We start from the raw sequence: 56988 nt of genomic DNA, 5'->3' as shown, positions 1-56988 counted from the left end.
AGTAGAAGAGTACCGTTGACTGCTCGCAAACCCATTGCAACACGATAATCATGAGAATAATGTCGGAAATACACAGGCTGCCTGAATACATTATGCGTCAGCCAAAGGCAATATGCGTGTCCCTCTTCCTTCTCCCAGCGAAAACGCATATATGGGCAGCAAATGCCCGATATATTAGAAAACTTGGCTCCGCCAAGCTTTGCGGTGGAGCCTTTGTTGCACTGATACTGGCTAAGAATCTTATAAATTCTTACTGTACAAAAAAGAGTCACAACCACCGTGGGCTGTGACTCTTCCTAGATATTAGCGTACTTTCTCCAAAAACTGCTGGGCGCGCTCGCTCTTCGGACGCGCAAAAAACTCTGTAGGCGCCGTTTCTTCGATCAATTGTCCATGGTCGATGAACAGGATCCGATCCGACACCTCTTCAGCAAACCTCATCTCGTGTGTCACGATGGCCATCGTCATGCCGGTATGGGCCAGGCCCTTCATAACCTCCAGCACTTCTTTGACCATCTCGGGGTCCAAGGCAGAGGTCGGCTCGTCGAAAAGCATAATCTCCGGCTCCATCACGAGAGAACGCGCGATCGCGACACGTTGTTTTTGACCGCCAGACAGACGGGACGGATACACGTCCGCCTTGTCCGACAGACCAACGCGCTTCAAGAGCTCTCTGGCCTTTCCTTCTGCTTCTGCTTTGGACATGCCTTTGACCTTGAGGGGAGCGTAAGTGAGATTGCCTAGCACGGTCATGTGAGGGAACAGGTGAAAGTGCTGAAAAACCATTCCGATCTTTTGACGGACCTTCAGAACGTCTGCCTTTGGCGCTGTAATGTCCTGTCCATCAATGACGATCTTTCCTGTCGTCGGAACCTCGAGCAAATTCATGCAGCGCAAAAGAGTCGATTTCCCAGACCCCGAAGGCCCGATGATCGCCACGACCTCTCCCTTTTTGATCTCCGTCGAAATCCCCTTCAAGACTTCAAGCTGCCCAAATGACTTGGTGATGTTGTCAATTTTAATCACTGCGTCTCATCCTCCTCTCCAGCACGCGCGCAAACCAGGTCAAGATCATGACCATGACATAGTAGAGGACCCCGGCGATGATGTACGGCTCAAAGTACCGGAAGATGGTTCCCTTCACGACGTTTGCGTTTTGCAGGATGTCTGCGAGTCCGATCGTGGAGACGAGTGCCGATTCTTTCAAAAGGGCGATTGTTTCATTCACCAGCGCTGGCAGGATGTTTTTAATCCCCTGCGGCAAAATGATGTCCATCATCATGCGGCGATACGGAACGCCGAGCGACTTGGCCGCTTCCCACTGACCTTTATCCACCGCGAGAATCCCACCGCGGATCGTCTCGGATATGTAGGCACCCGAATTCAGCGTAAACGTCAAGACAGCCGCTTCCAGCTGAGAGATGTTATATCCCGTCAGCTGAGGCGTAGCAAAGTAGACAAACGTCAGTTGCAGGATCAGAGGTGTTCCCCGAAAGATGGACGTATAGGCAACTGCCAGCCAATTCAGCGGACCGAATTTGGAAATTTTGATAAGTGCCAGGATCGAGCCCCAGATGAAGCCGAGGACGACTGAAATGAGTGTGACGAGTAATGTGACCTTTATCCCTTGTAAAATAAAAGGGATATAGGGCACAATCTGTGGAAAATCCAAATTCATGCCCTTTCCCACTCCTTGCTATCTTCATGATGTGAATCGAAGGGGGCAGCCGCCCCGCTTTGCATTATTGACCGAACCACTTTTTGATCAGCTTGTCCATCTCGCCGTTTTCCTGCATTTTTTTGATGACCTGGTTAAATTCATCCACATGCTTGGAGCCTTTCGGGAAAGCAATCGCTGAACCATTTACCTCTTCTGTCTCAATCGTGGTGTACTGCAGGCCTGGGTTACTTTCCACAAAGCCCTTGGCTACGGTATCTTCCAGGATCGCTGCATCTACACGGCCCGTTTTTACTTCCTCGATGATTTCACCCGTTTTGTTCAAGGAAGTGATTTGCAGTCCCGTTGCCGTTTTCGCCAGCTCTTTTGCTGCAGATTCTTGAATGGAGCCCAGCTGTACCGCTACCTTTTTCCCTGCCAGCTGGTCAGGCTTGGTCACATTGCTCTCTTTCTTCGAGACAATCGTGTTTTTCGCGTCATAGTAAATTTCCGAGAAGTCGACGTTCTTCTGACGCTCAGGGGTCGGTGTCATCCCTGCCATGACGAAATCGGCACGGTTGGTTTGCAGCGCAGGAACCAATCCGTCGAAGTTCATGTCATTTACTTGCACTTCGTAGCCCAGCTGTTCCCCAATGTATTTGGCGATATCCACATCGAAGCCGACGATCTCGTCTTTGCCGCTGGTCAAATCGTGGAATTCATAGGGCTTGTAGTCTGCAGATGTAGCCATCGTCAGAGTCTTTTTCTCTCCGCTTGGCTGTCCAGCTTGCTCTTGTCCACTCTGCGGCTGTGCCGGTGGCTGGCTTGTGCCTGTCCCGCAGCCTGCCATAACAGTCGCTGCCAAGAGTGATGTAAGAGCGATTGAAAACATCTGTTTTTTCATGATGGTATACCCCCATTAGGATTGTGTTTGAAATCAAGTTGAAAATATAGCTGTCAAGTTCAAGGGAACGCTATGAATTGACAGCTTATATTTATACAGGATAATGACTATTTTAATCATTAGATGAACAAATTCAATGTTTTTTTAGCCATAATTTAAATAGCCAATTTACAGAATACTATCCACAATTAAGCTAAAGGCTTCAGGGCAGGTGCGTTTGTAGTATGTCCCTTTTTTCTGCGACCAAGCCCCGTTTGTACTTTTGACTGGCGAAAATGCGGCCAAAGACTTATAGTGCTAATGAAATCACCTGCAAGGAGGATAACGAATGACCAGCAAATGGACAGACCATTTTCAGCAGCAGCTCCCCGAAATTCTCGAGGAATTGCGTACGTACGTAGAAATAGAAACACCCACTCACAATAAACAAGCTGTGGATCAATTAGGGCGTTTGATCGCAGAACGCTTCCGTGCGCTCGGCTGCAAAGTTGACACGATCTCCCAGCCTACATACGGGGATCAGCTCCGCATCGAATACGGAGACGGCCCCGAGCAGATCATGGTTCTCGGTCATTTTGACACGGTGAAAGAGTTGGGGACGCTTGCGCAGGAGCCCTGGAAAATCGAGGATGGACGGGTATATGGTCCTGGAACCTACGATATGAAAGCAGGGATCATCTTCAGCTATTTTGCCCTGAAAACAATCATCGAGCAGCAGATTCCCCTTCAAAGCAAGCTCGTCTTCTTCTGGAATACAGATGAGGAAATCGGCAGCGTCTCTTCTGAAAAATGGATGCGCGAGGAAGCGAAACGAAGCAAATGCGCTCTCGTTATTGAGCCGGCGGCAGGAGATGGCTCTCTGAAAACCAGCCGAAAGGGCGGCGGAGATTTCATCCTCAAGGTCAAGGGCCGTGCCGCACACGCAGGCAATGATCACGCTCTTGGCGTAAATGCCATCGAGGAGCTCGCCCACCATGTCATCGCCATTCAAGGCTTCACCGACTACAACGCGGGTACTACCCTGTCCGTGGGAACAATCCGCGGCGGTACCGTCTCCAACGTCGTTCCCGATTACGCTGAGGCCGATATTGACGTGCGTATCAGCGCCAGCAATGAGGCTGACCGCATTACCACTCTCATGCATCAGCTAAGGCCCGTTCTGCCGGGTGCGCAGCTTGTTGTGGAGGGCGGCATAACCAAACCTCCTATGGAAAGAACCGCAGCCACTGAGCAGCTGTTTTTGCATGCACAGGAGCAAGCCCTCCTGGAAGGCTTCACACTGACAGAGCGCGGGGTAGGCGGTACGAGCGATGGCAACTTTGCTGCTGATGAAGGCACGCCTACGCTCGACGGCCTGGGACCAGTAGGCGATGGTGCACATGCCTCCCATGAGCACGTAGTTATCGAGGCTATTCCGGGGAGGATCGCTGTCCTGCTTCGTCTGTTTACCAGTCTGTAAAGCATGCCAGCTGTCACTTTGCCTCATTCAGTGGCGGCGTATTTCTTTCGCTCTACTTTCGGCTGCCAGCTCATATACATTCCTATTGAAAGGAAAGGAGCTGGGATCATCGTGGAAAACGAAAAGTCTTTGCAGAGCCACGCGGTTGGATTTTGGCGGCGGTTTGGAGCAAGCTTGCTCGATGGCCTGATCATCGGGGTACCACTGGCACTTCTCTCTTATTTGATCACGGGTGAGACAAAAGGCAATCTGTTCACGAATCTGGTGTCCATTCTCTACAGTCTCTTGCTGCCGGTTTTCTGGTACGGCTATACGGTCGGAAAAAGAATCGTGGGCATTCGCATCGTAAAAATGGATGGGAGTCCTGTTGGCATAGGAACGATGCTCCTGCGCATCGTGGTAGGCTGCTGGCTGATCTATACCGTAACGCTTGGCATAGGTGCGATCATCAGCGCGATCATGGTCGGTGTCCGTGAAGACAAACGTGCCATTCACGATTTGATTGCAGGAACGTATGTGACTTCCGATCGCCCTGATTAAAAACGAAAAAAGCCATCTCTTCTATGCGAAAGAGATGGCTTTTTTGCATTTTGTACGGTCGCTTTTATCCGCGAATCGCTGCGATAGCTTGCGCACGGTCTTTTTGATTGAATACGGCGCTTCCGGCAACGAGCACGGTCGCCCCTGCCGCTTCGCACAACCGGGCTGTCTCGGTATTCACGCCACCGTCGATCTCGATCTCAACGTGACCAAGGCCGCGCTCATCCAGCATTTGACGCAGCTGTTTGATCTTCGGAACCACATTGTGAATGAATTTTTGCCCGCCAAAGCCTGGATTGACGGTCATGAGAAGCACCATGTCCAGATCCGTAAGCACGTGCTCGATCGTAGACACTGGTGTTGCGGGATTCAGTACGACGCCTGCTTTCGCCCCTTGCTCTTTGATTAGTGCGAGCGTACGGTGCAAATGGCGGCAAGCTTCCTGATGAACGGTAATCCAGTCTGCACCGCTCTTGGCGAACTGAGGAATGTAGCGATCCGGTTCCTCGATCATGAGATGCACATCGAGCGGAAGCTTTGTCACTGGGCGGATGGCATCCACGATCAAAGGTCCAATCGTGATATTCGGAACAAAATGTCCATCCATGACATCTACGTGAATCCAGTCTGCGCCTCCCCGTTCGACGTCCTGAATTTCCTCACCCAATCTGGCGAAGTCCGCCGACAGGATAGAAGGTGCTATTTTTACCATGGTTTATTCCTCCGTTGATATTCTTTCAGCTCTTCGCGGAATTGCAGGTAATTCTCGTAGCGCTCTTTGCTCAGCTCCCCTGAGGCCACGCCTTCCTGGACGGCGCAGGAGGGCTCTGTCACGTGCAGACAGCCCCGAAACTTGCAATCGGGTGAACGCTCTGCAAAATCCCGGAATGCCTCTGCCAAGTCGAGCTCGTCCAAATCCATGAATTCCAAGGAACTGAAGCCTGGCGTATCTGCGACATAGCCGCCACCCTCGAGAGGAATCAGCTCGACATGACGGGTCGTGTGCTTCCCGCGCCCCAGCTTTTCACTCACATCTCCCGTTTGCAGGCTTACTCCTGGGAACAACGCGTTGATCAGAGACGATTTTCCTACGCCCGACTGACCAGCAAAAACGGAAATCCGATCATGCAGGACTTCTCGCACTTCCTGCAATCCACGTGTCTCCTGTTTGGTCGAGGTTGGAATGACCGTATAGCCGATCGCCTCGTATTTCTCGGTGATGGCTCTTACCTCTTCTTCCGGCACTTGATCTGCCTTTGACAGGATAATGACGGAATCAATGCCAGCATGCTCGGTATGGACCAGAAACTTGTCCAGTAATAACGCGCTGAAGGCAGGTTTGAACATGGAAAAGACCAGCACGGCCTGATCCACATTGGAAATGGGCGGTCGAACCAGTTCACTGGTCCGCTCACCCACCTCCATCACATACCCTTCTTCTTCATTGATTGCATCGTAGACTACCCAGTCGCCCACGAGCGGATTTACCTTGGCACCCTTTTTCTTGAATAGACCACGTGCTCGACAACTAAAAATTCGGTCCCCATCGGCAACGTAGTAAAATCCGCTCAAAGCTTTTACAATGCGTCCTTCTGGCATTCATGTCCCTCCACATGCTTATGGCAAGCTGCTGTACGAAATGGGTATGGTCTGGTATTCCACATACTCATTTTTCGTCGGATCTTTTTTGAACACTTTAATCACGGCATCTTTTTGTGGAGACAGAACGACTGGAACATCGTACTCCCTGCTCTCCGTGATCGTCTCCTTGTACACTTGCTGCCCATCACCGCGGGAGTCACTCACTTCGATCTTGATCTCCGCAGTTTCGCCCGGTACGACTTCCACATACACAGGTGCGTTTGCCAGTTTGGCGTCCGCCGGGTACTGACCGTTGCTTACCGTGAGCGGTACCTTCACTCCTTTTTGCACCTGCATCCCTGCATCATACGGGTGAGTCGAGAGGACGACGCCTGCCTTGTCTGTCGCAAACGACGGCTCTTCCTTCGTTTCACCGACTTCGAGTCCGAGCTTGAACAGCTCTACCTGAGCCTGCTCCACCGATTTTCCGACGACATTTGGCATTTTCACAAACGATTTGCCCTTGCTGACAGTGACGCGGACCGTGTCCTTCGTCGGGTAAACCGACGCGTTTGCATCCGGCGACTGACCGATCACAATGCCTGCTTCTGCGTTGTCATCCTCGACTTCCTCAAACGTGATGGCATCTGTCTTGAAGCCCAGCTGCTTTAGCATATCCTCAGCAACCGATCGGGATAAGGAGACGAGATTTGGCATAGGAACAGCCTGCTGTCCTTTGCTCACATAGAGCGTGACGATTGCTTTTTCTTTTAACCGCATGGGCGGAGCCGGGTCCTGTCTGATGACCAAGCCCTTCTCTATCGTATCGTTTGCTTCCTCCACGACTTTCGCCACGAGATTGGCTTCCTCAATCTTCTTCTGCGCCAAAGATACCTCGATCCCTTCTACATAAGGAACCGGTGCCTCAGGTACGGAAGGGAACACATTGAGCAGGAAGTTGAATCCGAAGAAGCCTAGCACGAGAAACAAACCGATTCCCGCTACCCATAGCAAGGTTTTGACCCACCATTTTTTCTGCGGCTTCTGTTCCTCGTCGTCCTCGAGCTGCTGCTCGTACCGACCGCTTCTTTGGCCAACACCTGTCCGTCCGTTTGCGTGCTGATCGAGCATATCCTGTGTAATGATCGGAACCACCCGTGTCATTTCCTCGTCAATCGGGAACGTCAGCTTTTCCTCGTTTAAGCGCTCGGGAAACAGGCAGGTCTCCAAATCTTCTAGCATTTCACGCGCAGACGAATAGCGCAGAAACGGATCCTTCACCAAAGCCTTGAGAATGACGTTCTCGACGCTTTGCGGAATCGCCGGGTTTACTTGCCGCGGCTCTGGCAACGGCTCCTGCAAATGCTTCAGCGCCACAGAAATCGGCGAGTCTCCGGAAAACGGCAGTTCTCCTGTCACCATTTCGTAGAGCACAATCCCCAATGAGTAAATATCCGATTTTTCCCCAGTGATACCGCCTCTCGCTTGTTCAGGCGAGAAATAGTGGACGGAGCCCAGCATCGCATTCGTATGGGTAATGGTTGTTGAGGTAACTGCACGGGCAATCCCGAAGTCCGTCACCTTTACTCGCCCATTTTTGCCGATCATGATGTTGTGTGGCTTAATATCTCTGTGAATGATCTGATTTTGATGGGCATGATCGAGTGCGTCACAAATTTGTTCCGCGATTCTCACAGCTTCTTCCACAGGAAGAGCTCCTCGCTGAATGATAACTTCCTTCAGCGTATAGCCTTCTATGTATTCCATCACCATGTAATGGGTGTCGCCGTCCTGCCCAACATCGTAAACCCCGACCACATTGGGGTGAGACAGGCTTGCAACTGCCTGCGCTTCCCGTCTGAACCGGTTCACGAAGTCTTCGTCTCCCCCGAACTGTGAACGCAATACCTTCACCGCAACGGGACGATTTAAAATCAAATCCTTGGCCTTGTAAACGATCGCCATTCCGCCCCCGCCTACGCGGGCTTCTAGCTGGTACCGCCCTCCAAGCCGTTGACCATCCATCTCTCTCACCCCTCTTTCTCACTGGCTACGGGCATGTTGCGCACGGCAACGAGCGTTATATTGTCCTGCCCACCAGCGGCCAGTGCTTCCTGCACCAGGCCGTCTACCTTCTCCTGCAGAGAAGTCTCTTTCTGTAGCCATTCTTCCATCCTAGAAGCTGGCACTTTATCGCTTAATCCGTCCGAGCAAATCAAGACGACATCCCCAGGTGCCCATTCAAACTCGTCCAAATCGATCAGGACATCCGGCTCCGTCCCCAACGATCGCATGATGACATTCCGATGCGGATGAACAGCTGCTTCTTCGGCGGTAATCTGCCCATTTTTCACCAGCTCATTGACCAGCGAATGATCTTCTGTCTTCATCACCAAACCGTCGGACCCGTATTTGTAAAGGCGGCTGTCTCCGATATGCGCCGTCATGACCGTGCTTGACCCAAACAAGGCCGCGATTGTCGTCGTCCCCATCCCATTACACTCCGGGTGTTCCTGCGCGTATTCGTACACTTCCTTGTTCGCGAGCAGCACAGCGTTCATCAGATGCTCACGTGCATCCTCTCCTACTACATCAGCAGCAAGGTGACGCAGTTCTTTTACTATTCGCTCAACAGCAAGGCGGCTGGCAATCTCGCCCGCCTCATGTCCGCCCATACCATCGGCCAGAACAGCGAGGGCGCGTCCGTTCACATCTGCCTCCGTGGCAAAGTAGTCCTCATTCACGGAACGGACGTGGCCCACATGGGATTTCATTGCAATTTCCATGGTATCACCCCACGGTTTCTTTAGCGTGTTGTGCCCTCAGCTGACCGCATGCAGCAGCGATGTCACTGCCGTGCTCCCGTCTGATGGTCACATTGATTCCTTTGTCCTCTAAAATGCGTTTGAATTGGAAAATCTCGTTGCGCGGTGTACGTACATAATCCCGCTCCGGTACGTAGTTAACCGGAATCAGGTTGACGTGGCACAGCATATCGCCAATCAGCTCAGCGAGTTCCTCTGCGTGCTGCGGCTGATCGTTTTTCCCGCCGAACAAACCGTATTCAAAGCTGATGCGGCGGCCTGTCTTGTTGATATAGTGACGGCAAGCTTCCATCAGCTGTGCAAGAGGGAAGCCGCGGTTAATCGGCATCAGCTGGCTTCTCAGCTCGGTATTCGGAGCATGCAGGGAAATGGCCAGGTTGACTTGTCCGCCTCTTTCCGCAAACTCGTAAATCTTCGGCACGATCCCACTGGTGGAGACTGTGATGTGACGAGCGCCGATGTTCAGTCCGCGGTTATCGTTTATCACGGTCAAAAAGCCCATCAGGCTCTCGAAGTTCTCAAACGGTTCCCCGATTCCCATCACGACGACATGGCTGACACGTTCGCCATCCGCATCGAGCTTGCGCTGGGCCATCAATACTTGAGATACGATTTCGCCCGCATCGAGGTTACGCTTCAGCCCGCCGAGCGTAGAGGCACAAAATGTACATCCGATTCGGCAGCCTACCTGTGTCGTTACACAAATGCTGTTTCCGTAGTTATGACGCATGATAACGGTCTCGATCGCGTGTCCATCCACTAACTGGAACAAAAACTTGATAGTTCCGTCCTGCGATTCCTGATGCGTAATTTCTTTTAGAGGATCCATCCGAAACGTATCGGCCAGCTTTTGGCGCAAGTCCTTGGACAGATTGCTCATCTCTTCAAAAGAGGTCACGCGCTTCACGTACAGCCAGTCAAAAATTTGCTGTGCACGAAACGCTTTATCTCCAGCGTCTACCAGCCACTGCTTCATCTCGTCTTGAGTCAGGCTGTAAATAAGCGGCTTGGCGCTAGTAAATGTAGTAATCGGCATTGCTGTTTTCACATCCTCAAATTCATTGCTAAGCAATTTCAGTCATTCTATCATTGTACCTCGCATTGGTCTGCGCTTCAAACGGTTTTGGCATCCAGTTTAGAAATGCGTCACTTTTCCTAGTGTAAACCAATCCGCACCGCCGCAAACAAAGGGAAAGGAGTGGCACCATCGAAAGGCGCGCCACTCCTCTTTTTTCTAAGCTTTTCGTCGCAAACGGGCGATAAAGAACCCATCACTATCAAAATGATGCGGCAAAAGTTGTACGAAAGCACCGGATTCGTCCATCTTGTCGCGGACCACGGCAGGTAAATCGTCCCGCAAAGTCTCGTCCAAAACAAACTCCGGATGCTTGTCTACAAAACGGCGGACAATATCCTGATTTTCCATCGGCTCCATCGTACACGTGCTGTACACCAACGTACCTCCGGGAGCTACCATCGTGGACAGACCCGCGAGCAGCTGATACTGCAATTGAGCGATCGAGCGCACATCTTCCTTCGACTTGTTCCATTTCAGATCAGGTTTGCGTCGAATTACCCCAAAGCCAGTGCACGGGGCATCGAGCAGAACTCTGTCGAACAAGCCCAGACCTTTTTCCGGAAGATCGAGTGCATCGCTGACCATCGTCTCCATGATGGAAATGCCCAGACGCTTCGCGGTCCCCGCGATCAGCTCGCGCTTGTGCGGATGCACGTCGTTGGCGATAATCTCACCGCGATTGTCCATTTTTTCCGCCAGATGAGAGGTCTTGCCGCCAGGAGCTGCGCAGGCATCGAGCACACGCATGCCCGGCTGCGGCGCCACTGCGGATGCTACCAGCATGGAGCTTTCGTCCTGCAGCGTGTAGTAGCCTTCTTTAAACCAGCGAGTACCTGCAGCGTGCCCGCCGTCCAGGATGATCCCCTGATCGCTCAAGACCGAAGCCACTGCCTCACTGCCATCTTCTCTCAGCTTGGCCAGCAGCTCGTCTCGAGATATTTTCAACGGATTCACTCGGATGGACGTTTGGGGAGCCCGATTGTTTGCGTCACAGATCGCCTTTGTATCTTCCTCTCCGTAGAGCTTGATCCACTCGCGAATCAACCATTCCGGGTGAGAATGCGTAACCGCAATTTGCTTTACGGCATCGCCTTTTGGCAGTCGGTCCCATACGTCCGGCTGACGCAAAACGTTTCGCAGCACGCCGTTGACCATCGAGGAAATCCCCTGATGTCCGCGACGTTTCGCAATCTCTACGGCTTCATGCACGGCAGCACGGTCGGGAATCCGGTCCAGAAAGCGAATCTGATACAGGCTGAGCAGCAACAGATTGCGCACCCAGGTCTGTACCTTTTTCCCCCCTACAAAATGGGACAGTACAAATTCCAGCGTAAGCTTGCGCTGAATGGTTCCATATACAAGCTCCGTCACCAGCCCCGCATCTACCGAGCTGATTTCCGAGCGATCCAGGACATTGCGAAGCTCCAGATTGCTGTAAGACTTGTGTTCGTCGACCCGATTCAATACATCGAGGGCGATGTCACGAGCACCTTTTTTTGCCACGGGCTATTCTCCTACCTTTGTGCCGATTTCAATGCTGTTGCCCGCTCCACGCAAAAAGTCGAGAGCGCTCATGCGTTTTTTCCCCTCTGGCTGCAGCTCGGTGATTTTTACAGTGCCGCTTCCGCAAGCGACGACCAGGCCATCCTCTTCGCGGGCGATGATCGTGCCCGCTTCCTGACCCTTGTTGTCCGCGGAATGCTTTTCTACCCACCAGATTTTCCACACCTTGCCTCCATGTGTCGTGAAAGCGACAGGCCACGGATTCAGACCGCGCACCTGGTTGTAGATCTGTTCGGAGGTGCGGGACCAGTCAATCCGTTCATCGGTGCGTTTTATATTCGGAGCGAACGTAGCGGCCTCGTGATCCTGAGCCTCTGCTTGCAGCTCCCCTGCCAACAGACGAGGCACGGTTTCGATCAACAGCGAGGAGCCTCCTGCCGCCAGCTTGTCGTGCAAGGTTCCGACCGTATCACGCTCTTCGATGGGAACCACCACTTTAGAAAGCATGTCCCCTGCATCGAGGGCCTCCACCATATACATAATAGTGACCCCAGACTCTTTTTCCCCTTCTACGATGCATTTATGAATAGGAGCACCGCCGCGGTATTTGGGAAGTAAGGAAGCATGGACATTGATACACCCAAAGCGTGGTACGTCGAGCAGGCGCTTCGGCAAGATTTGCCCATAGGCCGCCGTTACAATCAGATCCGGGGCAAGGGCAATCACTTCATCAAGCGCTGCTTCCGCTTTGATCTTTTCCGGCTGCAGGACCAAAAGACCATGACGTAAAGCCGCCTCCTTTACGGGCGGCGGCGTCATGACCTGCTTGCGTCCTACCGGGCGATCGGGCTGGGTAACCACACCGACCACGTTGTACCCTTCCGTGAGCAGCGCCTCCAAGCTTGCGACTGCAAAGTCAGGCGTACCCATGAATAATACGCGAGCCTCTTTCAAAATGAATTATTCCCCTTCCTCATCCGGGCTGATCTGATACACCTTGTCTGCCACGTCGATGAACAGAACGCCGTTCAAGTGATCGATCTCATGCTGGGAGCAGCGGGACAAAAGGTCGTCCGCTTCCAGCTCGATTGGATTCCCGTTGCGGTCTTGCCCGCGCAGCTTGATCCACATGTGGCGGCGCACATCCCCGCGCAGTCCCGGGATGCTCAGGCAGCCTTCCGGATAGTCGAATTGCTCTCCTTTGAAATCCACGATTTCTGGATTGACGATCTCGATCAGCCCTTCACCGCAATCCATGACAATGACGCGTTTGGAAATACCTACTTGCGGAGCTGCCAGTCCTACCCCGTCAGCGTCGTACATCGTATCAGCCATATCATCCAGCAGCTTGTGCAGGTTGGAATTGAATTTTGTGACCACCATCGCTTTTTCACGAAGGATCGGATCTGGGTGTTTTACAATTGTGCGAATAGCCATTTGGTTGATATCCTCCCTAAAGCAGTACGTACGGATCAACATCGATTGTCATAAGTACCTTCTGCTGTTTGTTCCACTCATCAAACGCAGCTGTCGCCTGTGCGAGCAAGGCAGACAATTGCGGTTCATCACGATATTTTAGCATGATCTGAAAACGAAATCTATCCTTCACTCTCGCAATAGGCGAAGCGACCGGGCCTAATAATATCGTCGTCTCCGCCAGTCGCTGCCGCAAATAATCCGCCATCGTGTGGGCGCTGCGGATCACCACGGGGACATCCTCGTGGCTGAACGTCAGCAGCACCAGTCGAAAATAGGGCGGATAGCCTGTTCGTCTGCGCTGGAGCATCTCATCCTCATAAAAGGACCGGTAATCATGCCGGGTCGCATGCTGAATGCTGTAATGCTCAGGCGTGTAGGTCTGAATGACAACGTCGCCGTCCAGCTCATGCCTGCCAGCACGTCCCCCTACTTGCGTCAGCAGCTGGAAGGTCTTCTCGGCAGCGCGGAAATCCGGTATATGCAGCGAGGTGTCTGCGGCGATGATTCCGGCGAGCGTTACCCGAGGAAAATCCAGCCCTTTTGCGATCATTTGCGTCCCGAGGAGAACATCCCCTTGGCCCTTCCGGAACTTGCTCAGCAATTCCTCATGTGCGCCTTTTCGGGAGGTCGTATCCACGTCCATACGAATCACGCGAATGCCTGGGAACAGCTTGGCCAGCTCTGCCTCCACTTTTTGCGTACCGGTCCCGAAGAAGCGAATATGCTCACTCTGGCATTCCGGACAATGCGCAGGCTGAGCAATCGTATAACCACAGTAGTGGCAGCGTGCCGTATGATTCGTTTTATGATAGGTCAATGAAATATCGCAATGAATGCAGCGCATCGTATAGCCACAGGAGCGGCACATGACAAACGTGGAAAATCCCCTGCGGTTCAGGAAGATCACCATCTGCTCCTGCTTTTCCAAACGATCCGCAATCATTTCATGCAGCTTGCGGCTAAACATGGAACGGTTCTCTGCCTGCAGCTCTTCACGCATGTCGACTACATGAACAGCCGGCATCGGACGATTCCCTACCCGCTCTGGCATTTCCAGCAGCGTATACCGCCCACGTGTCGCCAGTGCATACGTCTCCAAGGCAGGAGTCGCACTTCCCATCATCAGCACGGCATGGTTGCGCTTCGCTCTCCACAAAGCTACCTCACGCGCGTGATAGCGTGGCGTTTCTTCCTGCTTGTACGAGCTCTCGTGCTCTTCGTCGATGACGATCAGCCCGACATTTTCAAAAGGAGCAAAAATGGCAGATCGCGCTCCGACTACTACCTTTACCTGCTTGCGGATAATTTTTCGCCATTCATCAAACTTCTCGCCCTGCGACAAGCCGCTGTGCAAAACGGCGACATCGGCTCCAAAACGCGCTTTGAACCGCTCTACCATCTGCGGCGTCAACGAGATTTCAGGCACGAGGAAGATCGCTTCCTGCCCTTTTTCCAGCGTCTTTTCGATCGCTTCCAGATAGACCTCGGTCTTTCCGCTTCCCGTCACCCCATGGAGCAAATAGGCCGCGTACTGCTGACTTTGGATGGACGACAGGACCGGAGCCAGCACTTGCTTTTGCAGAGGCGTAAATTCCGGCTTCGCTTTATCCGAAAACTTCCGATTGGCGTAGGGATCGCGATAGACCTCGACCTGTTCCATCACTAACCAGCCCTTCGCCTCCAGGCTTTTAAGCGGAGAGCGTGTGATCCCCCACTCGTCTCGCAGCATTTGCATGGAAAACGACTGGTCAGCATGCTGGGAGAACAGCGTAAGTACGCGACGCATCTGTTCAGCCCTTGCCGGCAGCGAAGCTATCGCTTCTGCCAGCTGCTCTGGACTTAGCAAGCATCGAACAAAGGACTGGTGCTTGCGCGTGATGCGATCCTTCACCTGATATTCCGTCGCTAAAAGCCCGCTGTGAATCCATCCTGGCACGAGCAAATACTCTTCGGGAAACTGCTTTTCCACCTCTGCCAAAGGAAGCTGCCGCTTGCGAGAAAGCTCCCAAAGCAGTCCTGAGTTTCCGCAAGTATCTTCATCGAGATCGTCTGTAGCCGTCAGCCATTTTTCCGATTTGCCTTTCAGAACGGCTGGCAGCATCGCCTGAACAGCCGTAACCCAAGGACACAAATATTGCTTCGACATCCACTCGCTCATATCGAGCAGTTCTTTGGTGAGAGGGGGCGTATCGTCCAGGACTTGCTCCACCTCTTTTAACCGGGCGTGATCCGTAAAGTCAGTACCTTCATCTGTGATGCCGGTCACATATCCTTGCAATTTACGTGGACCAAAAGGAACAACAACGCGGCTGCCTACCCGAATGAGAGGAGTTAGCCACGCAGGAACCCGGTAATCGAATGGCCGGTTTGTCCGATTGACCGGCACGTCCACGATGATTTGGGCAATCATGACAGCTCAGACAGCGGACGTTTTGCGAGCTTCAGCACTACGGCATCGAGCAGCTTGTCCGCCACATCGCGCTTGCTCAATTTGTCCAGCTCCACAATCTCTCCGGCCCGTGTGAGCAAAGTGACGATATTCGTGTCACTTCCCATGCCCGCTCCTTCAGCCAGCACGTTGTTTGCAACGATCATGTCGAGGTTCTTTTTCTCCAGCTTGTCCTGTGCGTACTTGATCACGTCCTGTGTCTCCGCAGCAAATCCAACGACAAACTGCTTCGTCTTTCTCTCCCCGACCGTCCGTAAAATATCAGGCGCCTTGTCCAGCGCAAGCACCAGCGGACCGTCCCCTTTTTTCATCTTGTGCTCTTGAACCGTTTTAGGCCGGTAGTCAGAAACGGCAGCCGATTTGATCACGATGTCGCTCTCAGGCAAATACTCCATAACTGCATCGAACATTTCCTGTACGGATTCGACCGCGACAAACTGGACGCCTGTCGGTTTTGGCAAAGCGGTAGGTCCACTGACGAGTACGACCCGCGCTCCGCGATCCCGCGCCGCCTCTGCAATGGCATAGCCCATCTTTCCTGAGGCATGGTTGGTAATATAGCGAACGGGGTCAATCTTTTCGCGCGTAGGTCCGGCTGTAACCAGCACGAGCTTGTCCTGCAAATCCTGCGGCCGCGGCTGATTCTGCTCCGCAAAAAAAGCGGCGACTGCCTCCACGATTTCTTCCGGCTCAGCCAAGCGGCCTTTGCCAATCCAGCCACATGCCAGAAGCCCTACCCCCGGCTCCACAAAGCGATAGCCGTACTGCACCAGCTTCTCCATATTGGCTTGCACGGCAGGATGACCGTACATGTTCACGTTCATCGCAGGCGCTACCATGACAGGCGCTTTTGTCGCAAGCAGTGTGGTCGTGAGCATATCATCCGCAATTCCATTCGCTATTTTCCCGATGATATTTGCCGTCGCAGGTGCCACCAGCACCAAGTCTGCCTTGTCCGCCAAATCGATATGACTAATCACATGAGGATCCGGCTCGTTAAATGTATCCGTATGAACAGGCTGATGAGATAAAGCTTGAAATGTCACCGGCTGCACGAACTTCTGCGCATTCTCGGTCAAAATGACATGAACAATCGCGCCAGCCTGTGTCAGCTTGCTCGTAAGCGCCGCTGCCTTGTACGCAGCAATGCCGCCTGATACGCCTAATACAATTCGTTTTCCTGCAAGCGTGGGCATCCGTCTCTCTCCTCTCGTCCCTATCCGAAAAAAACAACCTGCATGAGGTTGTTTTTAGTGGGGTCACCTTATTTGCGTCCGTCCAAAAATTCGTGAACCAGCTCGTCGGAAATAAATTCTTCCAAAGCTTGCCCGACAAACTTTTTGGATTTTGGTCTTACAACTTGCAGCTCGCTGTTTTCTCTCAGCTGACGTGCGCGTTTGGACGCTACCGTTACGAGGATGTATTTGCTTTCTGCCTTTGCGGTCAATTCATCAATAGATGGGTACAACATGGATTATTCGACCTCCTTTAACCATTTACGATACTTGTGAACCTGACGCTCTTTTTTCAGATGCTCAGCGGTAATGATCGCTTGGATCCGATCACATGCCGACTCGATCACATCATTGACCACCACATAATCGTAGTGATCCATCAGCTCGATCTCCGCGCGGGCGACTTCCATCCGTTTGCGAATGACATCTTCCGTCTCGGTGCCTCGTCCCACAATGCGGTTCTCCAGTTCATTCAGATCAGGAGGAGCCAGGAACAAAAACGTTCCTTGTGGAAAACGGTCTTTTACCTGCAGAGCGCCCTGCACTTCAATCTCCAGAATAACATCTTTTCCAAGAGAAAGCATTTCATCCACGAACTGACGTGGAGTTCCGTAGAAATTCCCTACGTATTCAGCCCACTCCAGCAGTTCATCCTGTTCAATCATGCGCTGAAACTCTTCCTTGGACTTAAAAAAGTAATTGACTCCATCCACTTCTCCTGGACGCGGAGAACGAGTGGTAGCAGAAACGGAATACACAAGCTCAGGCATACGCTCGCGCAAAGCTTTGCAGACCGTTCCTTTTCCCACTCCCGCAGGTCCAGAAAGAATCAGAAGGAGACCGCGATCAACCATGGTCATGATTTACAACTCCTACTTATTCATCCGATTCGTCATCTTTCGTCGTCAGCCGTTGTGCTACTGTCTCAGGCTGAACGGCCGACAAAATCACGTGATCGCTGTCCGTAATAATCACCGCACGTGTCCGTCTGCCATACGTCGCGTCTACCAGCATATTGCGGTCACGCGCTTCCTGAATGATCCGTTTGATTGGAGCCGACTCAGGACTTACGATCGAAATAATGCGATTCGCGTTTACAATATTACCAAATCCAATATTGATTAGCTTGATTGCCATGACGGCCCAGCCCATCCTTTCATCCTACTCAACATTCTGAACTTGCTCTCTCATCTTCTCCAGCTCGGTCTTGATCTCGACCGCCAGATGCTGGATTTGCAAATGATTGGCTTTGGAGGCAATCGTATTTGCCTCTCGGTTCATCTCCTGCAGCAGAAAATCCAGCTTGCGCCCAACCGCTTCTTCCTTTTCCAGCTGTTGCTTGAACTGGTGGCAATGACTCTTGAGGCGAGTAATTTCTTCACTGATATCACTTTTCTCCGTGAAGAAAACGACTTCCTGTGCCAAGCGTTGCTGATCCAATTCGAATGGCGCTTGCTCTGCCCACTCGCTCAGGCGCTGGTGCAGGCGATTGTGGTATTCCTGCGTACTGGAAGGAACCAACAGAATGATGTCTTCTAACCACTTGTTTACTGAAAGCAGCCGTTGGGTCAGATCGGCATGGAGCCGTTCCCCCTCGACCATTTTCATGGAAAGCAGATCCCTTGCCGCAGTGTCGACCTCGGAAAGCAGCCAGCTCGTCAATTCGTCGCGCTCTGCTTCCTCAGTTTCTTTGGTATGTATCACGCCGGGAAAAAGCAATAAATCCTTGGCGGTGAGTGGCGTCTCCAGTGAAAAGCGCTGGTCCATCTCGCGCGACAGCTTCAGGAATTGTTCGGCAATGCTCCAATCAATGGCAACCGTAGGCGAGATCGTCACGCTTCCTTCCAAGGAAATCGTCACGTCCACACGCCCTCGTCGTACATACTGTGCAACGAGCTTGCGGACTTGATCCTCCAGCATGCTCATGTTTTTGGGCAACCGCACCAGTATCTCTTGGAACCGGTGATTGACGGCACGAAGCTCCACCGTCAACCGCAAAGAGCCCTTCATGTCGTCTTTTCGTCCATACCCTGTCATACTTCGAACCATTGTTTTCACTTCCACAGACGTAAAATCAATTAATTAATTATAGGAGACAACTCTTGGCAGTGTCAACTTTGTTGGCAGCAAAGACCCGAATACGGGCCGACAACAAAGTTCCTCCCCACGTGCCTTTGTGCTACACTGTGACTGGCAGCTCTTCACCATGCCTGATTTTATCATGTACTTTCTTTGATTGAGGTGAGCCATAGTGGCATTTGACGGCGTTGTAACCCGTGCTGTCGTACGGGAGCTACATAAACTCGTGGGCGGACGCATTTCCAAGGTGCACCAGCCCCATCATACGGATATTGTTATGCAGATTCGCTGCCAAGGAGAAAACGTGAAGCTTCTCCTTTCCGCAAACCCGACTTATCCGCGCATTCATTTGACGACGGAGGAGTTTATCAACCCCTTGGAGGCTCCGATGTTTTGCATGCTTTTGCGCAAGCATTGCGAAGGCGGCGTGATCGAGTCTGTCCAGCAGGTAGGAATGGAGCGCATCATCCACATCGACGTTCGAACACGGGATGAGCTCGGCGATACTGTCTCACGGCGTATTATCATGGAGATCATGGGGAAACACAGCAATATCATCCTCATGGACCCACAGTCCGGCATGATCCTCGACAGTGCTCTGCATGTCACGATGGCGATCAGCCAATACCGCCAAGTCGTACCCGGTAAAAACTACGTCTCCCCACCGAGCCAGGACAAAGAGGACCCCCTGACAGCAACGGAGCAGTCGTTTCTGTCCTCGATCGATTGGAACAGCGGCAGACTGGACAAGCAAATCGTTGAGGCCTATACGGGCATCAGCCCCCTTTTGGCAAAAGAGATCGTTTACCGCGCTGGCCTAGCCAATCGTGACTCTCTCTGGAAAGCGTATTCCGAGATCATGCAGGATATTTTGCAGGACAAGTACGCTCCAGAAATAGTGGAAACGGCAGACAAAGCGAACTTTCATGTCGTAGCTCTCACACATCTCACAGATCGTGCGTCCACTACGAGCTTTACCTCTGTTCAAGCCTGCCTGCAAGCCTTTTATGAAGGAAAAGCTCTGCGTGATACCGTCAAGCAGCGTGCGCATGACCTGATCCGCTTTGTGACAGGGGAGAAAAACAAGAACGAGAAAAAAATCGAGAAGCTTGAAAATACGCTGCAGGAAGCAAAAGACGCTGATCTGTTCCGCTTGTACGGTGAGCTGATCACGGCCAGCATGCATCAAATGAAGCGAGGAGATACTGAGCTTGTCACGGTCAATTGGTACGACGAAGCAGGTACCATGATCACCATTCCACTCGATCCGCTCAAGACCCCTTCGGAAAATTTGCAGTCGTATTACAAGCGTTACAACAAGGCGAAAAACAGCATGCAAGTTGTCGGGGAGCAAATCGAGCAAGCCCAAACGGAGATCGCCTATTTGGATGGACTGCTCGTACAGCTGGCTCATGCTACCCTAAAGGATGCCGAGGAAATTCGGGAGGAGCTGGTCGAGCAAGGCTACATGCGTGATCGTAAAAAGCGTGGCCCACGCAAAAAGAAAGACGTTCGCCCTGAACTGGAGGCCTATCAATCAACGGATGGCACGGATATCCTCGTTGGAAAAAATAACAAGCAGAACGAGTATTTAACCAACAAGCTGGCTGCTCCTTATGAAACGTGGCTGCATACCAAAGATATCCCTGGCTCTCACGTCGTCATCCGCGCCCGAGAGTTTTCCGATCAGACTTTGCTGGAAGCCGCCAATCTGGCAGCCTACTTCAGCCGCGCCCAACAGGGAAGTCAAGTACCGGTGGATTACACCCTGATCAGACATGTAAAAAAACCAAGCGGTTCCAAACCTGGCTACGTGATCTACGAACAGCAGCGCACCTTGTACGTAACGCCAGACAGCGGACTGATTCGGCAGCTAAAAACGAACGCCTCCCGCAACGCATAGCGAAGGGAGGACCGTTCATACTAAGAGCATGAAAGGAGGTGTTCGTTCTTGAACATCTTAATCAAGCTCTTGGTAAACGGCATCATTGCAGTTCCAGGGCTTTGGTGGTCGGGAACATCACTGACATTCGCGGTCTTGACCAGCATTGTCGTCAGTTTGATTGCGTACGCTTTGGGGGATGCCCTCATCCTGCCCAAGACCAATATTACCTTTGCAACCACAGCTGATTTTATCATGGTTTTTGCTTTGTTTTGGATAAGCAGTTACGTATTTGCCCAACCCTATCATCTACCGGGGATCTTGCTCACAGCCTTCGTGATTACCGTAGCTGAATACTTTTTCCATAGTTACCTGCAGCATCATGGCGTGCATCACTCCAAACATCCGGGCTGAGGCATACTACAATCATTGGAAGGGGGATCGGGATGAACGTCATTGGCATCATCCAAACCGACTTAAATGAATTCAGCGTCTTGTTCGACCAACCACAGGGAGGCGGGCAAGGTGGACAAGGACAGGATCAAGGGCAGCAATCAAAAGGCGGCGGGCAGGGAAAACAAAATCAGCAGGACAGCAACTCTGATGATTCCATGTTCCTGAGCTTCTTGGACGAGCAGCCGAGCAGTCAGGAAGGAAACGGTAACGGAGGCGACGGTGGTGGTGGCGGCGGTGGCGGCGGGCAGCAACAGCAGCAACAAAACGGCCCGCAGGAGATGACCGTTCGCATCAAGGGCATCCCCGAAGGACAGAAAGCAAACTTCCTGCAAATGTACCAAATCCTGCAAGATGCTCAGGACACACAATCCTTGCAGCAAACGTTAACCATCGTGAATCAAGGAGATCAGCAGGACGGCCAGGGCCAAGGACAAGGACAGCAGCGCCACAGCGGAGGCGGACAGGACAAGGGTCAAGGGGCTGGCAAGCAAAACAAAACCACCCATTGATGCATCCCTCAGCGCTCCTTACAACTGACTTCCTTCACGACAAAAAACCACCTAGAACATCATGTTCCAAGTGGTTTTTTGTTTCGCACTCTATCATTTGCCCGAGAGCTTGTTTATAAACAGGCCAAGTCCCCGCTCTGCCGTTGACCTCATGTTTCTATAACCTGCGCTCACACAGGTGGGTGACCCCTTCGAACTTCTGCCTTCCCATGCATCCAAAAAGGAGGTGGGCCTGACTTCCATTACGAAATTCCGTCTCCCGAAAAACACGTATAAGGTTAGAAACATTTACGGCCTTACGTACATCGCAGGATCTTGATACGTTTACTTTACCACAGATTCCTTTAACGCTCAACGGATATTCTTTCCTCAGTCGGGCAAATCAGCGCCCAAACCTCTTTATTTCTTGCGCTTTGCTGCGATCAGCGAAAGGAAATCTGGATGAGCGATCAAACGAGGCTGCTGCTCCTTTTCCCATTCCAGAGTCTGCTCCAGCTCCATCCCCTGCGACCGCCCCAATCCTTCCTTGGTGACGGCATACGCTTGTTTCGGAACTCGCCGTACAGTCATGATCAGCTTCTCGACTTCTTCAGCCAGCCTCTCTGCGTCCACCGCTTTATAAATGAATCCAATCCGCTCTGCCTCTTGCCCTGATAGCCGCTCTCCCAGCAATGCCAATCGTTTGGCCTGCGCGAGTCCTACGAGTCTGGGCAGCAAGTACGTTCCACCGAAGTCGGTTGTCAAACCGAGATGGACAAACGGCTCCTGTAAAAGAGCGTTGTTCGTTGCGATGACAAAGTCCGCATGCAAAGCCAAGTTCAGGCCTGCGCCTACCGCAGCACCTTCGATGACGGAAATCACTGGCTTTGGCATTCGGTGCAGCCTGGTCAAAAACTCGTTGATCACGCTGAGGGCTTCGTCTGCTTGCGTATCTTCCCGTAAAACGGCAAGGACACTCAAGTCAGCCCCCGAGCAAAAGTTTCCCCCTGCCCCCCTCAGCACGACTACCTCTGCATTTTCAGCTCTTTCCGCTTGCTCGATCTCTTCGCGAAGCTGGTAAAACATCTCGATGGTCAAAGCGTTCAGTACCTGTGGACGGTTGAGCGTGATCGTCCACACGCCATTTTCGCATGCTGACCAAACATCCGGCTTTTGTCCTTGTTCCATGGTAGAGTGATTCTCCTCTCTTAGGTGGGGATAGCGGGGATGACTCCAAGCTTTTGCAGCCGGCCAAGTTCGCTTTCAGCTAAGCGCAGCTTTTTTCTCAGCAGCTCGTGTGTATGATCGGTGTACCAGGCAGCCCACTTGCCACCGGCGGATGATGTTCTCTTTTCTAGATAAGGCAGCGTGTACGCGATCTCCCTGCTCGTAACATACAAGCTGTTTGCCCAGTTTTCCATATCTTCGACAGCGGTCAGGCAGCAGTCCACTTCCATACCGAGCTCGCTCCATTCCGCCTGTGTTCGGGAAGAGAAGAGCGCTTTCAAGTCCTCGTAAACCTCGGGCTGTTCTGAAGCAGTAGCCTGGTATGCGTTCTCCCAATCGGCGCGGCCAACAGCGCGGCAAAAATTCAGCCAGAACTTCTCCTCTACTGCGGCAAGAGCAACATACTGACCATCGGAAGTCTCATACACCTGATAGGCGAGGCGCTCATGGCGCGCTGAGCTGTACTCCTGCGACGATCGGCATCTCCCGAGGATCGCATGCAGCCCCATCCAGGAGGAAAGAATATCTCCGGACGCCACGTCCAAATAGGCTCCTCGTCCCGTACGCGCACGCTGGACAAGCGCTGCGCAGATCTGTTCGCTCGCATACAAGCCCACCGCATAGTCAGCGATGGGTATATCCGCAATGACCGGCTTTCCTTCTCCATCGCGCAGCGCCGATAAAAACCCGCTAACCGCCTGAATATTCAGGTCATTCCCGCCGAGCTGATACATCTCCCCGCTCTGGCCGTAGCCTGTGACCGAGCAGTAGATGAGGGAGGGATGAACTGCCCACAGACTGTCGTAATCAAGCCCCAGATGCCGGAGCACCCCAGCGCGGTAGCTCTCCACTACGACGTCTGCTTGACTCGCCAGAGCAAACGCGAGCGCCTTCCCGTCTTCCGTACGCAGATTCAGTGAAATACTTTTGTGATTGCGATGGGAACGCAGGTAAAATGCTCCCGTCTCCCTGGCTTCCCAGTTGACAGCAGGCGTCGAGGGTCCGGGATCATGGGCAGGAAACGAATTGATCTCGATAACCTCAGCACCCAGATCAGCCAGCCGCATCGTGCAGACCGGTCCGGGAAGATGGCGTGAAAAATCGATAACCGTAACCCCTGTCAGCATACCTGGACACCCCTTTCCGCGATATACACTCCTTAATTTTTCGCGAAAGGTTATATCCCCTCCTTCTTTATTCGAAAAATTCAAAATCATCCCAACAAAAAGGACTGCTCCTTCTCGGAACAGCCCCACGCCGTGCCACCCTATTTGACAAAACGAAAGGTAAGCGGGTAACGGAAATCGTTGCCCTCGTTTGCTTTGACTGCAGCCATGATCAGGAATATAGCCCAGAACAAAAACAGTGCGATTAAGAGCAGTGCACCAATAAAGACAATGAGCAATAAATAAGAAATGGCCGCGTAGATCGTAACGGTGATGCTGAAATTAAGTGCTTCCTTTCCATGCGTGTTAATGAACGGACTGGTGTCTTTTTTGATTAACCAGATAATCAGCGGCCCTAGAACGTTTCCGAGCGGAATGATAAACCCGACCAGTGCGGATAGATGGACAATCATGGCCCACATCCGTTCCTCCTTGCCATACTGCTGATTCATCATGACTCCTCCTATTTTCGGATAGTTTAGTCTACGATGGAATCCGCCCAAACTTGCGAAAAAACGAAAAAGCGCCCAAAAGGCGCTTTTCGTTATTGATTAATATTTGCCGCCGTGGCCATAACCCGAAGAGGAACCATAACCGTCGTGCCCGCAGCTGCCACCATGGTGGCCACAGCTACCATAGCTACTTCTGCACTCCGTTTTGTAAACAGGCTTATAGTAGCAGTGTTTCTTGTAGTATTTCTTCTTGCAGCATTTCCGAACGTGACATTTGCAATGAGAAGACCTTCTGCATCCGCAACCCATTACCTTCACCCCCTCTTGATCGGTACATCTACAAGGTATGTAGGTGATGAGGCATTGGCATGGACACCTGTCTAGTGCGTTTAGAAAATCAGCTTTTGTCCCGTCTTGGCAGCAGCAGGCGAACTACCCATCCAGCTTAGCCCTCACTAAGCCGCGGGCATGTTTACGCCTTTCCGCCCACGCCACTCCCACGAGTACCAGGAGCCCTCCCACGATGGTTCTCCAGCTCATTTGCTCGCTTAAGAGCAGGATGGATGTCAGCACATTCAGTAGCGGTATGGCGTTTAAATAAATGCCCGCTTTGGCGGCAGGTATACGCTCTAACGCCTTGTTCCACATCAGGTAAGCGAGCATCGTGCAGCAGAGAACCAAGAACAAAAAGCTCATCACGGATTTCCCTGATGCAGAAGGCAGCCCGTAATGCCAGGTCTCCCATGCGGCAAAAGGCAGGAGCATCGCACTGCCGAGCAAGAAGGTCAGCGCCGTGAACAGCTCACTGGAAAGCTTTTCTTCCCCTTTGGGGCGCTTCAGCTGGACGACGTACACCGTCCAAATAAATTGCGATGCCAGTACCAAAAAATCTCCCCACAAGGAATGCGCCTGCTGCAAAGATTGCGGCTGAATCGTCACCATCAAAACACCGCCGATCCCGAGCACCAGACCGACCCATTGCGTGAGCAGGATCTGTTCTTTTAAGTACAAAGCAGCCAGCAAGAGAGTAAACAACGGCAGTGTAGCTGAAATAATGCTGGCATTGACTCCACTGGTCAGCGAAATGCCATATGTATTCATCAAAAAATAACCGGCAACACCGGTAAAGGAAAGCATCGCAAGGCGCATCCACGGGATCGCCACAGCCTTTCTTGACACTCTGCTTCTACGCAACCAGACGAGCGGTAAAAGCAGCAGGCCCGCGAGTAAAAGCCGAAAAAACATCAAGGTAAAGGGCTGAACCGTATCTAAGGTCCACTTCATCGGAACAACAGTGAGGCCCCATAAAAAGACAGCACTGATCAGCATCAGGTAAGCTCGATTCAAAGTAATCCTTCTCCTAATAACCGGTTAAAAGAAAAAATAAGGACTCGTCTTACTGTGTGACAATCTTCCGCAGCTCGTTAATCCCATGATGATCCGGGATTTCCTGATACTCTTTTACCTTTGGAAGTGTCAGCAAATGCGGTCTGGTCATATAGCCTGGCTTGGAAATATATACGACATCACAATTCGCTATCAACTCAAACACATCTGGGTGATTCGCTTCGATCGTCCGCAAATCCAAATGGGTAATACCCGCGTTATACAAATCATTGATCATCCCTGCTGCACCACGGATTGTGGCACAGATCAAGCCGACTTTCGTATGCCGCGGATAAGCTTCCATCGCTGGAATCACCGTCGTTGGATCCGGGATAAAATCGAGACTGACGAGAGGAGGCGACTCTTTTGGCAGCGTCTGCTTCATCATGCGCAGGTTGACAGAAGGGTGCGTCACAATCGCTTTGTACTGCTGCAGAAAGCTCGGATCCCGCTCCAGCCTTTCGATAAAGTCTTCAAATGTACGTCCTTCCACCATCGCGCTTGGCAGATGGTATTGCACGAGACGCAGGTACTCTGCCAGCTCCAGCTCGGTAAACCGAAGAAAGAGAACCGGAAACTGATTGATCTCTTGCATGACGGAAGACAGCACACGGGTAAACTCGTCCATGGAATAACCCATGGCCTTTACTTTGTGCAACGTTTCTTTGGCTAAAAGCGCCAAGTGGGCAGGATTCCGGGTCAGGAGAGGATCATTTACCACATTGCTCACAATCGTTCCCCGACCTTGCCTGGAATCGACCATGCCTTCCTGCTGGAGACGCAGGTACACACTCCGTACGGTATTGTAGTTGATTTTCAGCTGCGCAGCCAGTTCTCGTACGGTCGGGAGCTGTTCGTTCGGCGGCAATTCGCCACTCCGAATCAAAGCAGCAATCTGTTGATACAATTGTTCGTGGTACGAAACATTGGAATCCTTTTGGAGTATCAATTTGATCATGAATTCACCTCTCCTTAGCTACTGAAATAATCGTATATGAATTCAGATTGTAACGTCAATAGATCCCGCAGGATGAAGGCACTGCCTGCGGAAATACTAAGGCACGTGAAGATATAACTACACCCGAAGGAAGGTGACCTCATGGGAGAACACAGTCGTTTTCGTGAAGGTGAAAAATCACCCAAGAATGCCGTTTACATGGAAATCGGTGAGTCTGGTTCCAGTGTTCAGGACCCGATGATTATCGAATTAAGCCGCGGCGAAAAGTTCCCGGCTACGCGCAACAAAAACCGGGTATGGACACAGAAATAAACGAGTGAAATGGAAAGAACCAACCTTTCCCCAAGGATCGGTTGGTTCTTGTGTTTCACACTTGTTCGTCTTCCTCGTCTTCTTCTTCGTCATCCTCGCCACTCACGTAAATAATAGTGACACCCAGACTTTCTAAAAGCTGCAAGACTTCCCGATTCAGCTCCTGATCCATGAGCAAGCCGAGGCTTTCTACCAGCTCCAGCTCCTCCAGATCACCTGTTTGCGCATCTTCAATCAACTCTATAATGTCCGTCATCTTCTTTTTTTCCAAGACTGCCATCAATTCTTCTGCGGTCATGATATGTTCGCACCTCGTTTTCTACTCACTTTCCTATATAATAGTACATAACCAAACAGTTGAAAACCAAGCAGCGAGGTGGTTCACCGATGTACCCCCAACCCTATCTGGATTACCTGGTACAATTTCACGTCGAGCGTGACTATTTTGAATGCCATGAAATCCTTGAAGAGTATTGGAAAAGCGTGCCACAGGAGCAGCGGCAGGTCGTCTGGGTCGGCCTCATTCAGATTGCAGTAGGCCTCTACCATCAACGCCGCGGCAACATGAACGGAGCGAAGAAAATGCTCACAAGTGCGCACTCTATTCTCGAGCATCACCCAGAAGACATCCGGCGACTTGGCCTAGATCATGCTGCGCTCATGCTTCTGCTGGAACAGCGCCTGGAAGAGTTGAACAAAGGGCTTTCTTATCACAGCATGTCTCTGCCCATTCTTGCAGCTGACCTGCGTGAAGCCTATGAGCGTGCCTGCGCGCTTCGAGATGTTCCTGTGACCCGAGAAAGCGATTTGAACGATCACTATCTGTTAAACAAACACACTCTTCGCGATCGCAGCGAAGTATTTGCTGAGAGAGCGCGCCAGCTTCAGCTTCGTGAACGTCAGCGCAGCGAGCCTGGCAGTTAATCGGCTATTGGAGATGAAGATAGTCAGGCGGTATGGCTTCGGCAAAGTAAAAGGGATCGGAATGAGAATACGGCACGCAAAGGCGGAAGAAGCGAACGCCTGCTTGATACGCCGCTTCGGCTTGCACTTCGAAAAGCGACAAAGTATCACCCGGTGCTCCGATCGCCTCCCCTGTGTCTGCCAGTTGGACGTATTCGCTGGCGATCGGCAAAAGCCCACTGGCCTTTACTTGATCAATCAGCCTGCGATGGGTACCGTAGTAAAGGATCTCCGGTGGGGCTACTTCCGCCAGCCTGCCTTTCGTCTTTGTCGGCATAAATCCATGTGTAGCCCGGATCAGCACGCCTTGATCCCACTCCAATTGACGAGCAGGGTCATTTTCCACGACCTCTCTGATAGCTGCTCGTGTCACCGTCTCCATTCCTTTCAGCGTTTGCAGGTAACCAAGCAATGCCCCGACCGGAGTATATCCGTATGTATCATAATAAAGCTGGTGATACTCGCTGTTCTGCCGCAGTATACTCAGCAGCCGTTTCCGAAGACGCGTTTGTTCGTGACTCGTAAGCATATCCGATCCCCCTCGCAAGCCACTCAAAATATCCACCATAATACCGGAATGACAAGTCCTAGATCTGCCAGCAAATGGCTGAACCAGGTTGGATAGACAGAGGGAAACCTCCCTTTCATCCACCCCCAGAAGCACCCAACCCCAAAAACCAGCAGAGTCATCAAGCATCCCCACCGGAAACCGAACAGGACCGTCGAAACTACGAGATGGTACAGACAATAAAAAAAGCTCGACAGCAGGATCCCTACGACCCTCGACATGACGACCAGGAAGCGCTGCAGGACAAATCCACGCCAAAAGAGTTCCTCCAATAAAGAATTCACGACCACAAGATACAGCGAAAACCACCAGATCCAGCGACTGTTGAGGCCCCATAGCTCCAAAACCTGGCGTACGGTTTCCGTTCGCCCTTCGGTTCGCAGCAGCACCCAGATGCCTACACAAGCTCCCAGCATCAGCACGACCCCGCTGGTCACTCCGAAAAGAACGCCCCTGTGCTCCATCTGCCCCCAGGCAAATTGCCAGCTTTCTTGCAAACTGCCCTCCCACCAGCCATGCAGGACTGGAATGCACAGGCACACGACCAAATGAAAGCAGACAAAAGTAACAAACAAGCTTTGTTTTTCCACTAATCCGTAAAAAATCGTCAAGGTGGCAGTAAATCCGTAACCGATCAGTAGCAGTAACGACCGTTTATACGCCAAAAAGACTAGCCCCCTTTTCCCGAGTGGAAGAAAACGCATGCCGGGTTCATCACAACCTGCCGTCTGTAATCGGTTTAGCTTTCCCCTCTCCCGCTGCCTGCATACCACTTATCACCGTGAATATACAAATGATTCCGTAAATGCTATACTGTGGGATGCCCGTTTGGCAAAATTTTTTTAAATGGAGGCCCTCATGTTGTGGCGAAACCGAACTTTCCTATTGCTAATGACAGGTGAGGTAGTCGCTGGCGCAGGTATGTGGATTTCCATCATCGCCAATCTGCAGTTCATGCAGAGCTTGATCCCTTCCGAGACGGTAAAGGCCCTGGTTCTGATGTGTGGATTGGTCGTCAGCATCTTGCTCTCACCAAAAGCTGGCGTGATCATCGACATGTACGACAAAGGCAAGATCATGATGCTGGCCAGCCTGATTCGCTGTTTCAGCCCGGTCTTTATGTTTCCAGCGCTCGCGAATGATTCGCTCGTCTGGATGATCGTCTCCCTCATCGTCATGCAGTGCTCCGCTGCCTTTTATTTTCCCACCGTGCAAGCGTCACTGCCCGCCATCCTGTCTAAAGACGAGCTTCTGAAAGCAAACAGTATCTATCTGAACATCTCTACCCTGTCCCGGATCGGGGGTACCGCAATCGGGGGTGTTCTGGTCGTTTCGATGGATCTGTCCATGCTCTATGTCTGTTCGATCATCGCGTATGCTGTCCTGGCTGTGGTGACCCTGTTTTTGCGCATTCCTCCGATCACCTCCCGCCGTATGAAAGAAAAGGTGGAGTTTCGCGAGGTTCTGACCATCTCCCGTCAAGATCCCGCTCTCTTCGTCGGGCTGATCAATAATGGACTTGTCACTCTGTTCCTTGGTGGCGTCAATCTGATGATTCTGAATCTAAGTACCCTTCAGAATGAACCGCAGCTCATGGGATGGATCTACATGGCGGAAGGGTTTAGCATTTTCGTCGGCGGTTTGCTCGCCAAGCGTTGGATCGGCAACAAAAATCTGATGGCATCCTCGACTTTGATGCTCATCTTTTTCGGAATCTCGCAGTACGGGATGTCCTTTGCTTCACAAAAAGTCATGATCCTCGCTTCGTTCGCCGTATTCGGCTTCGTCGTCGCATTCTTTTTCCCTGTTACCGCTACGATCTTTCAAAAGCGGCTGCCCGAGCATCAGCAGGGTCGATTCTTTTCCTTTAAAAGCATGCTCGACCGCAGCTTTTTCCTGATCGCCCTCGGCGTCACCGGCGTTGGCCTCGACCTCATGGGCATATCTGGCTACTTGCTTTGCATCGGCACACTGACCATTCTCTTCGGAGTAGGTACGTATTGGTACAGCAAAAAGCACAAGCTGGATGTACGTGCACATGACGAAGCAGCAGCTTGAAAACTTAGAAAAAGGGAAAGCATGTCAGATCCTTTACCTACATTCCGACAATAGTGTATGATATGAGTATCAGCTCGAAAATTGTTGGAGGGATTCTTCCATGCAAATACTGTCATCGACGGCACTGGGTATCCTGGTGCCTCTCATCATGGCAACGGTGGTCATCTTTTTGCGCATGCGCCGGCAGAAAAAGCCCGTGTCCGCAAAAAGCATCATCTTACCGCCCTTTTTTATGGCTACTGGCTTTGCGATGTTTTTCTTTCCGGAAGCGGCAACTCCCCCGATGTACGACTTTACGGCCTTTCTCGTGGGTGTCGTGTTTTCCGTTCCTCTGATCATGACCTCCCGCTTCGAGATCGTCGGGCAGGAAGTTTATCTGAAGCGCTCTAAAGCGTTTTTCATCATTTTGATGGGGCTTCTGATCATCCGCCTGATCATCAAACTGGTGATTAACGATTCGTTTACGCCCATCCAAACAGGCGGCCTGTTCTTCCTGCTCGCTTTTGGAATGCTGGTGCCGTGGCGAATCGCGATGCTGTACATGTACCGCCAATTGACCAAGAAAACATTTGGTACGTAAGACAAAAAGCGAGGGTCCCGCATCAGGGAGCCCTCGCTTTTTTCTATTAATCTTTGGCCTTGGCCAGCAAATACAAGAAATACGGAGCACCGATAATCGCGACGACAATCCCCGTAGGAATCTCGGAAGGCTGTAAGATCCAGCGCCCGAGCGTATCTGCCGTAATCACCAGCAAGGCTCCGCAAAGGGCTGCGGCCGGCAACAAAACCTCGTGGCGAGGACCAACCAAGCGACGTGCCAAATGCGGCCCAATCAGACCTACAAACCCAATGCCTCCGCTGACAGCCACGCACGAAGCCGCCAAGCCTACAGCGGCAGCCAAGAGCTTGACTTGCTCCTTCGAAACAGGTACTCCGAGACCCGTAGCCATTTCCTTGCCGAGATTGAGCGTATTCATGACTCTCGCCTTGTAAAAGACAAACGGGACCAGAACAAGTAGCCAAGGCAGCAGGGACAAAACGAATTTCCAGCTTGCCCCCCAAATGCTGCCTGCCATCCACGTCGCTACAAACTGATATTTATCCGGGCTCAGCCGCAGCGTGAGAACGATCGTGGCTGCGCTCATTCCAGATGCTACGGCAACACCGGTGAGAACAACACGCGTTGGAGACAAGCCCTGGTGGCGTTTATGCGCCAAAAGATAAATGAGGACAGCCGTCCCGCTCGCCCCGATCAGAGCCAGTACAGGCAAAAGAAAAACGGGTGTCGCTGCTGTCGACGGATAAAATGAGATAAACAGCATGACGGTCAAGCCAGCACCTGCGTTGATCCCTAAAATCCCTGGGTCCGCCAAAGGGTTGCGGGAAATGCCCTGAATCACACAACCGGAAAGCGCAAGCCCTGCTCCAATCAGGATGGAAATGACAATGCGCGGCAGCCGGAATTCAAATAATATCAGCTCCTGCTTCTGTGTGCCTGATCCAAACAAGGTCGAGAGCAATTCTGATGGAGAGAGGCGAATGTAGCCCGTATTCATGCTGATGATAAAGACAGCTAGAATCAAAAAGCTCAAAATAATCATGGCAGTAATGGCATGTTTCCGCTTGCTCGCAGAAGTAATCGCTGTCGTTTGCGGCATCGTTTACAACCCCCTTCCCTGTTTGCGCGCCAGGTAGAGGAAAAACGGAACTCCGATCAGCGCAATCAGCGCTCCCATCGGCGTTTCGAACGGCGGATTTACCATCCGTGCCGCCAAGTCAGCAAAAACGACCAGCAAGCTGCCCAATACAGCCGAGCACGGAATGACCCAACGATAATCCACCCCAACCAGAAAACGTGTGACATGAGGGATGATCAGTCCGACAAAACCAACGGAACCGACAACCGAAACAGCCGATCCAGCCAAAATGAGAACCAGCAAAGTTCCCACTACCTTTACCCAAGCGGTCTTCATTCCCAGGCCTTTTGCAATCTCATCGCCCAGACTCAGCATTGTCAGGGAGCGCGATATGGCGATTGCACCAACCAACGCGATGACAATCCAAGGAAACATGATCTCAAGCTGATACCACTTGGTCCCAGCTACACCACCCGCATACCAGAAAGCCATATCTTGACCAACCTTGAAGTAAAGGGCGATCCCTTCACTCAGCGCAGACAGCATGGCACTTAACGCCGCACCTGCAAGGACGAGTCTGACCGGTGTCAAACCTCCCTTTGCCAGTGAACCGATCCCAAAGATCAGCACCGCACCGAGACCTGCTCCCAAAAAGCTGTACAGAATCAAATACATAAATGGCAGGCCCGGGAAAAAAGCAAAGCAAAGCGCCAATGCAAAGCCTGCCCCTGAATTCAGACCCAAAATACTGGAATCCGCCAATGGATTCAGTGTCATTCCCTGCATGATGGCACCTGCCACCGCCAAACTCGCTCCTACCATCGCACCACCCAGCAAGCGCGGCAAACGAACCTCTTGAATGATCTGATGCTGGGTCACATCCGGATTAAAATGAAAAATAGCGTCCCAAATAACCGAGAACTGAATGTCTGCTGCGCCGAATGAGATCGATAGGACCATCCCGAAGAAAAGCGCGATCATCCCCCCGAACAAAATGGCTGCAGCTGCCCAAGGGCGGGAATGGAACTTGATCTCTTCTTTTCTTACCCCTTCTTTCAGAGGCTGTGCTTGTTGCGCCATACGTACCACCTTTGTTGTTTGTATGTATTGATGCGATGAAACGGGCTGTTTAAGCGAGGATTTGCATGACATCCTCCAGTTTTCTCTGGTTGGTGATAGGTCCGTGGTTCATCCAAGTCATGAAGTCGACTTCGTACGCCTGTTTTTTTTGGACCGCGGGAAGGGCCTGCCATGATGGGTGCAGGATTTCGAGCCGCTCTGCTCCCTCTCCGGCATTGTGCCATTTATCAAAAGTGAAAAAGAGGTGGTCCGCGTCCAGCCTGGAGAGCAGCTCCCAGGAAACGCCCGCCCTCGCTTCCGTTTGGGACAGTTGATTGACTAGCGGGTGGGGAACTAGCCCCAAATCTTCAAAAAGCACCGCGTACGAATAGTTTTTCTCGACGCTGATCTGCCCGGCACACACACGCAAAAAGGCTACCGTCTGCCCACTCATGCTTCGAGCGAGACGACCTCGCGCCATTTCTGCCCTCCGATCGTACTGCTCGATTGCACTCTTCGCCTGTGCCTCTCGATCGAGGCTCTCTCCAAGAATTCGCATGGTCGTACGCCATTGTGGTCCCAGCTGGTGAATGACACAGGTACGGGCAATTTTCGAGCACTCCTTGTATAGATTCGATCGCCAGCCCGTACATTCTCGGAGCATGATAAAATCCGGATGACGCAAGGAAAGATCTTGGACCTCATCCGTTAAAATATTGTAGGCCGGAACATCGTGCAAGCCGAGATAGTCCTGCTTCCCCCAGTAAGTATGCGACCATTGGACGATCGGCTTGATTTCCAGCGCCATCAAATAATCTTCCATAAAGATAGAAACGACACGCAAATCTTCTCTATGAACATTGCGGTACTTTCCTGGAGCTACCCCCACTGTCTGCTTGAAACGCCGATTGAAGTAGTATTCGTTGTTGAAACCGACGCTCTGTGCGATTTCCTGAATCCGGTCACCTGTAACCAAAAGGAGCTGTTTTGCCCGTGAAATACGCAGCTGGTTGATGTAGTCCAGAGGAAGCTGGCCCGTCATTTCCTTGAAAAGCTGCGTGTATCGCCAGCGGGGAACGTGAGCATCAGCCGCCAGCTGATCGACAGTCATCTGCTCCTGGTAATGCGCTTCCACGTAGGCAATGGATTGCTCCACCGCTTTCTGCGGATCAAACTGCTGGTTCCTTGCGTTTTGCGCAAACAAATGGCACAGCAGCTGTTCAAAGCGAACGCGGTTGTAATAGCGCTGCCGTCGATCCGTCTCCTCGCAATGGTGATAGATTTCCTCTATTCCTTCCACCAAACGGGAAAACGGTGTACAGACGAGTTCCCCCACTACACAGACGGGAGCCCCCTCCTCCTGAATGCCTGCTCCTTCAGAATCGGGAAGCTCCACCATCCGAAATGTCAATCGATAGTATCCGAACGCTTTTTCGTCTGTGAGGATGCTCAGCTGTTGGTGAGGCTCCAAAATCCAGCAGCTCTCTTTTCCCAGTCGATAACGCTCGCCATTGAGTTGAAGCTGTGCGGCTCCTTCCATTCCCACCAGCAAAGCATAGGTACCGGACTCGAAATAATCACGTGAGCTTTCTGGAGGCAAGGTTTCCTTCTCTACCCCTGCCAGCAAACAAATGGAATCAGCAGTCATTCTGGTAGTCACTGTGTGAGCATGCAATTCTTTCAACTCCAAAAATGAGAATGATTATCAATATTATAATAAAAAAAAGAAAGCCTATCAACCATGTGTTGTGTGGCTTTCTCCTCTTTTTTTATTTGACAAACAGGTTTACCAGATCATCCGCTTTCATCATGTTCGCAATAACAGAACCGGACTGCCAATGCGTACGATCTACTTTATAGACATGACCGTTTTTAACGGCTGCAACAGACTGCCAGAGTGGCGTATTCAGCATTTCAATCGCTTTTTTGTTTTCCTCAGTAGTCCAGCCTCCATTGGATGGAAAGAGAATGATGTGGTCAGCACGAAGCGTAGGGATCGCTTCTTCTGAAAGCACCACATGTGTATCCTGGTTTTTCACTTCCTCGGGCGCTTTCAACCCCAGCTCTTTGTATAGGATTCCTGTGTACGCGTTGCCCTCTCCAAAAAGGGCCAAAGTCGGCTTCTCCCCTACATTCAAACGCACGACTGCTACTGACTGGCCGCCAATCGCTTTTTCCAGCTTTGCTTTTGCGTCAGCCATTTTCTCCTCGTATTCTTTTTCTACCGCGGCTGCTTTCTCCGGTATGCCCAGCAGGTCAGCGATAGTTTTCAGCCTGCCCATCGTATCATTGCGAAGCTCGTCTGGCAGCTTGTACGTTGGCGCTACTTTGCTGTACTGCTCGTATTTCTCTGCATCTGCTCCCCCGTCTACGATGATCAGATCCGGGCTTGCCTGCAGGAGCACTTCCATACTGCCGGTGATATCAAACAGGGGAACATCCAGATTCAAATAATCTTGCTTCCCCCATGCAGGATGATACCATTGGACAATCGGCGTCACGCCCAGTGCTTTCAAGAAATCTTCCTGATATATTGCAGCGACTCGCTGGGGATGAACCGGGATCTCTACATCTCCATAAGCGTCCTTCACGACTCGCGTTTGGGCAGCGCTACTCTCTTGGGTTTGCTGCGGCTGTTGTTGGGCCTGCGGCTGCTCTGTCGTCTGTGCTTGTTGTGCCGCTCCTCCGCAGCCAGTCAATGCCAGCATCGCTACCATAGCTGCTGCTAGACCTTTCCACGCTCTTTTTTGAACATTTCGGACCATGATCTTACCCTCTCCTGTACCTAATGATTTCTGCTAGATCACATAAATGATTCTCATTCTCAATAATTTCTATAAAATGATCATAGGCCGAAATCCTCTGTACGACAATGCACATTCTCCAATACTTTTTATACAAACGCAAATGAATGCAAATAAAGGCGGGTATGAACCATGCTCGTCCCGAATAGACGAACCTGATCCATACTCGCCTTGACTACTTGCTTAGCATGGAAGAAGCGTGTACATTCCGCCAAGTACGACATCTTGGGCTTCCCTGTTCTCTGTGCATACCTTCAAGGCAAATGGCCGCTCCCCTCTGGTTTGCAGAGCCTTGCTCGCCAGCCCAGATCCGACTGGCTGACATAGTAGTATCGAGCCTCCGGGTACCGGCAGCTGCCGACATTTTGCTCCCAGCTGCTCATCTGTAACAACCTCGCTGCCCTCCCAGCCAAACCAAAGCTGCCACCTGCGCACTGCTTCCTCCAGATCAGATACCGCATAGCAAACGGACTGGATCGACTTGGCTCCGTTGGCATGCGGGGCAATGACCCCTCGACTCGTCAAGTCTTTCACCCGTTCCTCATCCGACTCTCCCCACTCGATGAGAAACGGAGGCTGCAGAGCGCTATCGGGATCGTCGAGGAACAGCATTCTCCAGCGAATCGTAGAACCATCTTCCCGCATTCGGCTTCCTGCCACAGGTCCTGTGACTATCAATCCTGCTTGACGCAGCCGGTTCGCCCATTCATCCATTTGCCGTGTGCGAAGCGCGATCTGCCCAAGCCCCTCTCCCTGCTTCTGATCAGCTACCAGCTGCCGAATCAGCGGATTCTCGGACTCCCTCGCCAAGTCTTCCCGCTCGACAGCCAAAAACTCCACATACGTCAGCCCAAAGTAGCTCAAGCTATTCCACGTGCCCCACATTGCATGCCTGCCTCCCGCTACGGCATGGTACCCTTTTGCCCGAAATTGTTCTGCTGCCTTTGCAGGGGCGCGATGCACAAAATGAACGATGTGATCCAAAGCTAAATCCACGCGCTCTCACCTCTGTCCTCTCCTGAAAAACATTTTGTTCATTGTACTTCTTCTCCCATGAAAAGGAAAGACAGGAGGGAGCATGGTATAATGGACGAATGTTTCGACAAACGATGTCTTATTCGTCAGGAGGAATCATGAGCCGAACGAGTCGAACCGTAACAAGACGCAGAAAAACGATCACCAAGTGGCGCCAGGCCGGGCAGCGAACACTGCTTTTCAGTTTGTTCGCCATTCTCGCGGTTGGTGGGTACGTCTTGTATGAACGGATTTCTAGCACGGGACAGGAAGGATCTGCACAACCAGCTCCTCCATCCCACCAAGGAAGCGAAGCAGTTCCTGAAAAAGAGCCCACGATTTCACTTAGCTTTGCGGGCGATGTCATGATGTCAGGGAACGTCGAGAAAACTTTGCAGGAAAAAGGGTATGACTATGCTTTTTCGCACGTGTCTCCTCTATTTCTCGCGGATGACTACACGGTCGTGAATCTGGAGACACCAATCACCGAACGAGGGACTCCCTCTGACAATAAAGCCTTCGTGTACAAATCCTCTCCGCTCGCGGTGCCAGCCATGAAGCAGGCGGGGATTGATGCCGTCAATCTGGCCAACAATCATACGCTCGATCAAGGAACAGAAGGGTTGCTCGACACGCTGGCTGCACTCGAAAGCCATCAGATTGATTACGTAGGTGCGGGAAAAGATGATGCCCGGGCCTATGCTCCTGTGTACATCGAAAAAAACGGGATTCGCGTGGCCCTGCTCGGCTTTAGTCGAGTCATTCCCGAATACAGCTGGTACGCCGGAAAAAACAAGCCGGGGCTAGCCGCCACCTACGACCCTGCCCTCGCCGTCCAAGCGATCCAGGAGGCACAAGCAAAAGCAGATGTGGTCATCGTTATCGCCCATTGGGGAAAAGAAAAAGTGGATGACCCGATCGAGCACCAAACGACTCTTGCCCGCACATTCATCGATGCAGGAGCAGATCTGGTGATCGGAGGACATCCACATGTTTTGCAAGGCTTTGAAAAATACCAGGACAAATGGATAGCATACAGCTTGGGCAATTTTATTTTCACACGAGCTTCCGAGCCCAAGACATGGGAGAGCATGGTGCTTCAAGCCGAGTGTACCAAGCAAGGCAGCTGTGAACTGACGATGCTGCCCTACCACGCAAAGCTAGGTCAGGCTGTCCCGATGAATGAGGCAGACGGCAGGCTTTTGCTGGAGCGGATCCAATCGCTGTCCAATTCCGTTACGATTCACCCAAATGGTCGTTTGGAATGAAACTTTTTCTTCCGCGTCACGTAATACCTAGAGAAGCATGCGAAAGGAGGGACTGCTATGACAGGATTGCTCATCGCCCTGGGCGCATTTGGGATCTTTGCTGTCTCCGGGTATTTCCTGACGAAATGGGAAAAGGTCGTCTTCCCAGGCAACCAGCAAAACGGAGAGTCAAAGCCCCATCAGAAATAAACTTGCGCTTAGGTATAGCTGTTGATAATCTTACCCAGCTTGGCTGCATCTACATTGCTGCCGCTGACGATGTTCAATACTTTTTTGCCTTTCAAATAGGGCAAATGCCCGTGCAACAAAGCGGCAACGCCGACTGCACCGGATCCTTCCACCATGTAGTGATGCTCTTTCGCCAGCCAGTACATCGCATGGGCAACTTGCTCTTCCTCGACCAGCACAAATTGGTCGACAATGGTAAGCGCCAGATCCAGATTGCCTTGGGAAATCCCTCCATGCAAGCCGTCAGCAAGCGAGTCGCTGTACGTCACATCAGCCAGTCTGCGCTCCTTGAACGAATAGTACCAAGGTGGCGACGCGTGCGTCTGAATCCCGATCACTTCGATGGCTGGATTGAGCGCCTTGGCAGCGACGGCGATTCCGCAAATCAGTCCTCCCCCACCTGCTGGCACCACGATCGCATCAAAATCAGGCTGCTCGAGCAGCGCTTCCAGTGCGACTGTCCCTTGTCCTGAGATGATCTCGTTATCCTCGAACGCATGGACAAAGGTCCGCCCCGTTTCCTCTGCGAGCCGATACGCATACGCCTCTGCTTCATCGTAATTGTCGCCATGCACCACCAATTCAGCCCCGTAGCGCTGAATGCCAGCCCGCTTCGTTTCCGGAGCCGTCTTTGGTACGACGATCAGGGCTGATACCCCTGTGAGCGAAGCAGCGTACGCCACGCCCTGTGCGTGATTTCCTGCCGATGCCGTGATGACCCCTCGTCCCAGTTCCTCTTTGGATAAAGAAGAGATTTTGTTCAAAGCGCCGCGCAGCTTGAACGAACCCGTCTTCTGCAGGTTCTCCAGCTTGAGCCATACTTCAGAACCCACATGCAAGGAAAGCGCATCTGATTTGATCAGCGGCGTCTTTACGATTTCGTGCTCGATACGTTTTTTTGCTTGCAATACACTTAGCATGGAAACATTCAACATTCTTTCGTACCTCCTGAAGCTTTTTTCTATTCTGTCCGTGAAGCTGTGCACCGTGCCGATCCCTGACCCAATTTTCAGGAAAAGCGACGGACAAGCTGGATAAACAGCTCGATTGCGGTCGGAATCGCATCTTCGTCGATATCAAAGCGTGGATGATGGTGAGGATATGCACTTCTCTCCCCGCCCATGCCCACAAAGACAAACGATCCTGGACAATGCTCCAAATAATAGGCAAAGTCTTCGGCAGCCATCGTCGGCTCCATGTCAGCCGCGTAGAAGGATTCACCAAATGCCTCAAGGACGACTCGCTCTACATAGCGACTTTGCACCCGGTCATTGACCAAGGGAGGCGGTCCCCAGCTGTACTCGATTGTGCCCACCGCGCCAAAGCTCGCAGAGACACCTTCCACGATGCTTTGCATTTGCCTAAAGATTCGCTGTCTGGTCTCTTGGGTTAGGCTGCGCGTCGTACCCAGCATGACAGCCTCGTTGGGAATGATGTTGTACGTACTGCCAGCTTCGACCTTGCCGACTGTCAGGACCGCTGGCTGCAAAGGACTGATCGCTCTGCTGACGACGGATTGCAATCCACTGACGATTTGACCCGCGATGAAGATGGGGTCGACGGCATCATGCGGCATGGCACCATGTCCCCCTTTTCCTTCGATCGTGATCGTGAACTCATCGCAAGCCCCCATCATCGATCCGTGGCAGACACCGATCTTTCCTTTTTCCAACGGCTGCCAGAGGTGAATTCCGAAAATCGCATCGACGCCTTCGAGTACGCCTTGATTGATTAAAGCGGTCGCCCCGCTTGGATCGCGCTCTTCCGAGGATTGAAAAATCAACAGGACGTTCGCTTTCACGTCACTCCTGTTTTCCGCGAGCCATTTCGCGACTGCCAGCAAGACAGCTGTATGTCCATCATGTCCGCAGGCGTGTGACACCCCTGGAACTTTCGATTGATAGACTTTCTGTCCTTCCTCCATCACAGGCAGCGCATCGATGTCGGCGCGCAGTGCAATGGTTTTGCTTCCTTCCGTCCCTCGCACCAGCCCTACGACACTCGGTGCGGCAAAGTCCAAAATGGGAATACCCAGCTCTTCCAGATGTCTCTTGATATAGGCATGGGTCAGATGCTCTTCCCCTGACAGCTCTGGATACTGATGCAAATGTCGACGATGCTGTACGGCCCATTCGCCAAGTGCCGTAGAAACCAATGCTTGCATGAACGGTGCCCTCCTTTAAAACGGTCCGTATCCAATGAGCTGTGCCACGATAACGGCTACCAAACCGATGGCGTACTGCGTCAAAATCAGAGGCATGATCCATTTCGCCCAACGTGCCCATGGAATACCGGCAATCGCCAGACCTGCCATGAAATAGCCTGATGTCGGGAAGATAATGTTGCCGATCCCGTCCGCCATCGAAAAGCTGAGTACGGCAGTTTGTCGAGTCACTCCTACCAGGTCGGCCAGAGGCGCCATGATCGGCATCGTCAGCGCTGCTTGTCCACTGCCAGATGGAACGATCAAGTGGATGATGGCTTGCAGCAAGTACATACCCACTACGCTCAGTGCAGGAGGCAAGTGGTGAATCGCCGATGCTGCGTGGAACAGAATCGTATCGATCACATGCCCGTCCGTCAAAATCACGACGATCGCACGCGCCACACCAATAATCAGGGCGCCTGAGATCAGACCTGCTGCCCCTTTCATGAACGCATTGACCGTTTCCCCTGCAGACAGCCTGCCGACGATCGCGATAATAATGCCCAATACGGTAAAAAGACCTGCAATCTCCGTGATAAACCATTCGTATTTAACGACCCCGTAAGCCAGCAAGGCAAAGTTGAGCAGGAAGCAGGTCAACACGATTTTGTGTCTCGTCTCCAGCTTCACATCCTTAGACTCGAGGTTATCGTATTTCCCCTCTGCGAAAAAACCGTAGCCGCGGTCGCGCTTCACTTTCATCGCATAACGGTAGACAAAATAGACCGATACCGCGTACATAATCACGAACAGGATGATTCGGTAGCCCATCCCCGAAAATGGCGGCAGCTCGGCAATGCTCTGCGCAATCCCCACGGTAAATGGATTCATGACCGCCGTGGTAAACCCGATGGACGCCCCTACCAGCACGATCGCGGTCCCAGTAATGACATCAAAGCCCAGGGCAATCGCGAGGGGAATCATGATCCCCAGATAAGCGAGCGTTTCCTCTGCCATCCCCATCAAAGCTCCACCCATAGCAAAGAAAAGCATCATGATCGGGATCAGCCATTTTTCCTGATTCGCCAGCTTGCGAGAAAGCGTAGAAATGAGTGCTTCAATCGTGCCTGTCGCTGTTAAAATACCAAAAGTACCACCAATAATAAGGACGAAAAAGATAATGGACGAAGCTTCTACCATTCCTGTGTGAATCGAACCGATCACGCCCATCAGACTCACGGGAGACGATTCGATTCCTTTGTAGGTGTCCGGTACGACAATGCTGCGGCCATTCACCTCGGTCCGCGTATATTCGCCAGCTGGCAGAACATACGTCGCAAGAGATGCGATGACCAGTACGATCAACAACAGCACGAAAACATTCATTTCCCTTGGCTTCTTGTTCAATGGTGTAGGGGCTGAAACATTCGGTTGTGCCATCGAGCAGTTCGACCTCCTTCTTATCTAAATTTTCTGTCTCCAAATGGTAGCATACTCTCCTAGAACCATCTAATAAGGAATGCCTATGGTAACCATTGAGAGATTCAATTCTATCGGCTCAAGAGCTCTTGTCGGCACGCCGAAAAGGCCGATCGCCTCCGCAGAGGATCCGCCTCACCCTATCCTGCCTTTTTATTTTCTATCGACCTGTCGCTTCCGGCCAGCCTTCTATCACCAGCTCCGCGAACGACCGAATCGTCGTCTCCTCGGATCGATCCTTCAAAAAAATAAGATGGGTATCCAGACGCTGCTCGAGCTGGTGCAAAGGAACGAGCAACCCGGATGCCAGCTCCTCGCGAATGAGATTTGCACTGATTAACGCGACACCCGTATGATTCAAGACCGCTATTTTGATGGCTTCCTCGCTGCTGCTTTCGATCGCAGCTGCCGGATGATAGTCTAGCTCCGTGATCGACTGGCTATGGAGACCCTCGAGATTGTAGCTCTCTTTATAGATAAAAGGGAAATGCTCCATGATGTAGCTTCGGTCATGCTTTTCATAGATTTCTCTGGATGTGACGACCAGCAGCTTTTCCTGTTCCAAAAGTTTGCTCTCCACTTCCGGCTTGCCGCTCACCCCTGCGATGATGCCGATGTCTGCCTCATTGGAAGTGATCATGTTTACGGCATCCGCACTGTTGCACGAAACGAGCTTTAGCTTGACCTGCGGATGATGATGGATATAAGAACGGATCAACTGGCTGAGATAATGGGTCCAGTAGTATTCCGGTGCCGCCACTACCAGTGTTCCGTAAGGCCCGTCCAGCATTTTTATCGCTTTATCCATTTGGGAGACGACGGCGAACAGCTTGTCGACATGCTCTTTCATCATCTTCCCGGCCGGTGTCAGAAACGTTTTTTTCCCGACCCGATTGAACAGCGGATGTCCAATCTCTTTTTCCAGCGTCTGGATTTGCAGTGTAATCGTCGGTTGTGTATAGCCGAGCATTTCGGCAGCTTTGGTTAAGTTAAGCTGGTCTGCTACTACCTGAAATGTTTTTAACGTGCGAAGCTCCATCCTGCTCCCCCCAAGCTTAGAAGGTCTCTCTGAGATTCCTATGGTTACTATTGAATACACTAATTTCATTATTATTTTATTCTATGCTAAAGTCAAAGCCATATCATCCAAAGAGTCAAGAGAGGGAGAGGGGGATCTATCATGTTTCCATTTCGAGTAATCGATGAAGCAAGCGTGAGAAAGCTGCTGGACATGAAAAACGTCATCGAGCTGGTTGAGCGAGCCTACACGCTCAAGGAGCAAAAAGAAGCATCACTGTTCCCAATGGTATTCCACGAATTTGCTCCAGGCAAAGCGGACATGGATATCAAATCCGGTCATCTAAAGGGAGCTCATATATTCGGACTGAAGCTGGTCTCCTGGTTCGGAGATAACCCATCCAAAGAGCTGCCCGCACTCGTCGGTTTTGTCATGGTTCTCGACAGCGATACCGGCGTTCCGAAAGGCATGATGAGCGGCGAGCCCGTAACCTTGATGCGTACAGGTGCGGCCGGCGGAATCGGTGCCAAGTATTTCGCAAGACCAGAATCCGAGAACTTGCTGCTGGTAGGCAGCGGACATCTGGCTCCATATGAAATCATGGCTACCCTTCTCACGATGAAGCACATCAAAAAAGTGACGGTATACAATGCAAACTCCTATGAGAGAGCAGCAGCCTTTTGTGCGACGGCAAAAGACAAGCTGAAAACTATGTTCCTCCCACCTTATCAGAATGATCAGGAACTTTATCAGACGCTGCTGGACCGCATCGACATCGAGTACGTCGCAACCGACAACATCCGTGCAGCCACAGAGGAAGCGGACATCATCATCACCGCTACTCCTTCCCACAAGCCGATCATCATGAAGGAATGGGTCAAGCCTGGCACACATTTCTCCTGCGTTGGCGCAGATATGGCAGGAAAACAGGAAATCGATGAGAATCTCTTTTCATCCGCTCGCGTTTTCGTAGATGACGTGACACAAGCCATCAACGTCGGCGAAACCAAAGTCGCTGTCCAAAAAGGGCTCATCACCCAAAACGACATCATCTCGGAAATCGGCAGCGTCATCCTCGGCAAGACACCTGGCCGCTTGTCCGATCAAGATATCACTATTTACGACAGCACGGGCATTTCCTTGCAGGATTTGATCACAGCGGATTACGTCCTCAAAAAAGCGGAGGAGCAAGGCATCGGAACGGTTGCACAGCTTTAATCACGTAAATGAGATAAAGGAGGAAAGATTGTGGATATCAAGCTTTTTGCAGTAGAGGATTGGATGAACAAATACGAGATGAGCGCGACGTACAATATCGCAGAGACTTGCGTCGATTCCTTGACGGTTGAGGAGCTCATTTCGATGGACGGTACAAATCCAGAAGACTTTTTCCGTTCCCTCGCTTCTAAAAAACTGACGTATGGACATATTGAAGGCTCGCCGGAATTCCGCACACTGGTTTCCCAGCTGTACACGACGGTTGAAGCGCAGCAAGTGCTCGTCATGAATGGCGGGATCGCTGCCAACTTCCTGGTCTTTTACTCGCTCGTAAAGCCTGGCGACCATGTGATTTCCGTCCATCCGACCTATCAGCAAATCTATGACGTACCAAAATCGTTCGGTGCCACCGTCGATTTGCTGCATTTGAAGGAAGAAAACGGCTTCCTGCCGGATCTCGATGAATTGCGCTCGCTCGTGCGGGAAAATACGAAGCTCATCTGCATCAACAACCCGAACAACCCAAGCGGATCACTCATGGAGCGAGATACCTTGGAGCAAATCGTGGAAATCGCCCGCTCCTGCGGCGCTTACCTACTGTGCGACGAGGTCTACCGCAATCTGCTGCAGGATGATGATCTCGTCGTCCCTTCTGTCGCTGACCTGTACGAAAAAGGAATCAGCACTTCCAGCATGTCAAAGGTTCTTTCCTTGGCAGGACTGCGTCTCGGCTGGATCGCAGCTCCGAAAGACGTAATTGAGGAGTGCATCAAGCATCGGGATTACACCACGATCAGCGTAGGCATGCTGGATGATCTTTTGGCTGTCCATGCCATGAAAAACTACGACCGGATTTTAACCCGCAATCGAAAAATCATTAAAGACAATCTGGCAATCTTGGATGAATGGGTAGCAAATGAGCCTGCCATTACGTACGTCAAGCCACGCGCTGGTACCACCGCGATGCTCAAATATGATTTGCCGATTTCCTCCGTCGATTTCTGCGAAGGATTGTTGAAGGAAACAGGCGCCTTCCTGACTCCCGGTATTTGCTTCGATATGGAAGGCTATCTGCGAATCGGTTACGCTTGCGAGACAGAAATGCTGCGTGAGGGCTTGCAGAAGCTTTCGGAATACATCCGTTCCAAGCGATAAGGTTTTGAATCAGTCGACAAAGGCTGTGGAGGCTTTCTCCACAGCCTTTTTTTGCATGAGGCGAAGCAATCTTACTCCACTGAGCCAAGCAATGGGAAACATCGCACCTGTAACCCAAAGTCGGACCGCAGGAGGTCGGAATGCTCATCCGTGAAGCCCGTCGTAATCAAGCCAGCGCGCAGGACTCCCCCCAAGTCGAACTGAACTTTCAGCTTGTGCACTTCCACACCTGCCAAGCGCAAGAAGTGAAGAACCCGATCTGGAGTAGCTGCAGGTCCAGTCCCTTCCACATAGCAAAAGGACTTCGCTTCCGTCTCTTGCGTCGTTTCCGCGCCCCCTTCTCTTTCCTTCCATACAGGATGCGGGGTAAATGGCTGGGTCAGCAAATACGCTAAATCTTCCACGACTGCACTCGCTGTCGGCAGCTCGCCTGCTCCTCTCCCCGTAAACAGCAGATCCCCGACAATATTTCCAGACAGCTGAACGGCGTTAAACGCGTCCTGAATTTGTGCCAAAGGATGACTGAGTGGCAGCATGGTTGGCTCCACGGAAAGACGGATGCCTTCTCCTGTTTGCTCTGCTTGCGCGATCAGCTTGATCCGGTAGCCGAGCTCACCTGCGATGCGGATCTGCCCAGCCGTCAAATCCGCTATCCCTTTGCGGTTTACTTCTGCCAGTGGGAGTGATTCGCCATATACCAATTGCGCGAGGATGTACAATTTGTACATCGCATCGAAGCCCTCCACATCTGAGCGCGGGTCTGCTTCGGCATAGCCGAGCTCCTGAGCCTGCTTCAATACCTCTTGATACGAGAGCTGCTCTTGCTCCATTTTTGTCAGAATGAAGTTGGTCGTTCCATTGAGGATGCCGCGAACGCCGCTAATGTCATTGGTGCGCAGGAATTGGCGCAAGACCCCCAGAATCGGGATTCCCCCTGCTACGCTCGCTTCATAGGCCAGATGCACCTGGTGCCTGTTCGCCAAGTCCACCAGCTCTGTTCCTCGTTTTGCGAGCAGCTCTTTATTGGCTGTGACGACATGACAGCCTTTCTCGATCAGCGCACGCACATAATCGTACGTAGGCTCGACACCGCCCATGACTTCAACGACAATATCGACATCGCTTTTCAACACGTCTTCAAAATCCGTGGTCAAAACGGAGCGATCCAAATGTACGGCTCTCTCCTTTTCCGAGTCACGCACCAGCGCTTTGACGATCTCGATTCGTTTCCCCAGACGAGACGCCAGCTTTTCCTGCTGCGAACGAATGGTTTTAATGACACCGCCCCCAACTGTTCCCAAACCCAACAACCCTACTCTTACGACCCCTGTACTCATCTCATTCACCCCATCTGTAGTAGTGCCGAACAAGAAAAAACCTTCTTCGGTTAAGAAGAAGGTTGGTTGGTCGATCCCTTCTTCTTATCTCGCAGGACGTAGACATCCTGCAGGAATTGGCACCTTGTCATCTGCTGCATGACGGTTGCCGGGCTTCATAGGGCCAGTCCCTCCACCTCTCTGGATAAGAAAACATCCTATGTAGTTCAAAAAATAAAAAACCTTCCTCGATAAGAAGAAGGTTCGTAATATCGTATACGAATGACCCGCTTCTTATCTATCGAGACCATCGTCTCGCAGGAATTGGCACCTTGTCATCTGTTGCATGACGGTTGCCGGGCTTCATAGGGCCAGACCCTCCACCTCTCTGGATAAGAACGTTTTATGCTATTGAGGACTATTCTAAGAAATTCCACCCCATCCGTCAACAAAAAATTCACGCTATTCCACTGACTTTAAAAAATTGCCGCTTACAGCCTATACCCCGTATCTTTCCACCAGAATGCTGCGGTGATGCAGCTCGTGACCCGCGATGATAAACGCCAACGCTCTCACAGAAATCACGCTGTTATTGGCCGTTCCCTTCCGCATCCAGGACTCTTCCGGCAAGCCTTTAAGCAAGGCAATCGTAGCCAGGCGAACGGCTTGGTATTCCTCTAACAGATCGCTCACTGAGCGGGATGAAAACGAGCCCTGTGCCACATACGCTTCATCGTCGTAGCCTGCCAGCCCTGTTTCATCTGCTCTGGCAAATCGGAGCAGTCGATAGCTCATGATTCGTTCGGTATCGATGAGATGTCCCAGCACTTCTTTTACTGACCATTTCCCTGGAGCGTAGCGATGCTCCTCCTGTTCCTTGGTGAGTGCCGAATACTGTTTGGTCGTTTCCTGTATGTGAGCAGCTAGCAGCTGAACCAGGTCGCCATCTGGCACGAGATCGATATACCTGCCGTAGTAGGCGATGTATTCGTCTTGCATTGGACGTGTGATCATGTTTCTTACCCCTCTTTCTTTGGACGAAAATAAACAACCAACGCTCCTTGCTGACTATCCCTTAAGAAATCGTGACCCCATCCAGCAACAAGACCCGTGCTGGTGCGGCGTCTGTACCCATTAGCTTGAGCGGAGCCGCAACCATCAAATACTCCCCTTGCGGCACTTCCTTCAAGCGCAAGCCTTCGATGATAATGATCTCGCTGGCAAACAGTGTTTTGTGGGTCGGATGCCCTTCTTGGCTTCGCTCGATCCCCAGTGCGTCCGTCCCTACGCCTCGCACACCGAGATTCGCCAAATATTCCGCTCCATCCTTTGCCAAAAAGACAAACTCGAAATCAAAGGCTTCTTCCCAGGAATTTCTCGTTTTGAACAACAGAAAATCTCCGGCCCCAATCTCAAATGCCTCCAGATCGGCGCGTCCGATTCTGTCCTGCACATGGGTGAGATCCAGTACTTTGCAGGTTCCTACCAGCTTTTCCAATGAAATAGATTCAAACGTAGCCCCATCCGTCACCATGTGCAGAGGAGCATCTACATGAGTTCCTGTATGTACATCCAGCTCAATCCTTGATTCGGTCACATATCCATTGGTCACCGGGTTGATTCTGGGCTGCTTCTCCGGCTTGTTTTTGTAGACCGTCATCCCTTCATAAACAGCACCCGTTACATCGTACATTTTCATGCATGTCATCCTCCAAATCAAAGTATGGTTGGACCAAAGCTACGTACGAATCTGAAAATTCAAACAGACACCTCCAAAAGCTTGGTGCTAGTCTTCAGCACCGGGCAGGTCTGGCGGATAAACGAGACCGATTTGTCTTCTCGCTTCGTCCATGATTTCCATCGTGTACAGCGAGCTTGCATGGGAATTCGTCGCGGATTGCCGTTCGCCACGCTTGGCAAGCTCCATGAACTCTCGGATTTCATAATGCATCAGCTTGGGCGTTTGCTCCTGGGTGATATCTTCGACTCTGCCATCCCTGTAGCGGATCTCAATCTTTTTCAGGTGATTGATTTTGTCGATGACCATCGTAGCCAGCTCCCCTTGAATTTCGGTTGGCAGATAGGAGTCTGTAATTTTGGAGTAAATGACCACAGCCTCTTTATCTTCGTACTTCATGAGGATGCTTCCTTCACCATCTACGCCGGATTCGAGCATGACCGCTTCCGCTTTTACCGAGTCGGGCTTTCCAAACAGGACAACGAGCGGATACAGACAGTAGACCCCGATATCCATCAGTGCCCCGTTTGAAAAGGCAGGGTCAAATGCGTTGAGCACGGTACCTGACTTGAAGGCATCATAGCGCGAGGAGTATTGGCAATTCGCTGCGAAATAGCGCCGAATTTTCCCGAGCTTAGGAAGATTCTCCTGGATCGCGCGGAAGTTGGGGGCAAACGTCGGTTTGACTGCTTCCATGAGGAGAACCCCGTTTTGTTCGGCAGCCGCCAGCATCGCACTAACCTCTTTTGCGTTTGATGCAAACGGCTTTTCACACAGCACGTGAAGTCCATGCTCCATACACAGGATCGCTTGTCTCGCATGAAAGGAATTTGGGCTGGCGATGTAGACCGCATCGATCTCCTTGCTTTCGGCCATCGCCCTGATATCCGTAAAACGATGGGGAGCGCCCATCATTTCGGCGAACTCCTTTGCCCGCTCTTCTGTGCGAGAGTACACAGCGGTGAGAGAAAAACCTTCCACTTCCTTCCCAGAACGAATGAACTCCTCGGTGATCCAGTTGGTACCTATGACGCCAAAACGCATCGCAGATCGCTCCTTTTTTCGCCAGGCGCAGGCGATTGCCTACGAATGGCTCGTGATCGGTTCCCTCTCCGGGGCTTTGTCCAGCCACCATTGAAATCCGTCTGCCAAAAGCAGCTCGGCTGAAGCATCAGGTCCGTACATCCCCGCAGGGTACACGTGCAGCGGAACAAGGTCTTCACGGAAGGCAGCCATAATCGGTTCTACCCACATCCAGGACAGCTCGACCTCTTTCCAGTGCGCGAAGTACGTCGAATCCCCTCTCAGCGCATCAAACAAGAGCAGCTCGTAGGCTTCCGGCACATCCTTGGTGCCTGCAGAAAAGTCTACGGTGACCGGCTCTATTTTGCCGCTATTGGTTGGATTCTTACTATTGACCTGCAAAGCAATGCCCTCGTCCGGATTCACGCTGATAATCAGTAAGTTCGGTGCGGGCTTCTCCTGCCGATGGCGGTACAGCTTCTCCAACGGGTTTTTAAACTCGATGACGATTCTCGTCGATTTTTCCTTCATCCGCTTGCCTGTACGGATGTAAAATGGCACCCCCTGCCAAAAGGGATCGTCAATCCAGACGCGCGCGGCTACAAAAGTATCGGTCTTGGATGCCTCGCTGACTCCAGGCTCGTCCACATAACCGACTACCGGCTTGCCGTGCAGCTCTCCTGCTCCGTATTGTCCGCGAACCACATGCTGGCTGACCTCTTCTTTTCGCAAAGGGCGTACCGCTTCCATTACTTTTCGTTTTTCTCCACGAATCTCCTTTGCCGTTATGCGTTTTGGCAGGTGCATAGCTGTCATCATCAGCATTTGCAGCATGTGATTTTGCACCATATCCAACAGGGCACCCGTATGGTCATAATACCCAGCCCGTTCTTCTACACCGACGGTTTCTCCTGCGGTAATTTGCACATTGGCGATATATTGGTTGTTCCACAAAGCTTGGAATACTGGATTGGCAAATTCCAACGCTTCGAGATTTTGTACCATCGGCTTGCCCAAATAATGGTCGATCCGATAAATTTCTTCTTCCTCAAAGGAGGCACCCAGCTTTTCGTTCAGCTGTCTGGCGGATGCAAGATCGTGCCCAAATGGTTTTTCGATAATCAGGCGCTTCCAGCCTTTCGTCGTTCCCAGTCCAGATGCCCTGATGTTCGACGCGATCACCTCGAAAAACTCCGGCGCCACAGACAAGTAAAACATCCGATTTTCCGGTAGGTCCAAAGCGGCTTCTCTTTCCTTCACCCGCTCCTGCAGTGGCAGAAACTCTTTCGGGTCCGTCACATCAACGGAGCAGTAGCAAAAGGCTTCGAGAAATGCGTTTATCTGCTGCGCTTCCACCTGAGAGCGCCGCGAGAAGGTACGCACCGATTCCGCCACACTCGATTGAAATTCTTCATCTGACAAGCCTCTCCTGCCAACACCCACGATAGAAAATACAGCTGGCAGCTTTTTATCCAGATACAAATTGTACAAGGCAGGATAAATCTTCCGCTTTGCTAAATCTCCTGTAGCACCAAACAGCACAAAGGTCATCGAATCCATGTACGATCCCGCCTCCTTTCGATCATTTTCTCAGCTGCGATTCATGTTCACACCGTTATTATTAGAGAAAACATGCTGGTTATCAAGTAGTCCCGTCAAGAAATGTCGAATTTTTGTCTTTTTTTCTGTTGGATCCAGATGAATCGACAGCCACTTCCCGCTACTAGTAGCATGTCCTCTCTGGTTGAGTTATTCCTTGCGCATGGGACGTCGGGGGGACCTCATATACATGTACGAAAGGAGGCTTTTTCTCCGCTAGTTTCTGACCAAGGAGGTTTGTCATGAGACTTCGACTGCGTCCCCGTGAACCCATCGATCCGGTCCTGGAGGTTTCGGTGCGCCCCGCCACCATTGATCTGTTTTTGCAAAAATGGCTGTTTCGAATGCGAAGATAGCAGATGGATATCCATTAGGAGGAGGACTCTATGCGAGTCGCAATTTTAGGTGTAGGCGGAGTAGGACAAGTAAGTGCGTGCGAACTTATAAAATCACCCTATGTAAAAAAGCTTGTTCTGGCAGATATTGCTACGGGACCTGCTGAAGAGCTGGCCGCTGAACTGCGGAGGGAGACGGATGTAGAAATCCTGGTCAAACGAGTAGATGCCCGGGATGTGTCCAGTGTGCAAGCCATTTTGGACGAGATCGACCTGCTGCTTCATATCGGTTTGCCAGAAAATAATTTCGACGTCATGAAGGCGTGCTTGAACACCAAGACTCATTACATCGATACAGCTTCCTCTGGACCACAATGGCTGCGCAAGCAACTGGCATGGAACGATCAATTTCGTGCGGCAGGCATCCTCGGAATCATGGGGCTTGGCTGCGATCCCGGCTTTTCCAATATCGCTGCCCGCTATGCCGTAGATCAATTGGATGAGGTCGATGCCATCCTCATTCGCGATGGAGACAACTCCGTAGTAGATTATGACGGCTTTTGCTCCTATTTCAGTCCGCAGACGGCGATCCAGGAATGTCTGGCCAAGCCGAACTATTGGACGGCAGGAAAAGGCGAGCAGTATTTGCCTACACCATTTGCCAACAAGGAAGAGTTTGAATTCCCGGAGCCGATCGGGTGGCTGGACTGCTATCACGTAGAGCATGAGGAACCGACCACGCTCGGTGAAACCATCGGTCGTGCAAAAGGCTGCAAGTATGTCGATTTCAAATACGCGCTTCACCCTGACTTTGTAAATACGCTGCAGGTCTTGCGTTACCTCGGGCTGGACAGCGACGAGGAGATCGAGGTAAAGGGCGTGCGTGTCGCCCCTCGCGATGTCGTTGTGACTTCGATGCCCAAGCCAGTTGATCTCGCTGGCAAAATACACGGATACTCCAGTGTAGGAGCTCTTGTCAAAGGGAAGAAGGATAACAAGCGAAAAGATATTTACGTCTACACGATCGCCAATCACGATGAGGTCTTTTACAAAACGGAGTTCCAAGCGACGATCTGGCAGACCGGTATCCCCCCTGTCGTGGCTGTTGATATGATAGCGGAAGGACTGTTGACAACTACAGGCTGCATTCCGCCTGAGCTGATTGATCCCATCCCCTTTTTAACCAAACTGAAAGCACGCGGGATGTCCTGGGACGTCATCGAGAAGACCTCCCCTCTTTTGCACATGCTCTAAGACGTAAAGTTCACATACAAAAACCGTTCGGGAAAATTTCTTCCTGAACGGTTTTTACCATTGCTATATTCTTTTTTGCTCCGCCAAAAAATGCTCGACTCCATCGTAAAGCCCTTCGTCATTGGCGTATTTTACATAGTTTTTCGCCGTACGCAGCCATTCAATTGTCGTAGGACGAGTGGCGGCTATTGACTCCCGCAGATCGCTCATCCGGATGGGACGCTCGGTTCCTTTTGCCAGGATGTCATGCAGCACTTGCTCCGTGGCGAGCTCCACGACATACTCGATATCTGCTCCGGAGTACAGCTCCGTCCAGGCCGCCAGCTGGGCATAATCCAGAGGCTCTACCGGTCTGCCATCCAGCTTAAGCTGAAAGATCGTCTCCCGCGCTGCTCTGTCAGGCGGTCCGACGAACACCATTTTCTCAAAGCGGCCCGGACGATGAAACGCAGGGTCTACATCCCATGGCATGTTGGTTGCCCCCATCACCAAGAGCCGATCTGCACGCATGCTCGCTCTGTCCATCTCAGACAAGAGCTGATCGATGATCCCTCTCATCCAGGGTGACGATGCTTTCCCACGATGGTACCCGATGGCATCCATCTCGTCCAAAAAGAGCACTGCTGGCTTCTGCTGCCGTGCTGAATCAAACAGGGCTCGGATGTTCTGTTCGCTTGCACCCACGTGCGTATGTAAGATATCTGCCACTTGTACGTGAAACAGCTTTGCCTGACATTCACCTGCGGTTGCTTTTCCCAAAAAAGTCTTCCCACAACCAGGGGGGCCGTATAGCAGGACACCGCCGCCTGCACGAATCCCGTACCGGTCGTATAATTCTGGTGTCAAAAAAGGCTGAACCATTTTCATCCGGATGGCTTCCTTCACATCGTGCAGCCCTCCTACATCCAGGAAGCGAGCCGCTTTGTCGAGCACGGTGACATGGCTCTCTCCCTTTTTATTTTTCCCCCCCTCAATGACGCGCATGGTGACGCTGGATTTTACAGGCGCCTGTGTACTTGTTCCACCGTCATTGGCTTTTCCCGAGCTGCGCTTTGGCATTTGTGTACTCAGCTTGTTTAGCTCGATCACGATCTGATCCTTTAGACCCTCGTCCCCGTAAGCCAACGCCTGCGTAAAGGCCAGCAGTGCCTCTCCCCTCTCTCCTTGCTCTGTATATTCCAATCCCAGCAAGAACCACGCTGAGGCATTTTTCGGTTCGTTGCCGATCATATTTTTCAAAATGTCTATCTTCATTTGTTTCATCCTCTGCGTGCCATTTTGCATGTCCATTTGTACAGAAAAGGTGAGAACCAGAAGTAACCGCATACGAGTATGGCAAAAATCCCGACAGCCATGAGACTGGAGTACCAATGCAGCTTTGCAAGGATATATAGGCAAAGAATCAGCATGATCCACCAGACAGACGGTCCTCCCGTTTTTAGCAGGATGCGCTCTGGCCAATTCATGGGATGAATGAGCTTATCCAGCCGCTCTAATACTTGAACCAAATGCTCATCCAACGGGTTCATTCGATAGGCTTGGGTAAAATAGGCCCGCGCTTCCCGATACGCCTCCTGATCCAAAGCCAGAAGTCCGAGCTTTACCAGCTTGTCTACCCGATTGCCCGCTACTCTAACGTAACTGCGAATCGTTTCTTCCTGCTCCATCGGCTGTTCGTATGCCCGCTGAAAAAAGTATTGATAATGCAGGACTGTCTCATCATCATGCCCCAGATATTGGGCATGCGCAAGGAGGTGTTTCGCTTTTTCTTCGTAACCGGTCTGGAGCATCAGGTACGCGTATTGTGCCATCACTCCTGCATTTTTCGGATTCTCATGCAACGTTGCCAGCAGCCACTCCTCGGCTTCTACATACGCCTTTTTCTCGATACAGATCGCCCCGAGCAATGCAAAGCAGATTTCTTTTTGTGTGCCGGATTTCACGGCTGCCTTTGCGTACGCCTCTGCTTCCTCAATCTCTTCGAGGTAAAAGGCGCAGGAGGCTGCGTAATACAACGCGATTTCATCCGCTGGCTCGCGTAATAGCACCTGAAGAAATTTACGCTTCGCTTGTTCGTACTTTCCGAGCTCGTAATAATAAACAGCTTCTTGCCATAGGACGATCTCTTTAGCGGACCACATCGCCATAGAAATAGACCTCCCCCGTGCGCAGAAGCAGGAATTCCAGGGGGAGCGAGACAATCGACAGCACGATGGCTGGCTTCGTCAAAGACCTGTACTCTCCCTGCACGACAGAATGAAGGCGAAATCGTTTTTTCAAAACGCAGCGATAGCCAAGCCCAAGCCCCGCCGCGGTCACTCGCGAAAAAAGCAGCGCGTCCAGCATAGATCCTGTCATCCATGTATAGAAAAAAGTCGACGCCAAAAGAATCAGACCGACCAGAAGCATTCCAAGAGTCGTTCTTTTAGAGACACGCAGCCAAAGGCCGTTCATTGTGCCCAAAACGAGAACGGGTAACAAGCCACCAAAGAAACCTGCGTAGAGAAGCGAGCTTATGCGATAGGATCTGGTTTCCTTGACTCCCCCATGCCTGAGGGAGGGGTACAGCCATTGCTCAATCACTTCTTCTGCCCCTTTCCAACTATGTACAACTCCAACCATTCCATTATAAAACAAACAACCAGCAAGAAGAATATGGAAATTCAAACAGGAAAAGAAAGTGAGCTTTGTAGCAGTACCTGGACGATAGAGCCAACCCACGATTTAGTTGACTGAGTCAATTTTGTAGTTGCCTCAGTCAACTAATGGGCGTATACTTTTGGTAGCAAATCTTTCCTACCTTGAGGGAGGGGACCCTATGGAGTCCATTCAGTATGTCGAAAAAATAAGGAAGTTCAACCGTTATTATGCGAACGTGCTCGGGAAAATTGATCAAGAAATTTACAATCCGTCTTTTCCGCTCACGGAAGCAAGGGTCATTTCCGAAATTCACTATAGCCCTGGATGCACGGCAACAGAAATTCGTGAAAAGCTGGGGGTAGACCGGGGATACATGAGTCGAATCCTTCAGCGCTTCGAAGAGGAACAGCTGATTCTCAAAAAGCAGTCCCTCGATGACAAACGGCAATATGCCCTCTTTCTCACGGAGAAGGGAAACGGCGTTTTCGAGGAGCTGGTGGATCGCGCCAATCGCGGTGTCGACAAGATGATCCAGAACATCCCTGAAACGGATTTGACAAAGCTCGTCTCTTCCATGGAGACGATAGAATCCATTTATACGAAAGAACAGCCGTCGCATGTAACCGTAGCCGTTCGTCCTTTTCAGCCCGGAGATGTTGGCTACGTCGCCTATTTGCATGGGAGATACTACAGCCAAAACTATCAGTTTGGAAAAATATTTGAATATTACGTCATGAAAGGACTGACCGAATTCCTTTACGATTCGGAGGGAGGACAGCTCTGGATTGCGGAAGTGAATGGTCAGATCGCCGGCTCAATCGCCATTACGAAGGCTGAGGACACAGTCGCCCAGCTGCGCTGGTTCATTTTAGATGAACCCTTTCAAGACATTGGTTTGGGGAAAAAGCTCATGGAAACGGCCCTTCGCTTCTGCGTGGAGCAAAATTACAAGCATGTGTACTTATGGACCGTATCCTCGCTGGCCGCTGCTCGATCCCTTTACACGAAATATCAATTTGTACGAACGGAAGAAAAACCAAACGACGAGTGGAGCCGTACGCAAATGATCGAGGAACGTTGGGATCTCGATTTGACGACCACTCCCTAACAACACAGGAAAACGCTTCTTCTCATGATAAGAAGAAGCGTTTTGCCATGAAGGCTGTTTAGTCGTTTCCGTTTCCGTCGTCTTCGCCGGAATCTCCATTGTATTTCCCTTTGTCTGCTCCGTTGTTGCCGTTGTTGCCGTTATTTCCTCCGTTATCCTTTCCATTTCCACCGTTGTTTCCGTTGTTCCCAGGACCAGTACCACCGTTTCCACCATTTTTGCCGCCTTTTCCTTCGCCCGTGCC

General features: G+C 51.5%; 58 protein-coding genes, 1 other RNA gene and 2 riboswitches. Of the genes, 15 read left to right on the top strand and 44 right to left on the bottom strand.

Annotated elements, in window-relative coordinates:
• Window positions 1-303 precede the first annotated feature (303 nt).
• From EDM59_RS02170 to EDM59_RS02160, 3 genes are all read right to left on the bottom strand, one after another.
• On the bottom strand, window positions 304-1026 hold the full coding sequence (locus EDM59_RS02170; protein WP_122922147.1) for an amino acid ABC transporter ATP-binding protein: 723 nt from the start codon (window positions 1024-1026) through the stop codon (window positions 304-306).
• Window positions 1019-1678, bottom strand: a complete 660-nt coding sequence (locus EDM59_RS02165; protein WP_122922146.1) for an amino acid ABC transporter permease — start codon at window positions 1676-1678, stop codon at window positions 1019-1021. The genes EDM59_RS02170 and EDM59_RS02165 overlap by 8 nt, the downstream gene beginning before the upstream one ends.
• Window positions 1679-1742: 64 nt before the next feature.
• Window positions 1743-2561, bottom strand: coding sequence for a transporter substrate-binding domain-containing protein (locus tag EDM59_RS02160; protein ID WP_122922145.1), 819 nt, complete (start codon window positions 2559-2561; stop codon window positions 1743-1745).
• A gap of 328 nt (window positions 2562-2889) precedes the next feature.
• Here EDM59_RS02160 and EDM59_RS02155 point away from each other — a divergent pair, with 328 nt between their 5' ends.
• Entirely contained in the window at window positions 2890-4020 is a 1131-nt protein-coding gene (locus EDM59_RS02155) for a M20 family metallopeptidase (RefSeq protein ID WP_122922144.1), read from the top strand.
• A gap of 111 nt (window positions 4021-4131) precedes the next feature.
• Entirely contained in the window at window positions 4132-4560 is a 429-nt protein-coding gene (locus tag EDM59_RS02150) for an RDD family protein (RefSeq protein ID WP_122922143.1), read from the top strand.
• Window positions 4561-4624: 64 nt separating this feature from the next.
• Here EDM59_RS02150 and rpe read toward each other — a convergent pair whose 3' ends face one another.
• From rpe to EDM59_RS02080, 14 genes are all read right to left on the bottom strand, one after another.
• Entirely contained in the window at window positions 4625-5272 is a 648-nt protein-coding gene (gene rpe / locus EDM59_RS02145) for a ribulose-phosphate 3-epimerase (RefSeq protein ID WP_122922142.1), read from the bottom strand.
• The gene (rsgA, locus tag EDM59_RS02140) at window positions 5266-6159 is read right to left on the bottom strand and encodes a ribosome small subunit-dependent GTPase A (protein WP_122922141.1); all 894 of its coding nucleotides are present in this window, start codon (window positions 6157-6159) and stop codon (window positions 5266-5268) included. The genes rpe and rsgA overlap by 7 nt, the downstream gene beginning before the upstream one ends.
• Window positions 6160-6177: 18 nt before the next feature.
• Window positions 6178-8166: a Stk1 family PASTA domain-containing Ser/Thr kinase gene (pknB, locus tag EDM59_RS02135; RefSeq protein WP_122922140.1), complete on the bottom strand. Its 1989-nt coding sequence runs from the start codon at window positions 8164-8166 to the stop codon at window positions 6178-6180.
• Between the two features lie 5 nt (window positions 8167-8171).
• A complete protein-coding gene (locus EDM59_RS02130; protein ID WP_122922139.1) occupies window positions 8172-8927 on the bottom strand; it encodes a Stp1/IreP family PP2C-type Ser/Thr phosphatase in 756 nt (251 codons plus the stop codon).
• A gap of 4 nt (window positions 8928-8931) precedes the next feature.
• The gene (gene rlmN / locus EDM59_RS02125) at window positions 8932-10002 is read right to left on the bottom strand and encodes a dual-specificity RNA methyltransferase RlmN (RefSeq protein WP_122922138.1); all 1071 of its coding nucleotides are present in this window, start codon (window positions 10000-10002) and stop codon (window positions 8932-8934) included.
• Between the two features lie 198 nt (window positions 10003-10200).
• On the bottom strand, window positions 10201-11547 hold the full coding sequence (gene rsmB / locus EDM59_RS02120) for a 16S rRNA (cytosine(967)-C(5))-methyltransferase RsmB (protein ID WP_122922137.1): 1347 nt from the start codon (window positions 11545-11547) through the stop codon (window positions 10201-10203).
• A 3-nt stretch (window positions 11548-11550) separates the two neighbouring features.
• On the bottom strand, window positions 11551-12501 hold the full coding sequence (gene fmt / locus EDM59_RS02115) for a methionyl-tRNA formyltransferase (RefSeq protein ID WP_122922136.1): 951 nt from the start codon (window positions 12499-12501) through the stop codon (window positions 11551-11553).
• Between the two features lie 6 nt (window positions 12502-12507).
• Window positions 12508-12984 (bottom strand): peptide deformylase, encoded by a 477-nt coding sequence (def, locus tag EDM59_RS02110; protein WP_092267868.1) that lies wholly within the window; start codon window positions 12982-12984, stop codon window positions 12508-12510.
• Between the two features lie 16 nt (window positions 12985-13000).
• Window positions 13001-15436, bottom strand: coding sequence for a primosomal protein N' (priA, locus tag EDM59_RS02105; RefSeq protein ID WP_122922135.1), 2436 nt, complete (start codon window positions 15434-15436; stop codon window positions 13001-13003).
• Window positions 15433-16671: a bifunctional phosphopantothenoylcysteine decarboxylase/phosphopantothenate--cysteine ligase CoaBC gene (gene coaBC / locus EDM59_RS02100; RefSeq protein ID WP_122922134.1), complete on the bottom strand. Its 1239-nt coding sequence runs from the start codon at window positions 16669-16671 to the stop codon at window positions 15433-15435. The genes priA and coaBC overlap by 4 nt, the downstream gene beginning before the upstream one ends.
• A 68-nt stretch (window positions 16672-16739) precedes the next feature.
• Window positions 16740-16946, bottom strand: coding sequence for a DNA-directed RNA polymerase subunit omega (rpoZ, locus tag EDM59_RS02095; RefSeq protein ID WP_092267865.1), 207 nt, complete (start codon window positions 16944-16946; stop codon window positions 16740-16742).
• Window positions 16947-16949: 3 nt separating this feature from the next.
• On the bottom strand, window positions 16950-17570 hold the full coding sequence (gene gmk / locus EDM59_RS02090; protein ID WP_122922133.1) for a guanylate kinase: 621 nt from the start codon (window positions 17568-17570) through the stop codon (window positions 16950-16952).
• Between the two features lie 16 nt (window positions 17571-17586).
• Window positions 17587-17847: an extracellular matrix/biofilm regulator RemA gene (gene remA / locus EDM59_RS02085; RefSeq protein WP_015891999.1), complete on the bottom strand. Its 261-nt coding sequence runs from the start codon at window positions 17845-17847 to the stop codon at window positions 17587-17589.
• Between the two features lie 24 nt (window positions 17848-17871).
• Complete coding sequence (locus EDM59_RS02080) at window positions 17872-18759, bottom strand: YicC/YloC family endoribonuclease (protein WP_122922132.1); 888 nt, start codon at window positions 18757-18759, stop codon at window positions 17872-17874.
• A 202-nt stretch (window positions 18760-18961) separates the two neighbouring features.
• Between EDM59_RS02080 and EDM59_RS02075 the strand changes: the two genes are divergently transcribed.
• Genes EDM59_RS02075 through EDM59_RS02065 form a run of 3 tightly spaced genes read left to right on the top strand, consistent with a single transcriptional unit; the run spans window position 18962 to window position 21636 of the window.
• The gene (locus tag EDM59_RS02075) at window positions 18962-20692 is read left to right on the top strand and encodes an Rqc2 family fibronectin-binding protein (protein WP_122922131.1); all 1731 of its coding nucleotides are present in this window, start codon (window positions 18962-18964) and stop codon (window positions 20690-20692) included.
• Window positions 20693-20740: 48 nt separating this feature from the next.
• Complete coding sequence (locus EDM59_RS02070) at window positions 20741-21085, top strand: DUF2512 family protein (protein ID WP_122922130.1); 345 nt, start codon at window positions 20741-20743, stop codon at window positions 21083-21085.
• A 32-nt stretch (window positions 21086-21117) separates the two neighbouring features.
• Window positions 21118-21636, top strand: a complete 519-nt coding sequence (locus EDM59_RS02065) for a hypothetical protein (protein ID WP_122922128.1) — start codon at window positions 21118-21120, stop codon at window positions 21634-21636.
• A 125-nt stretch (window positions 21637-21761) separates the two neighbouring features.
• Here the strand turns inward: EDM59_RS02065 and ssrS are convergent.
• The 6 genes from ssrS to EDM59_RS02035 all read right to left on the bottom strand — a co-directional run bounded on the left by ssrS (window position 21762) and on the right by EDM59_RS02035 (window position 26804).
• A non-coding RNA gene (gene ssrS, locus EDM59_RS02060) (6S RNA) lies at window positions 21762-21953 on the bottom strand.
• Between the two features lie 82 nt (window positions 21954-22035).
• The gene (locus EDM59_RS02055; RefSeq protein WP_122922126.1) at window positions 22036-22803 is read right to left on the bottom strand and encodes an enoyl-CoA hydratase/isomerase family protein; all 768 of its coding nucleotides are present in this window, start codon (window positions 22801-22803) and stop codon (window positions 22036-22038) included.
• A gap of 20 nt (window positions 22804-22823) precedes the next feature.
• Window positions 22824-23969 carry a CaiB/BaiF CoA transferase family protein gene (locus tag EDM59_RS02050; RefSeq protein ID WP_122923345.1) on the bottom strand — a complete coding sequence of 382 codons (1146 nt, stop codon included), beginning with the start codon at window positions 23967-23969 and terminating at the stop codon, window positions 22824-22826.
• A gap of 140 nt (window positions 23970-24109) precedes the next feature.
• Entirely contained in the window at window positions 24110-24460 is a 351-nt protein-coding gene (locus tag EDM59_RS02045; RefSeq protein WP_122922125.1) for a DUF4870 domain-containing protein, read from the bottom strand.
• A 432-nt stretch (window positions 24461-24892) separates the two neighbouring features.
• A complete protein-coding gene (locus tag EDM59_RS02040; protein WP_122923344.1) occupies window positions 24893-25789 on the bottom strand; it encodes a DMT family transporter in 897 nt (298 codons plus the stop codon).
• 67 nt (window positions 25790-25856) lie between these two features.
• Window positions 25857-26804: a GntR family transcriptional regulator gene (locus EDM59_RS02035; RefSeq protein ID WP_122922123.1), complete on the bottom strand. Its 948-nt coding sequence runs from the start codon at window positions 26802-26804 to the stop codon at window positions 25857-25859.
• Between the two features lie 141 nt (window positions 26805-26945).
• On the opposite strand from EDM59_RS02035, the gene EDM59_RS02030 reads away from it, so the two are divergent.
• Window positions 26946-27116, top strand: coding sequence for a YjzC family protein (locus tag EDM59_RS02030; RefSeq protein WP_092267855.1), 171 nt, complete (start codon window positions 26946-26948; stop codon window positions 27114-27116).
• Between the two features lie 55 nt (window positions 27117-27171).
• Here EDM59_RS02030 and EDM59_RS02025 read toward each other — a convergent pair whose 3' ends face one another.
• Window positions 27172-27414: a hypothetical protein gene (locus EDM59_RS02025; RefSeq protein WP_122922121.1), complete on the bottom strand. Its 243-nt coding sequence runs from the start codon at window positions 27412-27414 to the stop codon at window positions 27172-27174.
• Window positions 27415-27503: 89 nt separating this feature from the next.
• Here EDM59_RS02025 and EDM59_RS02020 point away from each other — a divergent pair, with 89 nt between their 5' ends.
• Complete coding sequence (locus EDM59_RS02020; protein ID WP_122922120.1) at window positions 27504-28040, top strand: DUF309 domain-containing protein; 537 nt, start codon at window positions 27504-27506, stop codon at window positions 28038-28040.
• A 4-nt stretch (window positions 28041-28044) separates the two neighbouring features.
• Here EDM59_RS02020 and EDM59_RS02015 read toward each other — a convergent pair whose 3' ends face one another.
• Both EDM59_RS02015 and EDM59_RS02010 read right to left on the bottom strand, forming a co-directional pair.
• Window positions 28045-28608: an RNA 2'-phosphotransferase gene (locus EDM59_RS02015; RefSeq protein WP_122922118.1), complete on the bottom strand. Its 564-nt coding sequence runs from the start codon at window positions 28606-28608 to the stop codon at window positions 28045-28047.
• 23 nt (window positions 28609-28631) lie between these two features.
• On the bottom strand, window positions 28632-29312 hold the full coding sequence (locus EDM59_RS02010) for a CPBP family intramembrane glutamic endopeptidase (RefSeq protein WP_122922116.1): 681 nt from the start codon (window positions 29310-29312) through the stop codon (window positions 28632-28634).
• Between the two features lie 193 nt (window positions 29313-29505).
• On the opposite strand from EDM59_RS02010, the gene EDM59_RS02005 reads away from it, so the two are divergent.
• Together EDM59_RS02005 and EDM59_RS02000 are read left to right on the top strand one after the other, a co-directional pair.
• Entirely contained in the window at window positions 29506-30705 is a 1200-nt protein-coding gene (locus EDM59_RS02005; RefSeq protein ID WP_122922115.1) for an MFS transporter, read from the top strand.
• A gap of 100 nt (window positions 30706-30805) precedes the next feature.
• Window positions 30806-31285 (top strand): CcdC family protein, encoded by a 480-nt coding sequence (locus tag EDM59_RS02000; RefSeq protein WP_122922113.1) that lies wholly within the window; start codon window positions 30806-30808, stop codon window positions 31283-31285.
• Between the two features lie 46 nt (window positions 31286-31331).
• Here the strand turns inward: EDM59_RS02000 and EDM59_RS01995 are convergent, their stop codons facing one another.
• The 5 genes from EDM59_RS01995 to EDM59_RS01975 all read right to left on the bottom strand — a co-directional run bounded on the left by EDM59_RS01995 (window position 31332) and on the right by EDM59_RS01975 (window position 37201).
• Complete coding sequence (locus EDM59_RS01995; protein WP_122922112.1) at window positions 31332-32363, bottom strand: FecCD family ABC transporter permease; 1032 nt, start codon at window positions 32361-32363, stop codon at window positions 31332-31334.
• A 3-nt stretch (window positions 32364-32366) separates the two neighbouring features.
• Window positions 32367-33422, bottom strand: coding sequence for a FecCD family ABC transporter permease (locus EDM59_RS01990; protein ID WP_122922111.1), 1056 nt, complete (start codon window positions 33420-33422; stop codon window positions 32367-32369).
• A 49-nt stretch (window positions 33423-33471) separates the two neighbouring features.
• Window positions 33472-35076, bottom strand: coding sequence for a helix-turn-helix domain-containing protein (locus tag EDM59_RS01985; RefSeq protein WP_246010873.1), 1605 nt, complete (start codon window positions 35074-35076; stop codon window positions 33472-33474).
• A gap of 94 nt (window positions 35077-35170) precedes the next feature.
• Window positions 35171-36166, bottom strand: a complete 996-nt coding sequence (locus EDM59_RS01980; RefSeq protein ID WP_122922110.1) for an ABC transporter substrate-binding protein — start codon at window positions 36164-36166, stop codon at window positions 35171-35173.
• Window positions 36167-36388: 222 nt separating this feature from the next.
• On the bottom strand, window positions 36389-37201 hold the full coding sequence (locus EDM59_RS01975) for a VOC family protein (protein WP_122922109.1): 813 nt from the start codon (window positions 37199-37201) through the stop codon (window positions 36389-36391).
• A gap of 137 nt (window positions 37202-37338) precedes the next feature.
• Between EDM59_RS01975 and EDM59_RS01970 the strand changes: the two genes are divergently transcribed.
• Together EDM59_RS01970 and EDM59_RS31560 are read left to right on the top strand one after the other, a co-directional pair.
• Window positions 37339-38487, top strand: a complete 1149-nt coding sequence (locus EDM59_RS01970) for a CapA family protein (protein WP_122922108.1) — start codon at window positions 37339-37341, stop codon at window positions 38485-38487.
• 57 nt (window positions 38488-38544) lie between these two features.
• The gene (locus EDM59_RS31560) at window positions 38545-38676 is read left to right on the top strand and encodes a hypothetical protein (protein ID WP_281274544.1); all 132 of its coding nucleotides are present in this window, start codon (window positions 38545-38547) and stop codon (window positions 38674-38676) included.
• Window positions 38677-38684: 8 nt separating this feature from the next.
• Here EDM59_RS31560 and EDM59_RS01965 read toward each other — a convergent pair whose 3' ends face one another.
• From EDM59_RS01965 to EDM59_RS01950, 4 genes are all read right to left on the bottom strand, one after another.
• Window positions 38685-39650: a threonine ammonia-lyase gene (locus EDM59_RS01965; protein WP_122922106.1), complete on the bottom strand. Its 966-nt coding sequence runs from the start codon at window positions 39648-39650 to the stop codon at window positions 38685-38687.
• Window positions 39651-39724: 74 nt separating this feature from the next.
• Complete coding sequence (locus EDM59_RS01960; protein WP_122922105.1) at window positions 39725-40879, bottom strand: M20 metallopeptidase family protein; 1155 nt, start codon at window positions 40877-40879, stop codon at window positions 39725-39727.
• A gap of 15 nt (window positions 40880-40894) precedes the next feature.
• Window positions 40895-42301, bottom strand: a complete 1407-nt coding sequence (locus tag EDM59_RS01955) for a YfcC family protein (protein ID WP_122922104.1) — start codon at window positions 42299-42301, stop codon at window positions 40895-40897.
• 199 nt (window positions 42302-42500) lie between these two features.
• Complete coding sequence (locus tag EDM59_RS01950) at window positions 42501-43379, bottom strand: LysR family transcriptional regulator (RefSeq protein ID WP_122922103.1); 879 nt, start codon at window positions 43377-43379, stop codon at window positions 42501-42503.
• Between the two features lie 141 nt (window positions 43380-43520).
• On the opposite strand from EDM59_RS01950, the gene EDM59_RS01945 reads away from it, so the two are divergent.
• Window positions 43521-44576: an ornithine cyclodeaminase family protein gene (locus tag EDM59_RS01945; protein WP_122922102.1), complete on the top strand. Its 1056-nt coding sequence runs from the start codon at window positions 43521-43523 to the stop codon at window positions 44574-44576.
• 30 nt (window positions 44577-44606) lie between these two features.
• The gene (locus EDM59_RS01940) at window positions 44607-45731 is read left to right on the top strand and encodes an aminotransferase (protein WP_122922101.1); all 1125 of its coding nucleotides are present in this window, start codon (window positions 44607-44609) and stop codon (window positions 45729-45731) included.
• A gap of 71 nt (window positions 45732-45802) precedes the next feature.
• Here EDM59_RS01940 and EDM59_RS01935 read toward each other — a convergent pair whose 3' ends face one another.
• The 5 genes from EDM59_RS01935 to zwf form a co-directional block, all read right to left on the bottom strand.
• Entirely contained in the window at window positions 45803-47068 is a 1266-nt protein-coding gene (locus tag EDM59_RS01935; protein ID WP_122923342.1) for a homoserine dehydrogenase, read from the bottom strand.
• Between the two features lie 81 nt (window positions 47069-47149).
• Window positions 47150-47259: riboswitch (SAM riboswitch) on the bottom strand.
• A 79-nt stretch (window positions 47260-47338) separates the two neighbouring features.
• Window positions 47339-47446, bottom strand: a riboswitch (SAM riboswitch).
• 99 nt (window positions 47447-47545) lie between these two features.
• A complete protein-coding gene (locus EDM59_RS01930; protein ID WP_122922100.1) occupies window positions 47546-48061 on the bottom strand; it encodes a DinB family protein in 516 nt (171 codons plus the stop codon).
• Window positions 48062-48122: 61 nt separating this feature from the next.
• Window positions 48123-48746, bottom strand: coding sequence for a cyclase family protein (locus EDM59_RS01925; protein ID WP_122922099.1), 624 nt, complete (start codon window positions 48744-48746; stop codon window positions 48123-48125).
• 87 nt (window positions 48747-48833) lie between these two features.
• Entirely contained in the window at window positions 48834-49829 is a 996-nt protein-coding gene (locus EDM59_RS01920) for a Gfo/Idh/MocA family protein (RefSeq protein ID WP_122922097.1), read from the bottom strand.
• A gap of 39 nt (window positions 49830-49868) precedes the next feature.
• A complete protein-coding gene (gene zwf, locus EDM59_RS01915; protein ID WP_122922096.1) occupies window positions 49869-51368 on the bottom strand; it encodes a glucose-6-phosphate dehydrogenase in 1500 nt (499 codons plus the stop codon).
• Window positions 51369-51793: 425 nt separating this feature from the next.
• Here zwf and EDM59_RS01910 point away from each other — a divergent pair, with 425 nt between their 5' ends.
• Entirely contained in the window at window positions 51794-52996 is a 1203-nt protein-coding gene (locus EDM59_RS01910) for a saccharopine dehydrogenase family protein (protein WP_122922095.1), read from the top strand.
• 63 nt (window positions 52997-53059) lie between these two features.
• Here EDM59_RS01910 and EDM59_RS01905 read toward each other — a convergent pair whose 3' ends face one another.
• Genes EDM59_RS01905 through EDM59_RS01895 form a run of 3 tightly spaced genes read right to left on the bottom strand, consistent with a single transcriptional unit; the run spans window position 53060 to window position 55579 of the window.
• Window positions 53060-54250, bottom strand: coding sequence for an ATP-binding protein (locus EDM59_RS01905; RefSeq protein WP_122922094.1), 1191 nt, complete (start codon window positions 54248-54250; stop codon window positions 53060-53062).
• A 5-nt stretch (window positions 54251-54255) separates the two neighbouring features.
• Window positions 54256-55143 (bottom strand): tetratricopeptide repeat protein, encoded by an 888-nt coding sequence (locus EDM59_RS01900; RefSeq protein ID WP_122922093.1) that lies wholly within the window; start codon window positions 55141-55143, stop codon window positions 54256-54258.
• Window positions 55124-55579, bottom strand: a complete 456-nt coding sequence (locus tag EDM59_RS01895; protein ID WP_122922092.1) for a hypothetical protein — start codon at window positions 55577-55579, stop codon at window positions 55124-55126. The genes EDM59_RS01900 and EDM59_RS01895 overlap by 20 nt, the downstream gene beginning before the upstream one ends.
• 235 nt (window positions 55580-55814) lie before the next feature.
• Between EDM59_RS01895 and EDM59_RS01890 the strand changes: the two genes are divergently transcribed.
• A complete protein-coding gene (locus tag EDM59_RS01890; RefSeq protein ID WP_122922090.1) occupies window positions 55815-56744 on the top strand; it encodes a bifunctional helix-turn-helix transcriptional regulator/GNAT family N-acetyltransferase in 930 nt (309 codons plus the stop codon).
• 58 nt (window positions 56745-56802) lie between these two features.
• On the opposite strand, the gene EDM59_RS01885 is transcribed toward EDM59_RS01890, so the two are convergent.
• Window positions 56803-56988: hypothetical protein (locus tag EDM59_RS01885; RefSeq protein WP_183192776.1), on the bottom strand; the 186-nt coding region annotated here is incomplete at its 5' end.

It is taken from the genome of Brevibacillus nitrificans (assembly GCF_003710965.1).
In the GTDB taxonomy this organism is placed as follows: Bacteria; Bacillota; Bacilli; order Brevibacillales; family Brevibacillaceae; genus Brevibacillus; species Brevibacillus centrosporus.
The sequence above is the reverse complement of the archived record's forward strand: the minus strand, read 5'-3'. Positions and strand labels throughout refer to the sequence as shown.

Bases quoted from the DNA above. Each gene is read 5' to 3' on its own strand.
- EDM59_RS02025 (WP_122922121.1), bottom strand. From the start codon at position 27,414: ATGACCGCAGAAGAATTGATGGCAGTCTTGGAAAAAAAGAAGATGACG.
- EDM59_RS02015 (WP_122922118.1), bottom strand. From the start codon at position 28,608: ATGCTTACGAGTCACGAACAAACGCGTCTTCGGAAACGGCTGCTGAGT.
- gmk (WP_122922133.1), bottom strand. From the start codon at position 17,570: ATGACCATGGTTGATCGCGGTCTCCTTCTGATTCTTTCTGGACCTGCG.
- EDM59_RS02080 (WP_122922132.1), bottom strand. From the start codon at position 18,759: ATGGTTCGAAGTATGACAGGGTATGGACGAAAAGACGACATGAAGGGC.
- EDM59_RS02050 (WP_122923345.1), bottom strand. From the start codon at position 23,969: ATGCTGACAGGGGTTACGGTTATCGATTTTTCACGCCATCTTCCCGGA.
- EDM59_RS01980 (WP_122922110.1), bottom strand. From the start codon at position 36,166: ATGGTCCGAAATGTTCAAAAAAGAGCGTGGAAAGGTCTAGCAGCAGCT.
- EDM59_RS02165 (WP_122922146.1), bottom strand. From the start codon at position 1,678: ATGAATTTGGATTTTCCACAGATTGTGCCCTATATCCCTTTTATTTTA.
- EDM59_RS01990 (WP_122922111.1), bottom strand. From the start codon at position 33,422: ATGGCGCAACAAGCACAGCCTCTGAAAGAAGGGGTAAGAAAAGAAGAG.
- EDM59_RS01970 (WP_122922108.1), top strand. From the start codon at position 37,339: ATGAGCCGAACGAGTCGAACCGTAACAAGACGCAGAAAAACGATCACC.
- EDM59_RS01910 (WP_122922095.1), top strand. From the start codon at position 51,794: ATGCGAGTCGCAATTTTAGGTGTAGGCGGAGTAGGACAAGTAAGTGCG.
- EDM59_RS02045 (WP_122922125.1), bottom strand. From the start codon at position 24,460: ATGAATCAGCAGTATGGCAAGGAGGAACGGATGTGGGCCATGATTGTC.
- rpoZ (WP_092267865.1), bottom strand. From the start codon at position 16,946: ATGTTGTACCCATCTATTGATGAATTGACCGCAAAGGCAGAAAGCAAA.
- coaBC (WP_122922134.1), bottom strand. From the start codon at position 16,671: ATGCCCACGCTTGCAGGAAAACGAATTGTATTAGGCGTATCAGGCGGC.
- priA (WP_122922135.1), bottom strand. From the start codon at position 15,436: ATGATTGCCCAAATCATCGTGGACGTGCCGGTCAATCGGACAAACCGG.
- EDM59_RS02055 (WP_122922126.1), bottom strand. From the start codon at position 22,803: ATGGAACAAGGACAAAAGCCGGATGTTTGGTCAGCATGCGAAAATGGC.
- rpe (WP_122922142.1), bottom strand. From the start codon at position 5,272: ATGGTAAAAATAGCACCTTCTATCCTGTCGGCGGACTTCGCCAGATTG.
- EDM59_RS01935 (WP_122923342.1), bottom strand. From the start codon at position 47,068: ATGAGTACAGGGGTCGTAAGAGTAGGGTTGTTGGGTTTGGGAACAGTT.
- def (WP_092267868.1), bottom strand. From the start codon at position 12,984: ATGGCTATTCGCACAATTGTAAAACACCCAGATCCGATCCTTCGTGAA.
- EDM59_RS01920 (WP_122922097.1), bottom strand. From the start codon at position 49,829: ATGCGTTTTGGCGTCATAGGTACCAACTGGATCACCGAGGAGTTCATT.
- EDM59_RS02155 (WP_122922144.1), top strand. From the start codon at position 2,890: ATGACCAGCAAATGGACAGACCATTTTCAGCAGCAGCTCCCCGAAATT.
- EDM59_RS01965 (WP_122922106.1), bottom strand. From the start codon at position 39,650: ATGTTGAATGTTTCCATGCTAAGTGTATTGCAAGCAAAAAAACGTATC.
- remA (WP_015891999.1), bottom strand. From the start codon at position 17,847: ATGGCAATCAAGCTAATCAATATTGGATTTGGTAATATTGTAAACGCG.
- EDM59_RS02000 (WP_122922113.1), top strand. From the start codon at position 30,806: ATGCAAATACTGTCATCGACGGCACTGGGTATCCTGGTGCCTCTCATC.
- EDM59_RS02030 (WP_092267855.1), top strand. From the start codon at position 26,946: ATGGGAGAACACAGTCGTTTTCGTGAAGGTGAAAAATCACCCAAGAAT.
- EDM59_RS31560 (WP_281274544.1), top strand. From the start codon at position 38,545: ATGACAGGATTGCTCATCGCCCTGGGCGCATTTGGGATCTTTGCTGTC.
- EDM59_RS02130 (WP_122922139.1), bottom strand. From the start codon at position 8,927: ATGGAAATTGCAATGAAATCCCATGTGGGCCACGTCCGTTCCGTGAAT.
- zwf (WP_122922096.1), bottom strand. From the start codon at position 51,368: ATGGATTCGATGACCTTTGTGCTGTTTGGTGCTACAGGAGATTTAGCA.
- EDM59_RS01945 (WP_122922102.1), top strand. From the start codon at position 43,521: ATGTTTCCATTTCGAGTAATCGATGAAGCAAGCGTGAGAAAGCTGCTG.
- EDM59_RS01900 (WP_122922093.1), bottom strand. From the start codon at position 55,143: ATGGCGATGTGGTCCGCTAAAGAGATCGTCCTATGGCAAGAAGCTGTT.
- EDM59_RS01950 (WP_122922103.1), bottom strand. From the start codon at position 43,379: ATGGAGCTTCGCACGTTAAAAACATTTCAGGTAGTAGCAGACCAGCTT.
- rlmN (WP_122922138.1), bottom strand. From the start codon at position 10,002: ATGCCGATTACTACATTTACTAGCGCCAAGCCGCTTATTTACAGCCTG.
- EDM59_RS01955 (WP_122922104.1), bottom strand. From the start codon at position 42,301: ATGGCACAACCGAATGTTTCAGCCCCTACACCATTGAACAAGAAGCCA.
- EDM59_RS02065 (WP_122922128.1), top strand. From the start codon at position 21,118: ATGAACGTCATTGGCATCATCCAAACCGACTTAAATGAATTCAGCGTC.
- pknB (WP_122922140.1), bottom strand. From the start codon at position 8,166: ATGGATGGTCAACGGCTTGGAGGGCGGTACCAGCTAGAAGCCCGCGTA.
- EDM59_RS01890 (WP_122922090.1), top strand. From the start codon at position 55,815: ATGGAGTCCATTCAGTATGTCGAAAAAATAAGGAAGTTCAACCGTTAT.
- EDM59_RS02035 (WP_122922123.1), bottom strand. From the start codon at position 26,804: ATGATCAAATTGATACTCCAAAAGGATTCCAATGTTTCGTACCACGAA.
- EDM59_RS02160 (WP_122922145.1), bottom strand. From the start codon at position 2,561: ATGAAAAAACAGATGTTTTCAATCGCTCTTACATCACTCTTGGCAGCG.
- rsgA (WP_122922141.1), bottom strand. From the start codon at position 6,159: ATGCCAGAAGGACGCATTGTAAAAGCTTTGAGCGGATTTTACTACGTT.
- EDM59_RS01960 (WP_122922105.1), bottom strand. From the start codon at position 40,879: ATGCAAGCATTGGTTTCTACGGCACTTGGCGAATGGGCCGTACAGCAT.
- EDM59_RS01995 (WP_122922112.1), bottom strand. From the start codon at position 32,363: ATGCCGCAAACGACAGCGATTACTTCTGCGAGCAAGCGGAAACATGCC.
- EDM59_RS01905 (WP_122922094.1), bottom strand. From the start codon at position 54,250: ATGAAGATAGACATTTTGAAAAATATGATCGGCAACGAACCGAAAAAT.
- EDM59_RS01925 (WP_122922099.1), bottom strand. From the start codon at position 48,746: ATGAAAATGTACGATGTAACGGGTGCTGTTTATGAAGGGATGACGGTC.
- EDM59_RS02040 (WP_122923344.1), bottom strand. From the start codon at position 25,789: ATGCTGATCAGTGCTGTCTTTTTATGGGGCCTCACTGTTGTTCCGATG.
- EDM59_RS02005 (WP_122922115.1), top strand. From the start codon at position 29,506: ATGTTGTGGCGAAACCGAACTTTCCTATTGCTAATGACAGGTGAGGTA.
- EDM59_RS02020 (WP_122922120.1), top strand. From the start codon at position 27,504: ATGTACCCCCAACCCTATCTGGATTACCTGGTACAATTTCACGTCGAG.
- EDM59_RS01930 (WP_122922100.1), bottom strand. From the start codon at position 48,061: ATGATCACACGTCCAATGCAAGACGAATACATCGCCTACTACGGCAGG.